We start from the raw sequence: 57,671 nt of genomic DNA, 5'->3' as shown, positions 1-57,671 counted from the left end.
ACGGCGAGGGCGCGATCGGTTACGTCAACTACTCCTACGCCCTCAACGCGCACTATCCGGTCGCCAAGGTCCTCAACCACGCCGGCTACTACACCGAGCCGACCCCGCAGAACGTGGCGGTCTCCCTCCTCAAGGCGAAGATCAACACCAACAAGAACTCGCCGGACTACCTCACCCAGCAGCTCGACGGTGTCTACACGGACAGCGACCGCCGCAACTACCCGCTCTCCAGCTACTCGTACATGATCCTGCCGCTGAAGGTGCAGGGCACCTTCACCAAGGCCAAGGGCAAGACGCTGGGCGCGTTCTCCTACTACTTCATGTGCCAGGGCCAGCAACAAGCACCCGACCTCGGTTACTCCCCCCTGCCCATCAACCTCGTACGGGCAGGCTTCGACCAGATCCGCCGGATCCCGGGCGTGCAGACGCAGAACATCAACATCAAGGGCTGCAACAACCCGACCTTCACCACCGGCGGCCGCAACAAGCTGGCGGAGACGGCCCCTTACCCCGCGGCCTGCGACAAGCAGGGCGCCGCGCCCTGCACATCGGGCAGCGGCGGCGCCAAGTCGGGCAGCGGAAGCGGCGGTACGGGCGGCAGCGGCACGGGCGGTACGACGGGCGGCTCCTCCGGCGGCTCGGCAAACGGCGGTACCGGAGGCGCGGGGACGGCAGCGGGCACCGGAGCCGGCAGCGCCCAGCCGTCCATCGACCCCGACACCGGCCAGACCATCGCCGCCGACGGCACCACAGCCGGTGGTACGACCGCGGGCGGCACCGTGGCCCTCGCCCAGCCGGTCGCGGTGGCCGGCCAGAGCGGCTGGACGACCACCCAGACGCTGATGGTGCTGGCCGCGTTCCTGGTCCTGGGCCTCATCCTCCTCCCTTCCCTCCTCTCCCGGCTGATCGGCGCCCACAACAACCGTTCCTCGGAGGGGAGTTCACGATGACCCGCGTACGAAGACTGCTGCTGCGGATGGTCGCCGGGGCCACCGTCGGCGCACTGGCCGGCTTCGCGGTCGCCCAGTCCGCCCCACCCGCGACGGCCGACACCGGCTCCACCGTCACCGTGTCCGGACGCGGCGAATTCAAGAACACGAAATTCACGGTCAGCCAGACGACCCACCTCACCAGCCAGGCGATCACCGTCTCCTGGACCGGAGGCCAGGCGACCACCTTCGCGGGCACCCTGTTCGACACCGACTTCGTGCAGATCATGCAGTGCTGGGGCGACGACGACGGCACGGTCCCGGCCAACCCCGGCCCGCCGCGCACCCAGTGCCAGTACGGGGCCTCCCCGACCACCGACCGGGGCAGTTGGCCGGGCAACGACTACGACGACACCCGCAGGGTCTTCTACAACGCGGATCCCACCAACTACGGCCAGGACAACCGCTACGGGGCCACCAACCCCAACGCACCGGGCGAGGTCCCCTTCAAGCCGGTCAGCGGCGCCACGATCACCTCCAACACCCAGAACAACCCGTACTTCAACCGCAACACCACCAACGAGGTCGACTTCGCCCGCACCGGCGCCGACGGCAACGGCACGGAGAACTTCGAGGTGCAGACGGCCAACGAGGCCCCGCACCTGGGCTGCGGTCTCCCGGTCAGGACCGACCACACCACCAAGCCCCGCTCCTGCTGGCTGGTGATCGTCCCCCAGGGCCACCTGGACCTGGACGGCAAGCCGTACGCCGACCACAGCCAGGTCAACGCGGGCTCCCCGGTCTCCTCCACCAACTGGAAGAACCGCATAGCGGTCCCCCTCCACTTCAACCCGGTCGGCACCAACTGCGCTCTGGGCTCCGAGGAACGCGCCACCACCGGCAGCGAGTTGGCGGCCGACGCGATGACCAGCTGGCAGACCGCCCTGTGCCCGACCGGCAAGGTCTACGGCTACACCGAACTCGGCGAGCCCGACACCCGAGCCCGCCTCAGCAACGACGGCGCCTCAGGCCTGGCTTTCACCACAAGGCCGTTGGGCGCTGACGCAGGCACGACAGCGCCAACCGACAAGACCCTCTACGCACCAACTGCCCTCTCGGGCACCGTCATCGGCTTCAACATCGAACGCAGACCCAGGGCCGACGCCTCCGAAGCCACGCGAAGACTCGCCGGAAGCAGGGTCACGTCCATCAACCTCAACCCCCGGCTGGTGGCCAAACTTCTCACCGAGTCCTACCGCAACTCCCCCTGGGGAGCGGTCACCGGCTCCACGGTCGCCAAGGGCTACGGCTGGGCGAAGAACAACCCGGCCGGCCTCGCCAGTGACCCCGAATTCATCGCGCTCAACCCCGAGTTCGCCGAACTCTCGGTGGCCGAGACACCGGCCACCGACACCGACCTGCTCACCTCACTCGGTCACAGCGACTCGGCCCGAGCCGTCTGGCAGTGGATAGTCGCCGACAAGGAGGCCCGCAACTTCCTGGCGGGGGTCTCCGACGACTGGGGCACGCGGGTCAACCCGTACTTCAGCACCAACAAGGACCTCAACCCCACAGGCTTCGCCTTCGACCCATCCAGCACAGACACCTACCCGAAGAGCGACCCCTGGTGCACGATCCCACCGGGCACAGGCGCCACCGACAAGCAATGCATGATCGACTTCCACCCGTACGTGCCGGACATGCACGCCGGCGCCCTGCACACCCTGCGTGCCGACAGCCTGTGGAAGGCGACCTGGGACCCGCTGTCCAGCCCGCCCGCCTACAAGAACCCGGGCCCCCAGACAGTCGGTTCCCGCTTCATGATCACCATCACCGACGCGGCCTCCGCGGTCCGCTACGGCCTGCACACAGCCCGCCTCCTCAACACAGCCGGCAGATACATCGCCCCCACCAACACCTCCCTGACCGCCGCCGCGGCAAGCGCGTCCGGCACCGGGGCCCCCGAGATCACCCCGTCCAAGGCAACGGCCAAGACCGCCTACCCCCTGGCCCAACTGGTCTACGCCGCCGTCCGCCCCGCGGGGCTCGACGCGGCGGCCCGCAAGGACTACGCGGCCCTGCTCCACTACGCGGCCGGCACCGGCCAGATCAACGGCGCCGACCCGGGCCGCCTCCCCGCCGGATACGCCCCGCTCTCCACCCAACTCCGCGCACGCACCACCCACGCGGCCGACGCACTGCTCCACTACAAGGGCGGCTCGTCCGGCACCGGTTCCGGCGACTCCGGGAGCAGCTCCACCAACTCCGGCACGGGCAGCACGGCCGGCGACACCTCAGACGGCACGACGGCCGACGACGCCACCACGCCGACCGACACCCCGAGCACCGCCACCACACCCACCACCGCACCCTCGTACGACGGCGGCAAGGCCCTCCAGACCACAGCCTCAGGCACCACCCCGGCCGACCCCACGAACCCCCTCCACTACGCCGTCCCACTCGGCGCAGCCCTCGGCGCCGCGGCCGGCGTGGGCGCGCCCTTCGCGGGCGGAAGCCGATTCCGACTCCCGCTCCGAGTGCCCTTGCCGGGCGGCCGCACGGTGACGCTCGTACCGCGACTCCCCCTCCCGCCGCGACTGCGCAAGCTGCTGCCGCCGGGCCGGAGGTGAGCGCCGTGTCACCAAACACGCTGGTCGCGCAGTTCCCCGCGCCCCTTACGGGCATACACGCAGGCGGCGTTGTGATGGGGCCGCAAGCCGCCCGCGGCGAGAAGCCCGGACGACGGTGGGCGGCCGCAGCCGCGTACGGCGGAAAGGGGCCGGCGCGGGGGGTGTCCGCCCGCAGCGGCGGGCGTCCATCACCGCGCACCCCATAAGGACACAGCACCGCCCGACCGAGGACGGACACCCCCCGCCCCGGCCCCGACCCACAACACACCGCAGGCGCTACGCCAGCCCCCACCCACCCCGCACAGGCGCCGCAGGCATCAGGGGCGCAACCACCCACCCACCCTCCCACCCACAGACAGCCGCCCGCCCCGAAAGGCAGTCGGGGCGGACGGCCCGCACCACCCTCCCAGATCCACTCCACTCCTTCGCACAGTCACGGAGACTCTCCATGCGCGCTACGCGCTACACGGCAACGCTGGTCGCCGCCGCCGTGGTCGCCGGCGGCCTCGCTCTGTCGAGCCCGGCATACGCCGACCCCACCCCCGCCGGAACCTTCCGCCAGCTCGTCGGGGTGGGCTCCGACACCACCCAGGACGTCCTCAACGCCCTCGCCGGCGACACCGTCAACGGCACGAGCTACGCCACCACCGCCGTGAAGTCGGCGACCGGCGCCCGCCTCGCCTCCTACGACGCGATCGGCTCCACCACCATCCAGACCCGCGCAGACGGCGCCGCCTTCACCCGCCCCAACGGCTCCGGCCCCGGCCGCCAGGCTCTCAGCGCCTCCCTCACCGGCGACAAGTTCCCGAACGGCGAGGGCGTCGCCATCAAGGGCCAGGTCGATTTCGCCCGCTCCTCCGGCGGCCCCAGCGTCTCCGGCAGCGCCCTCACCTACATCCCGTTCGCCCGGGACGCGGTCGGCGTCGCGGTCCGCGGCTCCGGCCTCGACACCCTGACCGTCGCCCAGTTGCACGACGTGTACCAGGCCGGCAGCGACCACAAGCTCAACGGCCAGACCCTGCACCCGGTCCTCCCGCAGAGCGGCTCCGGCACCCGCAAGTTCTTCCTCGCGGCGATCGGCCTGGCCGAGAACACGGTCGACACCAGCCTGCCGACCGTCCAGGAGAACCAGGCGAACGCCGCGCTCACCGAGGACGGCACCCTCGTCCCGTTCTCCGTGGGCAGCTGGATCGCCCAGAACAACGGCGTGGCCCCCGACTACAGCAAGACCGCGGTCGCGGCCGGCGCCCACCTGGCGAGCGTCCAGCTCCCCGGCGACACCGGCGCCACCAGCCCGGTGACCACGGTCAACGGCGAACTCGCCCCGGTGAACGCCTACTACGAGAACTCCACCTTCGGCCGCGACGTCTACAACGTCGTCCCGACCCGGGCGATCGACCCGACCGGCGTCTTCTTCGACAAGGACCTCTACGACGTCTTCGTCACCAGCGGCAGCCACACGGCCGTCCTGGCCTCGGACGACGCCGAGAAGGTCATCGCCGACTTCGGCTTCGTGAACGAGTCCTACAACGGCTCCGTCAACCTGGCCCGGCACGCCAAGCAGGGCGGCCTGGAGAACTCGGGCGCCGACCTGCACACGCCGGGCGCGGCCGGCCTCAAGGCCACCCCGGGCGACAAGAGCGTCAAGCTGGCCTGGACCGCGCCCACCCCCGCCCCGGCCAACGCGGTCACCGACTACCGCGTCACGCTGACCGGCCCGGACGGCGGAGTCGTCGCCACCAAGGACGTCCCGGCCACCACCACCTCGTACAGCTTCACGAACCTGGCCCTGGGTACATACACCGCGACCGTGACCGCCGCGAACGTCAACGGCCTCGGTACGGACGCGAGTTGGACCGGCGCGGTCAAGTACGGCAGCACCACCACCGCCTCCGCCCCCACCACCCCCTACGGCAAGGCCCCGAAGGTCTCCGTGACCGTCACCGGCAGCCACGGTGTCACCCCCACCGGCAAGGTCACCGTCAAGGAGGGCTCCACGGTCCTCGGCACCGGCACCCTGGACAGCTCCGGCAAGGTCACCGTGGCCCTGTCGAACCACCTCAAGGTCGCCACGCACACGCTGACCGTCTCCTACCCGGGCGCCGCGAAGCTGTACGCGTCCTCGGCGACGGCCACCCTGAAGGTCACCAAGGCGACCCCGTCCATCAGCTCCACCGCGCCCGCCACGATCAGCCACACCGCCCACGCCAAGGTCACCGTGAAGGTCACCACGACCGGCACCACCCCGGGCGGCACGGTGAAGATCTACGAGGGCTCCAAGGTCCTCGCCACCGGCACCCTGAGCGGCGGCAAGGTGACCATCACTCTGCCGAAGCTGAGCAAGGGCAAGCACACCCTGCACGCCACGTACACGGGCTCGTCGACGGTCAGCGCCAAGACCGGCGCCAACTTCTCGATCAAGTCCACCTGATCCCGGCGGCCGGGGAGGCCACTGAGGGAGTGCCTCCCCGGCCGTTCGGCCCCCACCCTCACCATGACGCACCCCACCCCCCACCACCACGAACCACAACTCACCCCACCACCGCGAAGGAGGCGGACCACCGTGACGGTCGCCATACCCCTCACGCTCACGCGCGTCCGGAGCGTCACCGCCATCCGTCACCTCGCGCGCGGCAGCCTGCTGAGCCTGGCCGCCCTGCTGCTCGGCATCACCGCGCAGCTGCTGCTGGTCAGCGGCGCCCAGGAACACTCCGCGCAGCACGCCGCGTTCGACGAACTGCGCGGCCAACTCGCCCTGGGCACCGCCCCGGTGGCGCAGACCGACCAGCAGGGCGCACTGCTCGCGCCGGGCACACCGGTCGCGCTGATCGCCATCCCCAGGCTGGGGATGAGCCAGGTCGTCCTGGAGGGCACCGACTCGTCCGTCCTGACCGACGGCCCCGGTCACCGCCGGGACACCCCGATGCCCGGCCAGGCAGGCACCAGCGTTCTGATGGGCCGGGCCGCGGCCTACGGCGGTCCCTTCGGAAAGCTCGGCTCGCTCGCCGAGGGCGACCGCTTCACCGTGACCACCGGCCAGGGCAGGGCGACGTACCGGATCCTCGACGTACGACGGGCCGGCGACCCGGCGCCCGCCGCCGTGGCCACCGGCAGGGGCCGACTGGTCCTCGTCACCGCCACCGGACCGAGCTTCGTGCCGTCCGGCGTCCTGCGGGTCGACGCCGACCTGGTCTCCACGCCCTTCCAGACCCCGCAGGCGGTCATCCGCTCCGGCACGCTCCCGGCCTCCGAGGAGCCGCTGGCCCGCCCCTCCGGGGTGCCGTGGCCGCTGGTGATGTGGCTGCAGGCGCTGCTGCTGGCCGCCGTCGCCGCCGTAGGGGCCTGGCACCGCTGGGGCCGCCACCAGACATGGATCGTCTTCGCGCCGTTGGTCGCGGTGCTCGGCCTCCAGGTCGCGACGCGCACCACCGAGCTTCTGCCCAATCTGCTGTGACCCGCTGTGACCGCTTCCCGTGAGGTGTCCGACGTGACCGACGTGACCGACTCCCTGACCGACACGGTCGTCCTGCCGCCCGTGGAACCCGCCGAGGAATCAACCGCCCCCGGCCCCACCGCCCCCGCCACCCTGGAGGCGCGCGCCGTCTCCGCCTGGTTCGGCAGCCACCAGGTGCTGAGCCGGGTGTCGCTGACCATGCCCGCGGGCCGGGTGACCGCGCTCATCGGCCCGTCCGGCTGCGGCAAGTCCACGTTCCTGCGCACGCTCAACCGCATGCACGAGCTGATCCCGGCGGCGCAGTTCGCGGGCGAGGTGCTCTTCGAGGGCGAGGACGTCTACGACCCCTCCTGGCGCCTGACCGACGCCCGCCGCAGGATCGGCATGGTCTTCCAGAAGCCGAACCCGTTCCCCGCGATGTCGATCTACGACAACGTGGTGGCGGGCCTGCGCCTCACCGGCACCCGCGCGAGCCGCCGCGAGAGGGACGAGCTGGTGGAGGAGTCCCTGACCCGCGCCGGCCTCTGGAAGGAGGTCCGCGACCGGCTCCGCAAGCCCGGCGGCGCGCTCTCCGGCGGCCAGCAGCAACGCCTGTGCATCGCGAGGGCGTTGGCGGTCCGCCCCCGCGTCCTCCTGATGGACGAACCGTGCTCGGCCCTGGACCCCACCTCCACCCGCCGGGTCGAGGAGACCATCCAGGAACTGGCCGGTCAGGTCACGGTCGTCATCGTCACCCACAACATGCAGCAGGCGGCCCGCGTCTCCCAGCAGTGCGCGTTCTTCCTCGCCGAGCAGGGCACGCCGGGCGGCATCGTCGAGGCGGGCCCCACGGACGACATCTTCGGCACCCCGCAGGACTCCCGCACGGCGGACTACGTCGCGGGCCGCTTCGGCTGACCGCCCTTCTCCCACACGGGCACGGAGGGCAGTCCGCGTTCGGCGCGTGCCCGGTCGGTCAGCTCCTGTACGAGGGCGGTCTTGGCGCGCGCGTAGTCGCGGGCCGACGTGCCCGCCGCGACGAGCGCCCGCTTCAGCTCCCCGTACCGGGCGGCCTGATCGGGGTGGGCGCACAGGTAGTCGCGGAGGATCCGCTGATTGCGGGTGGGCCAGCTGTCGTACGACACCACGTGCAGGATGTGGCTGCGGACGCCGGCGTCGAAGCGGACGTAGAGGAGCCGGTCGGTCATGCCGTTGTCGTGCGGGCGGAAACCGAGGGCGGCGAGCGCCGGCTCGTGGGGGTCGACCTCGGCCAGGGTGCGGACGCCGCCGATGAGGTCGATGACGGGCTTGGCGGCGAGGCCGGGGACGGCGGTGGAGCCGATGTGCTCCAGTGCGAGGAAGAGTCCGGGGGCGGCGGCACGGAGGCCGGCCGCCGCCACGGCCGCCTGACGGGCCCAGTCGGGGTCGTGGTCCACGACGCGCACATCCGCCATCCGCCCGACCTCCCACTGCGCTCCGTTTGGGGTGATAATCGGCACATGAGTACGGCGACGTTTGTACTAGCGGCCACGTCGAGCCAGATACTCAGCGTGATCGGCGCCTTCGTCGGTGGAATGTTCATCGCCGGCGCGCTGGTCTGGGCCGTGCAGTTCGGCATGAAGGTCCGGGACCGCGAGCTTCCGCGGCCGCTCCCGGACGAGCAGCCCCACCTTCCCGAAGGCGGTGCCGTGCGCGAGATGCGCGAGCGGCGCGAACCGGACGAGGTTCCGCACTCGGCCGACGGGGAGCGGCTGACGCCCTACGAGCTCCACACCTCCGGGAGCAGGACAGGAAAGGATCAGCGACGCCGGCGCTGGATGCCCGGCTCCAGCGGCTCCTTCGGCAGCGGCGGCCTGGGCCTCAGGTAGCGCACGCCCGGGGTGACCTCTCAGGCCATCCAGAAGAAGACCGCCGTCATCCGCTTCTCCTCCAGCGTCTTACCGGAGTAACCGGTGGCGCTGTGCACCAGGTTGGCGTTGTAGAGGAGCAGGCGGTTGTACTTGTGCGGGACGCGTACGTCCTCCTCGAAGTGGTTCCCGGGCACGAACCGGGTACCGAGCGCCTCCACCAGGTTGTTGTGCGGGGCCTGGACGATGTTGCCGCCGAGCCGGCCGCCGGGCAGGGACTGGCGGTAGAAGGCGGTGCCGCAGTCCTTCGGCACATCCGGGTTGAGGTACAGCACGGCCGCGTAGCGGCACAGCGCGCGTGAGTCGGTGTGCGGCCGCGGCTCGCTCTCGCCCTCGCCGACGACCTGGACGCAGTTGTGGTTCAGCGTCCCGCCGCCGGGCGCCTTCTGCACCCACAGCTCCTTCGCCCCGGTCGCCTGCTTCACCAGGCGTTCCACGCGGGCGAGTTCACCGGGCTCCAGCCCCGGCATGGTGCGCAGCCCGGGCCAGGTCTCCGACGTGTACGGATACCCCTTGACCCAGTCGTCCTTCGCCAGACAGCGTGCGCGTACGGCGCCCACGTCGGGCAGGACGTCGTCGAACACCCAGTAGTCGCGGCCCTTGGTGGGCTTGCGGTACGGCAGGACGGGCAGGGCCGTGGGGACCCTGGGCGGTGGCTGTGGGGTCATGGCCCGAATCTAGGTCGAGGATTCACCTCGACTCTCCCGCCAACTGGTCAACATTCCGTCAACCATTGTCATGCCCACCATCAGCTGGAATGGCGCGACAACTCCGCATGGCGCGGCTCACACCCGCCGTTCTTTACCAAATCAAAAGGTTCCGGGGCCTGTTCGCGTCCGTACTCCTCTCCGTCCGACCCCCCGCCGAACGACCAAGGGCGGGACCCTCGACCGGGCAGGAGGCACGGTGCGTTTTTCGCGGAATGCGACGGGAACTCTCTTTGTGGGCGGTGCCCTGAGCCTGACTCTCGCCGCACTCGCCTACCCCTCGATGCTCGGGGTCAACACCGTGTCCAGTTCGGCGACGAAAGTCATCGCGCAGACCCAGTGGGGACCGCTGACAGAAGGGGACCGGGACTTCGTGGTCAAGGTGCGGGCTGCCGGTCTGTGGGAGTACCCGGTCGGGCAGTTGGGGCTGCAGAAGGGGCAGAGTGCCGCGGTCAAGACCGCGAGCAAGCACCTGATCGACGGTCACGCGGCGCTGGACACCAGCTGCCGCAAAATCGCGACGATGCTCAACATCACCATCCCCAACCTGCCCAGCCCCCAGCAGCAGGGCTTCGTCAACACGCTCAAGGCGGACAGCGGCAAGCAGTTCGACACCGACTTCGCCAACATCCTGCGGGTGACGCACGGTTCGATCTTCAACACGATCGCGAAGATCCGCTCGACGACCAAGAACACGGTCGTGCGGGCGCTGGCCGACCAGGCCAACGCGACCGTGCTGGACCACATCACGGTCATGGAGAACACCGGGCTGGTCAACTTCGACCAGGTCCTCTTCCAGGAGACGACCCCGCCGAAGCTGCCCGCCAAGGACCTCACCCCGCCACCCCCGGCCGCCGGCCAGCCCGAGATCGTGCTCACGCCTCCGGCGGACAGCACCACCCAACCGCCGGTCCTGCCGGGCGAGTCGTCGTCCGGTGCGGGCGCCGGCCCGAGCCCGAGCAGCCCGACTGTGGGGTGAGCGACGGGTGCCGGAAGCACTCACTCCCGGTTGTGTCGAAATTGTGATGGACCGTTGAACTATCCCTGCGTCACCGCAGGTTGACAGGGTTCGATCACGGGATGGACCATGTGAGCGCACTGAGGCACATGTGACCAATGAGCCCGGTGTTACCCAGACCATCCACCCCGGTACGGCCGGCCGCCGCATGCCCGCGCATTCCTGTGCCCACATGCTGCCCGCGCCGCCGTACCGGGTGCCGCACATGCCGAAGTGGGGATCCCGCATGTCCATAGCGAGACGTGTCACCGCCCGCCGCGTGCTGGGGACGGGCGCCGCGTCGCTCGCCCTCTGCGCCGCCACCGTCGCCGCCGCCTCCGGCGCCTGGGCGCACGGTGGTGCCCCCGGCGGCGACGGCTGGAAGTCCGGCGGGAGCTACAAGCCCGGCACGGGCGCCGGCACCAAGACGGAGACCGACCGCTGCCAGTTCTCCCTCGACGGCACGAACTTCTACGACTCGGTCAAGGTCGACGACCAGAACCTGAAGCCCACCGAGGACGGCAAGGTCCACATCAAGGTCCGCACCGCTGGTGACGCCGCCACCTGCACCGCCTCGCTCGCCTCCTACCTGGCCCACGGCGCGACCTTCGCCACCTCCGGCCAGCAGGTCTTCGTCGACTTCGACACCGTCACGGTGAAGCCCGGCCAGACCGACTCCCTCGACATCGCGGTGCCGAACGCCGGCTGCTTCGCGCAGATCGACCTGTACCGGGGCGCCACCAAGTTCGACGGCAAGCTGGACGCCAAGGACGGCTTCGAGCACGGCGACCTGCCGGCCGGCCCGGACCACGCGGTCATCAAGGACAAGCTGATCGCCTCCTGGAACGGCGGCAGCAAGGACTGCACGACCACCGAGTCGCAGCCCCCGACCACCCCGCCCGCCTCCACCCCGCCGGCGTCCTCGACCCCCTCGACCCCGGCCGAGGAGAGCTCGACCCCGACGCCGAGCGCCTCCGAGCCGACGTCCACCGACACCCCGGTCGCCTCCGCGTCCACCTCCGTCCCCGCCGCCACGCCCAGCAGCGGCGGCGGCCTCGCGGAGACCGGCGGCGGCAGCGACTCCGGCCTCATCGCCGGCGGCGCCGCGGTCCTGCTGGCGGGCGGTGCGGCGATCCTCGTCGCGAACCGTCGGCGCCGTACGACCCGCTCCTGATCCACTCCCGAACGACGAACGCCCCGGGGACCCCCGCTCCGGGGCGTTCGTCATGTGTGAACACCGGTCCGGCCGACGTCAGACGCCTTCCACGGTCTCCAGGTACAGCTTCACGAACCGCTGCACGTCCACCTCCAACGCCACGTCCACCAGCGGCTGTTCACGCGCGGTCCCGTGGATCTCGGACTCGCCGGGCCGGGGCCGCCGGTCGACGATGGTCTGGCCGCGGGTCGGGCCCGGGGCGAGGGAGACCTCGACCGGCAGCGGGCGGGTGGTGATCCCCGCCGGATCGACGACCGTGCACACCGCGCCCGCGTCGCCGAGACCGCCCGCCTCCTCGGCCTCGGGGGCCTCGCCCGGATGGGCCGGCCGGTGGGCGAGGAGCTCGCCGGCGAGCCGGGCACCCGGTTCCGCGCTCGCCCGCAACCGGTGCACGTCGGCACCGGGGACGACGACCTGCGTGAAAACGTCCAGGCCGTACATCGTGATCGGCACCCCCGCGGTCAGCAGCACCGCTGCGGCCTCCGGGTCGTGCCACACATTGAACTCGGCGACCGGCGTGGCGTTCCCGGTGGCCACCGCTCCGCCCATGAAGACGATCCGCTCGATGTTGCGGGTGACTTCGGGGTGCGTACGGAGCAGCAGGGCGATGTTGGTGAGCGGCGCGGTGGGAATCAGGGTCACGGGCCGCGGGGACGCGAGGATCTCCCGGCGCAACAGGGTCACCGCGTCCACATCCACCGGTTCACGGGTCGGCGCGGGCAGCCCGAGGTCGCCCATGCCGTCGGAGCCGTGCACATGCCGTGCCGACCGCGCGGGCTCGATCAACGGCCGCTCGGCGCCCCGGGCGACGGGGATGTCCGGGGCGCCGGCCTGCTCCAGCACGGTGAGGGTGTTGCGGACGACCCCGTCCACGTCCGTGTTCCCGGCGACACAGGTGACCGCGCGCAGATCGAGCCCCGGGTGCCGTACGGCGAACAACAGGGCCAGGGCGTCGTCGACACCGGTGTCACAGTCGATGATCACCGGAATGGTCTGACCGGACGTCACGACGGTCTCCTCTCCACCGGGGCCGGGGCCCTGTCGTCATTCCTCCCGTACGGCAGCGACCTTACGACGTCGAGGTGCCCCGGGTGCCCTCACGAGGCCGCCTCCCACAGCTCGCCGCCGCGCGCCTCGATCCGCTCGCCGATCCCGCGCAGCAGCTCGGCGCCGGACACCGCACCCGGCCGACGGCCGTCCCGGAGCCGTAGCGCCACCAGGTCGCCGGCCTCTGCCTCCCGTTCCCCGATCACCGCCTGGTACGGGACCAGTCGTGCGGCCCTGATCCGGGCGCCGAGGCTGCCGTGCTCGGGGCCGGCGAGTTCCACCCGCACGCCGTCCCGCTCCGCCCTCCGCACCAACTCCTCCGCCCGCGGCCGCTGTTCCTCCGCCACCGGCAGCACCACCAGCTGCACGGGGGCGAGCCACACCGGGAAGGCGCCGCCGTGTTCCTCGACGAGCTGGGCGACGGCCCGCTCCACGCTGCCGATGATGCTGCGGTGCACCATGACCGGCCGGTGTTTCGCGCCGTCGGCGCCGATGTAGTGGAGGTCGAAGCGTTCGGGCTGGTGGAAGTCGATCTGGACGGTGGAGAGGGTGGCCTCGCGCCCGGCGGAGTCGACGACCTGTACGTCGATCTTGGGCCCGTAGAAGGCGGCCTCGCCCTCGACGGCCTCGTACTCCACACCGACGCCGTCCAGCACCTCACGGAGCAGGGCGGTGGCCCGCTCCCAGAGGGCCGGATCGGCCACGTACTTGCCGCCCTCGCCGGGGAGCGACAGACGGTACCTGGCCGCACGGATGCCGAGGTCGTCGTAGGCCCGTCCGATGAGGTCCAACGCACCCCGGGCCTCCTCCACCGCCTGCTCCAGGGTGCAGAAGATATGGGCGTCGTTGAGCTGGATGGACCGTACGCGGGTGAGCCCACCGAGCACACCCGACAGCTCGGAGCGGTACATGCCTCCCAACTCGGCGATCCGCAGGGGAAGTTCGCGGTAGCTGTGCGACCGGGAGCGGTAGATGAGCGCGTGATGGGGACAGAGACTCGGCCGCAGCACCACCTCCTCGCTGCCCAGCTTCATCGGCGGGAACATGTCCTCGTTGTAGTGGGACCAGTGACCGGAGATCTCGTACAGCTCGCGCTTGCCGAGGACGGGCGAGTACACATGCCGGTAGCCGGCGGCGCGCTCGGCCTCGCGGACGTACTCCTCCAGCGCGTGCCGCACGATCGCCCCGTCGGGCAGCCAGTACGGCAGCCCCGCGCCCATCAGCGGATCGGTGTCGAACAGGTCCAGCTCACGGCCGAGACGGCGGTGGTCGTACATGGTCGTTCTCCTCACGGTGGAAGGGGCGAGCGGCCACGACGAAGCCCCGGGGCACTCGCCCCGGGGCTTCGGACGTCCAGTCCATGCTTCAGCGCGCCGGGACACTCTCCGGCGTCGTCGTGAGGTGCTGCTGGGCGCGCTGCATGGGGGGAGAGTAGCGGGGGGTGGGGTCGGGCGCGACGGGTTTTTCCTTCGGCGGGGACCAGGCCCGCAGGGCCGATCGGGGGGTCCAGGGGGCGAGGAAAGTCGCCCGGACGGACCGGAGCGTTGGTGGGCGAGGGCATGCGGTGGTCCCTTGGAGGCACTGCCGCTGATCCACGCCCGTTCTCCAGGAGGCCCGATGCCCCGCACCCCCGCCCGCGTCCTCGCCGCCTCCGCCCTCACCGCCCTCTCCGCCACCACCCTCCTCACCGCGACGGCCTGCACAGCCGGCACCTCCGCGGCCAAGGCGCCCGCCCGCTCCGCCAAGCAGTCCCCGACCGCTCCCCGCGTCCTCACCCAGGCCCAGGCCCAGGCCGCCCTCGTCACCGCGAACGACCTCGGCGACCCCTGGACCCCGACACAGGGTGCCGCGACCTGGCGGGACGGGGTGTTGAAGGCGACCACCGAGTCCCCCGACTGCCGTCGCCTCCTCGACGCCCTCTATGCCGACGACCTGTTCGGCGCGAGCGGCGGGGCCCGGGCCGTGGTCGGGTTCGACGACGCGATGGACCAGGCCCAGCTGCGCTACCAGGTCCTCGCCCTGAACGCCGCCGACGTGGACCGCACCCTGGCCTGGCTGGAGTCGCTGCCGAGGACATGCGGCACGTTCACCGCGGTCACCGCACGCGGCGCCGGACAGAACGTGGAGGTGAAGGGGGTCGAGCTGCCGAAGGTCGGGGACGCGCGCCAGGGCCTGCGGGTCACGCTGAGCGGCGAGACCGCGGACGGCGACCCGACCGTGCTCACCCTGGACGTCGCCGCGGTCCGTATCGGTGGCGACACGATCGCCGTCACCCACGGCGGCCTGGGCGACGTCTCGGCGGACGCGACGAGGGCGGCCGTACAGACAGGGGTGCAGCGGCTGTCCGAGATCAGGAGGTCGGGGAGGGTCGAGGTCTGAGATCCACGGCAGGGCGCTGGCCGAGCCGCTCCACCGCGTCCTTGGCCTCCTTCAGGTCGGCCCCGGTGGCCTCCCGGTACACCTTGATCGCCTGGATCTTCTTGCCGTCCCGCAGCAGCTCGGCCACCTCGCCCTGCCACGGCTCCGTCGCCTGCAGTCCCAGGTGGTCGAGGATCAGGTCGAGTTTGCGCTCGACCCGGGCGGCTCGCTTGTCCGCTCGGGAGATCCGGTTCTCGATGCTGCCGACGCCGACGAGGAAGAACAGGGCGGCCAGGGAGTAACCCAGTATGTCCATGCCGGCGATCCTAGTGACCGCCGTGTCCCCCACCACCGGGCTCGCCAGCACCGGGCTCGCCACCCTCGGACCCGTCCCCGTCGAACCGCCTCCGGTGCGCGACCACGTCCCGCGCCACCTCCAGCACCGTACGGTCGTGCGCGAACGCGTGCGCCCGCAACCGGGCCAGCGCCTCGTCCGCGTCGATCCCGAGCTGCGCCATGATCATGCCGATGGCCTGGTAGATCTCGTCGTGGTCGGTGGCCAGGCCGCTGAGCCACTGCTCCGCCTCCCGGCCGTCGTTCTCCTCGCGCGGCAGCGCCACGAGGGCGACCGTCATGACCCCGGCCACCAGCCGCGCGGTCCACCACTGGCGCTCGGTGAGCGCGCCCGGGGTGTCGCGGTAGAGGTCGAGGGTGCCGACGCAGACCGTGCCGTTGCCCAGCGGCACCGAGTACACGGCACCGACGCCGAGCGCCGCCGCCTGGTGCGCGAAGACCGGCCGGCGTTGCCGGTCCCGGCCGCCGGTCAGGTCGCAGGCGAGGACGGGGGCGCCGGCGTCGGAGGCGGACAGGCTGGGCCCGTCACCGAGGGTGGCCTGGAGTTCCGCGAGGTGCGAGGCCCTGTCACTACTGGCGCCGATCCGGACGGGCAGCCCCTCGGAGCGCAGGGACACGCTCGCCCCGGCCACCGGCAGCAGCGTTCCGCCGCCGCGCACAGCCGCCCGGGGATCTCCGCCGGCCGGGCACCCCGCACCTTCTCGGCGATCACCTCGGCGGCCCGGGCCCGTTCCGGGTCCCTCCCGTTCCCGGCCTCGTGGGCGTCGTCGCCGCCGAAGCCGGGATCGTCGCCGCCCAAGCCGTACCGGTCGGCGTCGGGCCGCACGGCCACCGCCTCCCTCGCTCGCAGAGGCCCCCGTTCTGATCTCCCGGAGCGGACCACCGAGCCGGGGGAGTGCCAGGAACTCGTGCCACGCCCGCTCGGGAGCGCTGCACGACTACCCCTGCCGTCGGGGGCGAAACGGGCCGGGCCGCCCATTGATTGCCCTGGTGGGAGGGGGATGCCAATCAACGCCCCGGTTGCCAGCCTCGGTCCTGCAACGCCCCTGACACCACCTGGAGCGAGACCATGAGCACCAAGAATCTCCACCGAAAAGCATCACCCGCCCGGCCCCCCCGGCGCACGCTGCCTCTGTTCCGTACGGCCGTCGCGTCGATGGTGGCGCTGGTGGCGGCGGTGACCCTGCTGACGGGCAGCGGCACGGCCGCCTTCGCCACCCCCGGGCGCAACGTCTGTCCCGGAGGGTTCCTGTCGGGCACGGGCTCCGACGACGCCTGCCCCGAGATCCACAACGAGGACCTCCTGCCGCAGCCGGAGATGCCCGCGACCGTGTACCGCGGGGACGACCGCTCGACGGACACGATCTTCCGCAACGGCTTCACGGCCCGCGGCTTCAACTACGACCTCCAGCACCACGTCCACGGCGGGAACGCCGCCTCGGACAGCGGCTTCGTCTCGACGACCGGCACGCTGGGGGTCGCGGAGTACTTCACGGAGGGCCAGGCGCAGCAGGTCCTGATGGGGATCGCGATCCGACGCGACTGCCAGTCGGGCGCCTACCGGGCCTGGATCTGGGTCCCGGTGATCGGGCGGATGCTGCAGAACGAGTGCGAGGGCGGCGACGTGACCACGCACACGTACGTCTACGAGATCGACACGGCGCTGGCGCGCAACGCGCAGTACGTCCCCGCCCAGCTCGCGAACGCCTCGGGCGTCGCCGAGCTCCTCCGGCAGGACGAGTGGGCCTACGACCACTGGATCCCGGCCTACGCGATCCGCGGCGTCCGCGTCTACACCGCGACGGCGCACCAGCGCCGCGGGTTCCTCACCTCGCGGCCCGTCCTCCGCTTCGACCGCTACATCCCCAACCCCAACCACCGCAGGCCCTTCCGCGCCTACGACCCGACCGAGGACCCGAACTCCCGCTTCACCACCCACACCAACCTGAACGTGCCCCCGCAGCAGGCCAACCAGTACAACCGCGGCTGCTCGGCGATCGACCGCTGCCGCGGCGGCAACGGCTGACGCCTCTCACAGGGATCGGCCGACTCCTTCATCTGCCGGCCCGATGCGGCATCGAGCACCGACGGCCACGCGCCGTCGCTGCCGAGCTTGCCCACGTCCGTCGGTCTTTCCGCTGAGGCCGCCCTGACCCACCTGAGGGGCGCGGGGAACTGCGCGATGAGCCACAACGAACCCGCCGCCGACAACGGTCACAGTGGTGGTTGCGCCGGCGCCGGACCGAGCGTCGTGGTCCCCGGCGCCGTCCGGTGCCCCAACCCCGTCCGATAGGCATCCAACGCCGCCTCCACCCGTCCGGTACGGCGCAACAAGTCCCCCAACAGGCGGCACAGATCAGCCAGGTCCCCCGCCGCTCCCGCCCGCTCCAGCAGACTCAACGCCCGCACATAGTGCTCCTCCGCCCCCTCCGTGTCCCGCGCGTCCTCGGCGATGATCCCGAGCAACCGATGCGCGGCGGCGGAATGCAGCGCACCCCGCTCAGAACTCAGATCGCTCAACGTCTCGTGCAGCAGCGTGGAAGCCTCCTCCGACTTCCCCCGGCGATGCAGCACATCCGCCAGCTCCACCGCGACCTGGCTGCTGTACAGCGCCGCCCGCCCCGCCGCCAGCATCTCCAGCGCCTGTCTCAACTCCCCTTCGGCAAGCTTGAGTTCACCGTTCTGGGCATACACATAGCCCCGCATCCAGTGACAGTTGGCGAGCTCGGTCCGCAGCTGCAGCGTCCGATACAGCTCCGCCGCCTTCGCCAAGGACACGTCCGCCTCGGCCAGCCGCCCCTCCGCGAGCAGCGTACGGGCGACGGACCGGTGCATACGGGCGACAAGAGCCGGGTCGCCGGCCCGCGGCGCCAGCGCGAGCGCCAACTCGGCGGCCTGCGCGGCACGCGCCTGCGCGCCCATGTCCATGTAGGGCCCGATGATGCTGGCGTACAACAGCAGCAGGGCATCGGGGTCGTGCAGCCCACCCCGGTTCAGCTCGTCGAGGGTGGACTCCAACAGGTAGACGGCGTACCGCAGTTCACCCGCGAGATAGTGCGACACCGCCCGCCCCCGCAGGGCCGGGACCCGCGCGGGCAGCGGCGCGTCGGCGAGGACGTTCTCGGCCCGCTCGAAGTACTCCCGCGCATCGGTGAGTTCGCCGGTGTCGATGGCGGACTCCCCCAGCCCCAGCAGCGCGACGGCCTGCACATCGGCGAGGTCGTGCGCCTCGGCCTCGTCCAGCAGCGCCGTGTACTGCTCGGCGGCCCGCTCGGCCTCCCCGCCGGCGAGCGTGCGCTGCGCCTCGGTGAGTCTGAGGCGGAGGTCGGTGGCGAGGCGGGCCGGACGCCCGGTGACCAGCTCCTCGTACGCCACCCCGAGCCGTACGGCGATGTGCCTCAGCGCCTCGTCGGAGGCGCGTACGCGGCCGGCCTCCAGGGTGGAGATGTAGGCAGGGGTGTACGCGGGCTCGGCGAGCTGCTTCTGCGTCAGCCCGCGCTCGGTTCTCAGCTGTTGCACCCGGCGCCCGATGGTGCCCGGATCGTCACGCTCCGACACGCCCAACTCCCCCTGGCCCTCTTGCTGTTCGCCCCCGTCGACCCCTAGGTTAAGCCACGGATTAAACATGCTTAACCCGTTGCTGTAACCACCGCTGTTGCGAGGTCGCCGTGCACGAACGCACCAGCCCCACCGAGCGTTACACAAGAGGCTTCGCCGCCGCGCTGATAGCGGTGGCCACCCTGGTCCTGGCGGCGAACGCGGGACCGGCGAGAGCGGCGGCCCCGGACCAACAGGTGAGCCAGGTGCAGCAGACCCACCAGGCCCGCTAACCTCCGCACACCTTCCGGTACGCCACTCCGGGCACGTACGTCTTCCACTGCGCCCGCGTCAGCTCGGCGCCATCCTCCCGCGCGCACACCGTCCCGATCGCCTGCGCCGGGTCCACGGTGTAGCGCTGGAGGGGTACGTGGTCGCTGCCCGCGTACACCGTGGTGCCGTCGGCGCTGAAGGCGAGGGTGTCGACCTGTTCGCCGGACGTCGTCAACGGGTCGCCCAGCGGCTGCTGCGTGGCGATGTCCCACAGCTGGAGGCTGCCCGCCTCGCCGCCCACGGCGAGGGTCTTGCCGTCGGGGCTGACGGCGAGCGCGCTGACCGCCTCGGAGGTGTCGCCGAATGCGGCGTCGCCGATGTCGTCGGGGAGGGCGGAGAAGACGTTGCGCAGGATGCCGACGCGCTGGCGCAGCTTTCCGTCCCACAGGGCGACCCGGCCCGTCTGGTCGCCCGCGACGAACAGCGAGCCGTCCGGCGCGAAGGCGAGGGCGCCGATCTCGTCGCCCTGGACCAGGTCCTGGGCGGTGACCTTGCGGGGCAGGGTGACGACCCGGTTGTCACCGGCCAGGACCCGGTGGTCCGGAGATGCGGCCAGGTGGTTGCTGGAGAGGGAGGGCAGGACGGCCGTTCTGCGGGCGCGGGCCGTGTCCCAGACCTCGTTGCTCAGGGTGCCGGTGCCGCCGGCGGCGTTGCTGGAGAGAAGCGCCCGGGTGGTGTAGAGGGTGCGGGCGTCCGGGCCGAGGGCGAGAGCGATCACCGCCGCGGTCGGGGCCTTCGGGGCCAGGTCGAGGGTGGTGCGGGTACGGCGGCCCGTGACGTCCCAGATCGTCAGGGGCTGGCGGTTCGTGTCGCTGCTGGGGGCCGAGACGCCGTAGGCCAGGGCCTTGCTGTCGGGGGAGAAGGCCATGAGCGCGGAGGTGTCCGGCGGATACACCGGGTAGGACGGGTCGGTGGAGACGGGGAGTCGGGGGGCGGGCAGGGTGCGGATGAGGCGGCCGGTGGACGGGTCGCGCAGGTCCACGCGGTAGTGGTCGCCGGTGCGCCGGGCCGTGGCGAGGGTGCGGCCGTCGGGGCTGAGCAGCACCTTGTCCATGGGGCTGTCCTGCCAGGCGGAGGTGACCGCCGACGAGACGTCCAGCGCGTGCACGGTGCCGCCCTCCAGGTAGCGCAGCACGAGCCGCGAGGTGTCCCAGAGCAGACCGCCGTAGAGGTGCTGGTTGTTGAGGTTGTGCCGGAAGACGGGGGCGTCGACGCCCGGCCGCCACAGCCTGATCTCCCGAGCGTCGGCGGTCGCCACGAACCTGCCGTCGTCGCTGAAGGAGACGTAGGAGACGCCGGTGTCGGCGAGGTCGGCCAGCTGTTCGCCGGAGCGGATGTCCCAGACGAGCACACCGGTCGGGGTGAGCGCGGCCAGCTGCCGCCGGCCGCCGAGGACCAGGAGGGAGCGCTCGCTGCCGCAGATGCCGGCCGTGCGCTGCCAACGGCCCGACAGGGCGCGGCCGGTGCGCAGGTCCCGTACCTGGAGGGCGCCGTCGCCGTTCGGGCAGGCCGCGACCACGGAGCCGTCGGGGCTCGCCGCCACCACCGCCGAGTCCTTCGCCTTCGTGGCGAACAGCCGGCGGTCGTCCGAGATCGAGCGGACCTGCACGTCGGAGCTGGTCGTGTCGCTCACGAGATAGGTGCTGCCGGAGAACTCCACGGAGGCCGTCGCCGCCAGCTTTCCACCGCGCCAGTGACCTGTCACCGTGTCCCACAGCCGTACTCCGTCCGGGGAGCGGACCGAGAGCAGCCGTCCGTCGGGGCTGGCCGAATCCACGCTGCCGCCGGTCGGCACGCGCCCGGTGCCGGTCTGCCGCCGGGTCGAGGTGTCCCAGGTGCGCCAGGTGCCGTTCGCGACGCTGAGCAGCGTACGGCCGTCGTGGGTGAGGAAGCGCGCGGTGCCCTGGTCCAGGGTCGGGTCGCTGAAGATGTCCCGTTCCGGCTGGCCGAGCGAACCCAGCAGGGCGCCGCGGCTCTCCGGGAGGTGGGCCACCCGCCAGGCGGCGACGCCGAGGAGCTGGGCGGTGCGCGGGTCGGTGGTGCGCAGGCCCTCGGCGACGGAGGCGATGCGGCGGGCCGCGTCCTCGGTGGAGCGGCGCCGGTTGTCGCGGCTCTGGGTCCAGGCGGTCAGGGTGGCGACCAGTGCCACCGCGAGGACCGCCGACAGCACGCCGACCGCGGTCCGGGCCCGGCGTCTGGAGCGGGTGGCGATCCGGCGTTCGGCCTCGCGGGCCTGGCACGCGGCCACCAGGAAGGAACGTTCCGTCGCGGTCAGCGCCGGGTCGCTCTCATGGTCCGGGAAGTGCTCCTCGGCGCGGTCGAGGCGGGCGCCCCGGTAGAGGGCGCCGGGGTCGCGGTCGTGCTCGATCCAGGTGCGGGCGGCCTCGGTCAACGAGCGGTGGGCGCGCAGCCGTTCGCGGTCCTGCTCGATCCAGCCCTGCAGACGGGGCCAGCAGGTGATCAGCGCCTCGTGGGCGAGATGGACGCCTTCCTCGTCGGCGGTGAGCAGCCGGGCACGGGCCAGGCCCTCCACCACGACGGGGACATCCGGGTCGGCCCACTCGTCCAGCTCGGCACGGCTGAGCGGCCTTCGGGTGTCGAGGGTGCCGCGGCCGGGTTCGATCATCCGCAGCAGCAGTCGCCGGGCGGCCCGGCGGCGGGGCGGGGTCAGCTCCCCGTACACCTCCTCGGCGCTCGCCGCGATCGCGCCGCGCACCCCGCCGGCCGCCTCGTACGCGGCCAGCGTCAGCATCCGGCCCTTGCGCCGGCGCCAGGTCTCCAGGAGGGCGTGCGAGAGCATCGGCAGACCGCCGGGCTGGTCGAGGACCTCCTCGACGATCCGGGCGGTGAGTTCCCGCTCGACCAGGTGGCCGGCGGCCTGCGCCGGTCTGACCACGGCCTCGCGCAGCTCGTCGGCGTTCATCGGGCCGACCAGCAGGCCCGCGCCGCGCAGGGCGTCGGCCAGTTCGCGGTGCTCGGCGCAGCGGGGGAAGAAGTCGGCGCGCACGGAGATCAGCACGCGCAGCCGGCTCCGCGGGTCGCGGGCGGCGAGCAGCAGGTCCAGGAAGCGGGAGCGCTCGGCGCGGTCCCGGCACAGGGTGAAGGCCTCCTCGAACTGGTCGACCACGACCCAGCTCTCCGGCTCGCCCTCGGCGGGGGCGAGCAGATGGCCGTAGGTCTCGGCCGGTCTGTCGCCCGGGGTGAGCACGCGCAGGACCGCCGGGCGGTCGCGGGCCCCGATCTCGTGCTGGAGGCGGGGGATCAGTCCGGCCCGCAGCAGGGAGGACTTGCCACTGCCGGACGCGCCGAACAGCACCGCGAACCGGTGCTCGGAGACCAGGGCGCACAGGTCGTCGGCGAGCCGGTCGCGGCCGAAGAACAGCTCCCGGTCGGCCGGTTCGAACCGGGCCAGGCCCCGGTACGGCGGCGGCACGTCCTCGTCGGGCCGTGCCGTGCCGGAGGCCTCGGCCTCCGCCTCCTTCCAGCGCGGCTCCCACTCCTCGGGGTCGGCCCCGCACGCACGGGCGTACCCCTGCACCACGACGAGGGACGGCAAGCGCTCTCCCGCGGCGGCCTGTGAAAGGGTGGTCGCGGAGAAGCCGGCGGTCTTCGCCATCTCCCGGTACGAGGGACTACCGGCCTCCTGGCGCAGCTCGCGCAGTTGATGGGCGAGGCGCTGGACGGGCCCGGCCTCGGGGTCCAACGGTCGTTCGGGTCGGCCCACGGGGCAGTCACCTCTCGTACCACTGACGGCTTTCGTACGGCTTTCGTAGAGGTCGTAGGTGATGGCAACCTAACGTCCTGACAAACGGCGCGGAACCCGGTTCCCCGGAATTGATCGCTGTGACAAACAGGACACGCGCGCCTCACAGGTTTCCCATGGCTTGATCAGTTCGGCGAAAAGCCGCTGTGAGTTTGCAGAAAAGCCTTTCTGCGGCGCGCCCGACCTGCCAGTCTTCGGTCGCCTGGATGTCATGTCCGGGTCGAGCCCTCCGTCGACTGGAGCCCCCCATGCCCCACCGTCTGGCCCGAGCCGCCGCCGTGGCGGGCAGCGCCGCCGTCCTCGCCGTCGGCCTCGCCGGCAGTGCCCACGCGGGCGTGCTGCAGAACCTGCCCGAGAACGCGACGACATACGAGAAGAACTTCGAGCCGCTGTACGACTACGACACGGACAGCTGCTACCCGGCGGCCGCCATCGACCCGAGCGGCAACCTCAACGGCGGCCTCAAGCCGACCGGCTCGGTCACCGGCAGCTGCCGCACCGGCCACCTGGACCACGCGAACACCTACTCGCGGACCAAGTGCAACAACGGCTGGTGCGGAACCATCTACGCCAGCTACTTCGAGAAGGACGAGGCCTCTCCCGGCATCGGCCACCGCCACGACTGGGAGTGCATCGTCGTCTGGGTCAAGCAGGGCGACTCCACCCCGTCGTACCTGTCGGCCTCCCAGCACGGCGACTTCAGCACCAAGGCCGTGGCCGACGTGCCGATGAGCAGCCAGCGCGTCGAGGTCGTCTACCAGAAGGACGGCCTGAGCACCCATGACTTCCGGTTCGCCAAGTGGGGCGAGACCCCGGAGAACGACGACGGCGCCTGGCACCAGGAGAACCTGCTCACCTGGGAGAACCTGGCGTCCAACCTGCGCGACATCCTGAACGCCTCCGACTGGGGCGACGCGAACTTCCCGCTCCAGGACTCCAAGTTCGACGACCACCTGAACAAGGCGAAGCCGAGCGGGATCGCGTTCGATCCGTATGCGTGAGCGCCCTTGAAAAGTTGATCGCCCTGATGAAACGGGGCTGCCAAACAACTCTCCCGTTGCGAACCTCGATCTCACCACGCCGGATCGACCGGTGTGCGAACCGCACTTCGCGACGGGAGAGACCACCACCGGCGACTTCCAGAGCGACCTCAACCTGGCCCGCCCGTCCGAGGTGCCCGCGTTCCGACACCGCCCCCACAGTCGCGGCCGCCGACGGAAACTTCCCCCCTCCCGTCGGCGGCCGCTTTGCGTACGCTGCGTCCGTGACCTCTGCCGCCGCCCGCACCGCACTGGACCTCACCGCCGACCTCCCGGTGACCGCCCTGGAGGACCTCTACCGGGATCTGCACCGCAACCCCGAGCTGTCGCTGCGGGAGCACCGCACGGCCGGGCGGTTCGCCGAACACCTCCGCAAGTCCGGGTACGAGACCGTCGAGGGCATCGGCGGCACCGGAGTCGCGGGCGTGCTCCGGAGCGGCGACGGCCCGACCGTCCTCCTGCGCGCCGACATGGACGCGCTGCCGGTGCAGGAGGAGACCGGGCTGCCGTACGCCTCCCAGACCCCCGGCGTGATGCACGCCTGCGGGCACGATCTGCACGTCACCTGGCTCGCGGGCGCCGCCGAGGCGCTGGCCGCCGGCCGGGAGACCTGGCACGGCACGCTGATCGTCGTGGGACAGCCCGCCGAGGAGACCGGGCAGGGCGCCGAGCGGATGGTCGCGGACGGGCTCTACGAGCGGTTCGGGCGGCCGGACGTGCTGCTCGGCCAGCATGCGGCACCCGGGCCCGTCGGCTTCTACGCCCACTCACCAGGTCTGATCATGTCCGCCTCGACGGACGTCGACATCGTCATCCACGGCCGCGGCGGGCACGGCTCGCGGCCCGAGACGACCGTCGACCCGGTCGTCACCGCCGCATACCTGGTCACCCGCCTGCAGACCGTCGTCTCCCGCGAGATCGCCGCCCGCGAGTCGGCCGTCCTGACCGTCGGCCGGATCGAGGCCGGCACCCGGCACAACATCATCCCGGCCGAGGCGCGTATCGCCCTCAACCTGCGCACCCAGTCCGACGAGGTGCGCGAGCGGATGCTGGCCGCGATCCGGCGCATCGCGGCCGGTGAGGCGGTCGCCGCCGGGTGCCCGCGGGAGCCGGAGGTGAGCGTGGGCGCGACGTTCCCGGTGACCATGAACGACGCCGACACCGACCGCCGGATCGCCGCCGTGCACGAGGAGGTGCTCGGCGCGGGGACGGTGCTGGACTTCGGCCCGGTGATGGGCAGCGAGGACTTCCCGCATCTGGCGCAGGGCGGGATCCCGTACTCCTACTGGTTCGTCACGACCACGTCGGCCGAGGTGTGGGACGCGGCCGACGGCGACGACCTGATGGCGAAGTTCCTGGCCGTGCCCAGCAACCACAGCCCGCACTTCGCCCCCGACCTCGCGACCGTCGTGCCGGGTGTACGGACCCTGGTGTCGGGGGCGTTGGCGTACCTCGCCTAGGGCAGCCCTAGAGGAGGCCGGCGAGGGTGTGGGTGAAGGCCGCCTCCGAGCGGTCGGCGTGGGCGCGGATGCGCGCGGCGACGGTGTCCGCGCCGCCGCCCTCGACCAGTTGGACGAGGCGGTCGACGCGGCGCTGCTGGTACTCCGGGGTGTCGGGGAGCGTGGAGAAGTAGAAGTCCCCCGCGTCGTACGCCATGTGGAACACGTGCTTCTTCACCTCGCTCAGCGTCAGATAGTCGTCGTCGGTCGTCGGGACCGGTTCGGGGGCGCCGACGCACACCACCGGGGTGCCGGCGCCCCAGGAGTTGACCATCAGGTGGTAGGTGTCCGTGATGACCAGGCGGTAGCGGGGGAGGACGCCGAGCAGGTCGCCGATGGTGTGCTCGCCCGCGCGGGTCGGGATGTCGCCGACCTGCGGCGGGAGGTCCCGGTCGAACCAGGGCAGCCATTCCAGCGGGGCGCCGAAGCGGTCGGACAGGGTGCGGCAGAAGTCGGGCAGCCAGGCGGGGATCCGGGTGCGTGCGCCGAGGAAGACGCCGATCGCCTCCGGGGCGTCCTGGGACCATTCCGTCGTCGGGAGGTGGTCGAGGTCGCCCGGGCGGGAGAGCAGTGCCGCGTCCGAGCCCCAGTGCTCGGTCGTCGGCTCACCGCGGAAGTGGGCGATACGGGAGGCCGAGATCGGGTCGCGCATCCAGATGCGGTGGGCGCGCGTCACCAGACGCTGGAACAGCGGGCCGAACTCCTTGTCCTCGTAGTCGGACTGGGAGTTGTGCAGGATCGTGCCGCCGTAGCTGAGGGTGCGCGCGAGGAGCTCGTCCGGCTGGTCCGCGAGGAGCAGGCTGCGGTTCAGGATCGCGCGGGCGGCCTCGCGGTCGGCGGCGAAGCCGAAGTCGAGAAGGCGGTTGGTCGCGTCCTGCGCCAGGTAGTGGCGGGTGTGCAGGAAGTCGCCCCAGAAGACCACGGCGTCGTGGTCGCGGACCTCGTCGACATGGTCGATCAGGGAGCGGAACCGGAACGGGAAGTCGGTACCCCGCGCGCACGGCCGCAGTTCCACGGTCTCCGGTGTGTGCAGGGTGTACCACGAGGCGTCGAGCCCGTCGCCCATCCGCCGGCGCAGCGACTCGAAGGCCAGGTCGACGGTCACCATTCCGGTGTTGCGGTACCCGATGTTCGGCGCGGTGATGACGGCGACGCGTGCCATGTGTGCCTTTCCCGTGGGGGATGTGGGGGGCTTGGTGTTGGGGGGTTGTCCACCGGCCAACGTACAGGCGGGGACCGTCCCGCTAACCGGGCAGGGCCTTCTTCAGGGCCGCGTCCAGCTTCCTCGCCAGTTGCTCGTCGGACGGCGGGGAGTCGGCGAACAGCGCGCCGAGTTGGGCGATGAAGGTCTGGGTGAAGGCGCCGTAGAGGGGTGTACGGGGTCGCTGTACGGCCTGTTGGAGGGCCGGGAGCAGGATCTTGCGGGCGTACTCGGGCCGGCCGGCCGCGTCCCGGGGCATCCGGTCGGTGCGCTCGCCGGTCGGGGCGGCGGAGGGGGCCGCGGTCCCCGTGGTGCAGCGCAGGCCGGGGTCCGTGTAGGCGGAGGTGCGGGTGGCCGCGAAGCCCGCGTCCAGCAGACAGCGCTCGCTCTCCGCGCCGGTGAGGTAGGAGATCAACTCGCGTGCCTTGTCCGCCCGTTGGGACGACTCGGTCACCGCCAGGTTCTGTCCGCCGAGCACCGCGGCCCCCGGCAGCGGGGCCACGCCGAGCTGCTGCTCGGTGAAGGTCTGGAAGAGGCTGCGGTAGCCGTAGGGCCAGAAGCGCAGGAAGGCGGTGCGGCCGTCGGCGAAGTCGCCGAGCGAGGCGGCCTCGTCGGAGTTCACGGCGTCCGGGAGGAGGTACGGCGCGTCGGTGCGACGGTTCAACTCGGCGATGCCTTCGGCCAGTTCGCCGACGGTGGCGTCGTAGTGCCCCTTGGAGTCGGTGATCGCCAGACCCTGCACGGCCGTCGCGAACGCCTCGATCGCGTTGACGGTACGGCCCTCGTAGCCCGCCAACTGCGTGGTCCAGCCCTTCTGGTAGCCCTTGGGGTCGAGGTCGTCGACGTCGCTCATCAAGGCGTCCAGGTCCGTCCAGGTCTGCTTCTTCGCGCTCAGGTCGGTCTCCTGGACGCCCGCCTCCTTGAGCCAGTCGCGCCGGTAGTAGAGCAGTCCGACGTCGCTGTTGAACGGCACCCCGTACACCCTGCCGCCCCAACGGGCCGTGCTGGCCACGGACTTGATGACGTCGGGGGAGATCACCGAGTCCGGCAGCGGGCGGACGAGGTGGGCGGCGGCGAACTCCGGTACCCAGGTCACGTCCAGGTTGACGACGTCGTAGCTCGCGCTGCCGGACTGCAGGGCGCCGAGCAGCTGGCTGCGCTGTTCGTCCGCGCTGCCGGACAGCTCGACCAGACGGGCGTGGTAGCCGGTGTCGGCCTTGTCCTGCTGCCGGTTCCAGGCGTCGATGAGCTGCTCGCGGATGCCGTTCTTGCCGGTGACGTCCCGCCCGCTGGCGATGACGATCTCGCCGGGCACCTCGTGCGAGGCGGACGTGCCGGCCTATCCGCCGCCTCCGCTGCAGGCGGCGACCAGGAGCAGGGCGGCCAGTGCCGCCGGGCGCCGTAGGGCCATCAGTCCTCCCCCGTCCCGGTGCGGGCGACCTCCGCGGTCAGGGAAGCCGCTGAGATCAGGCGACCGCAGGACCCCGATCTCACCCTCGCCGAAGATCTCTCCCCCGGCCAGCGCCTCCCGCAGCCGACGCACATTGTGCTCGACGGCGGGAAGGTGCCCGGGCACGCCGTGCGGCGGACCCCGGTGGTCGTACTCGCTGACGCCGACCAGCAGCGCCCGGTTGGCCATGCCACGTGGGTCGAAGCGGGTCACGGCGTTACCTGTCGTCGGCGGCACCGTCGACGTCGGCCCGGGGCGGCTCACCGCTCTCCACGCTGCGGCGGTTGTCCTGCCAGGCGACCACCGCGAGCCGCACCGCCACCAGCAGCTCCTTGAAGGCGGCGGAGGCGCCCGCGCCGATCAGCACCACGACGACTTCGGTGCCGAAGCCCATGGGCGTGCCCGGGTCCTCGTTTCTCCGGTCGCGCAGTTCGAACTGCAACTCGCGTTCCCGTGCCCACACGGCGAGCGGTTCCTCCCGCTCCAGCCATTTCCGCAGAGCAACGATGTCACCGTCGCTCGCGGTCCGGTCCAGGCGCACGCGAATCTCTCGGTTGGCCACTCCATCCCCCTCAGCCATGACTCTCCATCATGGCACCGTGGTTGCCGACAGGGGAGGGTCCGTCACCGGGAGTTACCGGGGTGTTGCCGGGTCGTTGTCAGCTCTGCGTCTGCAACTGCCGCAACTGCCGCCGGACATGGTCCAGCGCACCTTGCCGCCGCCCCGGCACCCGCGACCGCAGATCGGCCAGCGCGGGCCCGGTCCGCCGCGCCTCGGCCACGTCCCGGATCTGCCCCCACTGGTGATGCGCCCGGTCCACCGCCGCCTCGACCTCCGGCGCGTCCACGGCCTGCCCCGCCGACAGCCGGGCCAACGCCACCACCATCCAGGCCCGGCAACTCCGCACCGGATCCCCGGCCAACATGGCCAGATCCGCACGGACTTCGGCCCAGTGCAGCGCTTCTTCGGCGCCGGGTCCATGAGCTTCCACGGCGGCTCGCTCCTGCCGGGCGGCCAGCGCGTCGGCGTCAGGGTGGCGCCCCTCCTGAACGGCGGCCGAGATGGCAGCGTGCGGGTCACCCCCCACCAGCCCGTCCGGGAGTGCCCCCTCCGGGGGAGTGTGAGGACGAGGCCGTTCGGACCGAACCGGGGGTCTGGGGGCAGCGTTCCCGGGAACGCCGGGCACGCTCAACACGATGCCCACCGCCTCGTCGGCGATCCGCGCCAACGCCTGCTGGTGCAACTGCTCGACCGGCGGCCGCCACCCGCTCCGCAGGATCGTCGCCACCGTCTTCATGTACGTCGGTACGGCCACCCCCCGCCGCCCGCCCGGCGGCACGATCCGCCCGTAGACCGCGCTGTTGTACCCGGAGTCCAGATAGTTCGCCCCCAGCCACTCCCAGGTCTCCGCATCCGCGTGCAGATCGAGGAACAAGGTCGTCGCTGCAGGAGGACGCAACCGCAGCTCCTCCTTGAACCAGGCCCAGGGAAACCCCGTGTACCGCACCGTCGCCGGCGTCGTCCGCGCCAGTGCCAGATGCGGCAGCCGCTGGCGCCGGTCGAGTTGGAGCTGCCCGGCGACGAAGACGGTGAGCGGCCCCGGTGCCGCCGCGGCGGCGCGCAGACGGGTCAGGACGGCCTGCGGCTCCAGCGGGTCGGCGAGTTCGACAACGTTGGCCGTGTCGGTGCCGGACAGCACGGCGGGCGGCACCGCCGCGAGGACGGGAAGCACGGAGGCCGCGTCCACCAGGCACCCCTTGCCCGCCGGGGCGGCGGCGAGCAGCAGCACGGTTCCTGGCATCGGTCCCTCCCCATCCCCGTCGATCACGTACGTCAGCACCGTAACCGCTGCTGCCGCAAAGACGGGCCTCAGGACACCAATCGTCCGCTTCCTCCCGGCCCGCCCGGCAGCCGCCGTACCGCGAAGATCGTCGTGTCGTCGCCCAGTCTGCCGCCGCAGTGGCGCAGGGTGCGGTCCCGTACGAAGGCGACCAGACGGCGGGGTTCGGCGGTGCCCGGGTCGGTGGCGAGGGCGTGGGCCACGTCGTCGGCGAGGGGGTAGAACTCGCCGTCGCTGTCGCGGGCCTCGGTCACGCCGTCGGTGGTGAGGAGGAGGGTCTCGCCGGGGGCCAGGGGAACGCGGCGGGCCGGGGGCGGGCCGTCGCCGGTGAGTTCGCCCAGGCCGAGGGGGAGGCCGTCGCCGGGCGGCAGGGGCCGTACCCCTTCGGGGCCGACGATCAGTGGGGGGTCGTGGCCGAAGAGGATGACGTCGACCGCGGCCGGGCCGTCCGCGGGGAAACCGAGCAGGGCCGCCGTGGCGAAGCGGTCGCCGTCCTCGCGGCCGAGGGCGGCGGTGTGGGCGCGGTGGCGGAGCATGCGGATCTCCAGGCGCTCGGCGACCGTGGTGAGCTCCGCCTCGTGGTAGCCGGCCTCCCGGAACGTGCTCAGCAGGGCGGCGGCCGCCTCCACCGCGCCGAGGCCCTTGCCCTGGACGTCGCCCACGAGGACGCGGGTGCCGTGCGGGCCCGGCTGGATGTCGTAGAAGTCGCCGCCCACGCGGGCCTCGACGTCGGAGGCGAGATAGACGGCGGCGTGTTCGAGGCCGTCCCAGTCCGGAGGGAGGGGGCGCAGCACGGTACGGCGGGTGGTCTCGGCGACGTCCCGCATGTGCAGCATCCTCCGCTCGCCGCGGACGCGGACCGCGCAGGCGAGGGTGGCGAGCATGCCGCCGACGGCGACCAGGATGAAGTCGGGGAGGCCTGTCTGGTACTGGTGCGGCCAGGCGTTGTCGGCGAGGACATACGTCATGAGCGCGAGTACGGCGAAGGCTGCCGTGGCCCACACTCCGCAGATGGCTGCGGCGATGCCGGGGACCAGGACGATCCAGGAGATGATGCGGAATCTGCCGGTTGTGTTGAAGTCGACCAGGGTGATCGCGGCCAGGAGGAGAAGCGGGGGCACCCAGGCGACGCTTCTGCCATGCACCCGGAGCAACTGTGCTCGGTCCGGGGTGCCACGGGATGTCGTTGCGAGTCTGCGGCGCCGCTGCGGCTTGTCGCGCCCACGCGGCGGTAGCCGCACATCAAACACCGTCCCGCGCCCCTTCAGGGCGTTCATGTGGGCCAGCGAAACACGGCACCGTGCCCCTCCGCATCCGGGCGGGAATCAGGGCCCCCGTCGACTTGCCACGGGCCCTCCCCAGGTGTGCTCTGGAGAGCGGGGGCGGTGTGAGAGAGGAGTGTTCTCATGGCTCAAGCGGCACCCGCGCACGGTGGCGGGATGATGGGGAAGGTCCGGGAGAACCGGGCGGCGCGGCCCACGCGGACGCCCGATCTGTTCGACGAGCGGGTCCACCTGGTCGGGCGGTACGGGATTCCCGTCGTGCTCGGGCTCGTCTACGGCTTCTGGGCGGCCGCCAACCGCCGCGGCGGCGGGGAGATCACCGGCTGGAACATCCTGTTCGGCTTTGTGACCGCGGCCGTGTTCATCGTGCTGTGCATCGCCGTCGCGACCTTCGCCCCGCTGCTGAAGCGGGAGCTGCACTCGCTGGTGAAGTCGGGTTTCGCGGGCGCCGCGCTCGGGTTCCTGTACAGCCAGACCGGAGAGTCCGTGCTGCGGTCGGTGGCGCTGGGCGTGGCCGTGACGGCGGGCGTCTTCCTCGTCTTCTTCTACCGCTACTACACGCGCGAGGACGCTGCGGGAAAGCGCGTCCGGTAGCCGGCCGCGCAAACGGGTGGGCCCCGGCCGATCCGGCCGGGGCCCACCCGCGCGCCGACTATCCGGTCACGCTCCAGCTCCACGAGCCCGAGATGCTGAAGGAGACGGAACCGGAGGCGGCCCAGGAGCCGTCGCTCCAGCTCGGGTCGTTCCAGTTGGCGTTGGACCAATTGCCGTCCCGCCACTGGGGACACGGGTCCGCGCAGGTCGGCACCGACCGTCCGCCGGTGTCCACGAACTCGGCGCTGGCCCAGCCCTGGGCGCCGACGAGCCAGTACCAGTACGGGTTGCCGTTGACGCTCTGCCCCTGGACCATGCACTGGACGCGGTCCTGACTGCCGGGCGAGAGCCGGGTGACGAGCGCCGAGTCGACGGTGGGTCCTGCCCGCACGTTCAGCCGGGTGCGGGAGACGATGGTGCCCCAGATCGGACTTCCGGATCCGCCGCCACCGTGACCGTCGACGTGGGCCGGCACAGTGGTCGGGGTCGCGGCCGCCGCCGTGGTGCCCGCCGCCGCGGCGACGAGCGTACCGCCGGCGAGCAGCGCAGCGGCCAGGGTCCGCAGGGCCAAAGTGGTGCGCATGATCGGCCTCCTTCTCCCCAGCACCATGAGACACCCGTTCGGGTGAAGCCTCCACCGGAGAGCCGTATGCCCAGTTCAGCCTCGTTCGGACGAATTTCCCCGCCCGTATGCGGCCATTTGCAGTCCTCCCGCTCGCGCCCCGGCCCCCCGGCGCCTTGCCTGAAGGGGTGCCCATACGCCTCAGGAGCGTCCTGTCGGCCGCTCTCATCGCCCTCGCCTGTCTGCTCGCGCCGTGCGGCGCGCTCGCGGCCTGGGCGGCGTACGACCTCGCCGACACGAGCAGCTACGTCGCCACGATGGCGCCGCTGGCCGCGGACCCGGCGGTGCAGGGCGTGGTCGCGGACACCGTCGGCGCCCAGGTCATGGACGAGGTCGAGGCCCGCGCCGACGCCCACCCGATGCGCGCGATGCCCTCGGTGGTCCGCCCCTATGTGCACGACGCGGTCCGCTCCTTCACCCGCACCGAGGCCTTCCGCGCCGCCTGGGACGCCGCCAACCGCGTCTTCCACGACGCCGTGCTGCACGCCCTGCACGACGACAGCGAGCGCGAGGTGACCGTGGACCTCGCGCCGGTCACCGCCCAGGTCAAGCGTCAACTCACCGATCAGCACATGCCGTTGGCGGGCCGCATACCGGTCGAGCACACCGCGGTCAACGTTCTCCCGGCCCAGGAACTGGACCGCTTCCGGAAGGGGTTCCACGTGCTGGAAGTAGCCGGTTTCTGGCTGCCGTTGGCCTCGGTCGTCTTCGCCGGCGCCGGCATCGCGGTCGCCGCCTGCCGCGGCCGCGCCCTCACCGCGACCGCCCTCGGCACCGCACTCGGCGGCGCCCTGCTCGGCCTCGCGGTCGCCATCGGCCGCCGGCTCACCCTCGCCGACCTGCCCGAAGAGGCCCCCCGCCCGGCCGCGGGCGCCGTCTACGACGCCCTGACCGAGACCCTGCGCGAGGCCTCCTGGCTGCTGGTGGCCGTGGGCCTGACGGTGTCCCTGGCGGTCTGGCTGGGCAGCCACCTGCGCCTACGGGGTCGCCCGCGCGGGAACGACGTACTCCAGGCCGATTCACAGCAACCTGACCTGACCATGACCATCACGTCACCCGGTGACACCTCAGGGGTCACCCGCTCCACGGCCGGACCCAGCAGCATGACTTGACGACAGCCGCCGGTACGGAACCGGAGGCTCCGTGTCCCTCAAGGAGCACCCCCCATGACCCGCCTCACCGTGCGCCGCGGCGCCGCGGCCCTCGTGGCCGGCCTGGCCCTCTCCCTCGCCGCCGCACTGCCCGCGCAGGCCGCCGACTCGACCGTCACCGAGTCCCAGTGGCTGTCGGACGTGGCCGCCGTCACCGGCCCGGCCCAGACCTACATCGACTCCCGCGCGGCCGCGAACACGTCGGGCGCCAAGCAGGCGATCGTGCTGGACATCGACAACACCTCGCTGGAGAGCTACTTCGAGGGCGTCGGCACCAGCACCCCCGCCACCCCGCCGGTGCTCGCCCTGGCGCAGGACGCCCACGCCAAGGGCCTCGGCGTGTTCTTCATCAGCGCCCGCAGCAATCTGTTCGACTCGGTGACCAGGTCCAACCTGACGAAGGTCGGCTACACGGTCGACGGTCTCCACGCGCGCACGGTCGCACAGATGCTGACCGAGTCCGTCGCCGACTTCAAGACCTCGCAGCGCACGGCGATCGAGGCGGACGGCTACGACATCGTCGCCAACATCGGCAACAACACGACCGACCTGACGGGCGGTCACGCCGACGCGACCTACAAGCTCCCGGACTACGACGGCCTGCTGGACTGACCCCCGGCAAGCCCGGCCAGCGTCCGCAGCGCCCGCTCCAACTCGGGCGGCGCCGCGGACGCGAGCCCGAGCCGCACCGCGTCCGGGGTGCGATGCCCACCGACGGCGAAGGCACTCCCGGGCGTGACGGCGATCCCGTGCGCGGCGGCGGCGGCCGTGAAGGTGTCCGCCCGCCACGGCGCGGGCAGCTCCCACCAGGCGAAGTAGGCGTGCGGATCGGCCCGTACGCGAAAGCCGCGCAGGCACTCGGCGACCAGGCGCTGCCGCCGCGCCGCGTCCTGCCTCTTCCCCGCCACCAGCCGCGCCACGGTCCCGTCCTCGACCCACCGCACCCCGGCCTCCAGCGCGAACCGCCCGGCATTCCACCCACCGGAGCGCACCGCGCCCGCCACGGCCTCCACCCGCTGCGGCGGTACGACGAGAAGGCCGACGGTGAGCCCGGGGGCGACCCGCTTGGAGAGCCCGTCGACGACGTGGGTGAGATGCGGGAGGCGGGCGGCGAGGGGATCGCGGGCGGGCAGGTCCAGGAAGGACCAGATGCGGTCCTCGACGACGGGAAGCTCCACCTCACCGACGACGTCGGCGAGTTGCGCGCGCCGCGCACCACTCATGGTGGCGGAGGTCGGATTGTGCAGGGCCGGCTGCAGATAGAGCGCGGACAACCGCCCACCGGCGACGGCCTCCGGCCGCACCCCCTCCTCATCGGTGTCCAGCGGAACGAGCGTGACGCCGAGCCTCGCCGCGATCTCCTTGACCAGCGGATACGTCAGCGCCTCCACCCCCACCCGGCCGCCGGGCCGGACCAGCGAGGCCAGGGCGGCGGCGATGGCCTGGCGGGCGTTGCCGGTGAAGAGGAGCCGGTCGGGGGAGGGCCGCCAGCCCGGGGTGGCGAGGAGACCGGCCATCACCTCACGGGCCGCGACGGTGCCGTCGGCCGGGGCGGGACGCAGGGCGTCGGTGAGGACGTCGGGGCGCAGAAGCGGGGCGAGGGCGGGGGCGAGCAGCTCCGACTGGCCCGCTGCGGAAGGGTAGTTGAGCTCCATGTTCACCCCCTCAGCCGCGTCGACCGCCTCGACGAGCGAACGCCCGGCAGGTGCCGTGGCCGCGGCCCGCACAAAGGTCCCCCGCCCGACCTCTCCCACCACCAGCCCGCGCCGCACGAGTTCGCCGTACGCCCGCTCGGCCGTCGAGGCGGCGATCCCGTGCCGTCGCGCGAACTTCCGCTGCGGAGGCAGCCGTTCACCCGGACGGAGCCGCCCCGAGGCGATGTCGGCGGCGATGCGGTCGGCGATGCGGCGGTATGCGTCCATGGATCAATTCCCCCTGTTTTCCCTGCCCCTTGCATTGCACCGAAGGCAAAGATCTTATTGCACCGAGGAGTTGGGCCGACCTAGGGTCCCCTCCATGGCACTCCCCCTTGTGTTGATCCACGGCCACCCCTTCGACCACACCATGTGGAACCCGCAGATCGAGGCCTTCTCCCCCACCCGCCGCGTGATCGCCCCCGACCTGCGCGGCTACGGCACCTCCCCGCAGTCCCCGCCCGTCGCGTCCTTCGAGCAGTTCGCGCAGGACGTGGTGGCGCTGCTGGACGAGCTCGGGGTGGAGACCTTCGTCCTGGCCGGCCTCTCCATGGGCGGCCAGATCGCGATGGACTGCTACCGGCAGTTCCCCGACCGCGTCCACGGCCTGGTCCTCGCCGACACCTTCCCGGCCGCCGAGACCCCGGAGGGCGTCCACACCCGCCGCACCATGGCGGACCGGCTCCTGAGGGAGGGCATGCGGGGGTACGCCGACGAGGTCCTGGAGAAGATGGTCGCCCCCTACGCCGACGCCCAGGTCAAGGCCCACGTCCACGGCATGATGACGTCCACTTCGCCCGAGGGAGCGGCGGCGGCCCTGCGCGCACGGGCGGCCCGCCCCGACTACCGCGACCTGCTGACACGGGTGACGGTGCCGACGCTGGTGGTCGTGGGGGCCGAGGACACGTACACGCCGGTGGCGGACGCGGAGGCGATGCACGCGGCGCTGCCCGGGTCGACGCTGCATGTCATCGAGGGGACGGCGCACATGCCGAACCTGGAGCGGCCTGAGGAGTTCAACAAGGTGCTGGACAGGTTCCTGGCGCGAGTGGAGATGCGTCCGTAATGTCTTGCCGGTGACGATTCAGCCCGTCTGGGGGTCCTCCCGCTGGGGGAGTTCGAGGACGAGGCCCGTTCAGGGCCGAAGCGGGGATCCGGGGGCCACAGGCCCCCGGAGGGTGGGTGCCGTGATCGCCGGGTTGCTGCTGGCCGGCGTGAGCGTCGTCATGGGCTGCCGCGTCGCCGACACCGACGCCCTCACCCCCGTCCCCCAACTCCTCGCCTTCCTCCCCTGGCTGCTGGCCCCCACCACCGTCGCTCTTCTCCTCGCCCTCCTCTCCCGCTGGCGCCTCGGCATCCTCTGGTCGCTCCTCGTGCTCGCCCTCCTGGCCTGGTTCATCGAGCCGTACGGAAAGACGGACGAACCCGGCGGCCCCTCGCTCGCCGAGCTCAAGGTCCTCACCTCGAACGTGGAGTTCGGGCACGGCACCCACTCCCTCGTCCCGGAGATCCGCGCGCACAAGCCCGACATCGTGTTCGTGGAGGAGTGCGAGTACACCTGCCAGGCCACCCTCCGCCGGGACGTCGGCGCCGACTACCCGTACCGCCAGGCCGTGGTGGCCGGCGGCTCCTCGGGGTCGATCATCCTGAGCCGCTTCCCGCTCACGGGCCTGGACCCCGTGCCCGGCGAGATGGGCATGCCCGCAGCCGTGGCCGACGTGCACGGCCACCCCGTACGGCTCCAGCTCGCGCACCCCATGCCCCCGCTGCCCGGCCAGATCGGCGTATGGCGCCGTGAGCTGGGCCGTCTGCGCGACTCCGCACGGGCCGCCACCACCCCCCTGATCCTGGCCGGCGACTTCAACGCCTCCCAGGACCACGCGGCCTTCCGCCGCATCCTCGACACCGGCCTGCGCGACTCCGCCCGGCTCGTCGGACACGACCGGACGCCCAGCTGGCCGGCCCGCACCACCCCCGTCTTCGGCGCCCAGATCGACCACGTCCTGGTGTCGAAGGACTTCTCGGCGAACAGCGCCCGTTTCCTGGACCTGGCGGACACCGACCATCGCGCGCTGCTCGTGCACATCACGCTTCACCGGCGGGGGTGAGCCGGACACCGGTGCTCGTACGGGGCCCGTGTCCCGTCGGCGCACCGGGAGTGGCTGGAAAGCGAGGGGGCTGAGGGTGCACAGGGCACCCGGATACCGGGCCCGACGGGCCGGCTGCCGGCGGGCGTCTCCACGGACGCCCCGACGACCTCCCCGCCCGTCAGATGAATCCCGGGCAGCCCCGGCACCGGAGTACGGTGGCGGTACCGAGCGCACCTCGCACGCCGTCATCCATGTCGGCGTCGCCCTCGGGGAACGGCAAGGCCGGAGCACATCGCGTCCGGTCGGAGATGAGCCGCCCCACATGAGTCCGATGAGCCTCGGAGTTCTCGCCTCCTCCCGCAAGGAGAACGAGTTCCGACTTCCGCTGCACCCCCGCCACCTCGACCGGATCGCCCCGGACATGCGCGAGAGAATCTTCCTCGAACAGGGCTACGGCCACCGGTTCGGCGTCGCCGACGACGCGCTGCGCCCCCTCGTGGCCGGCCTGCGCTCCCGCGAGCGACTCCTCGCCGAGTGCGACGTCGTGGTGCTGCCCAAACCGATGCACGACGACGTCGCCGCGCTGCACGAGGGCCAGGTCCTGTGGGGATGGCCGCACTGCGTGCAGGACGAGAAGATGACCCAGATCGGCATCGACCGACGGCTGACCCTGATCGCCTGGGAAGCCATGAACCACTGGACCTCCACGGGCGCCTTCAGCGTCCATGTGTTCCACAAGAACAACGAGCTCGCCGGTTACTGCTCGGTGCTGCACGCCCTGCAGCTCGGCGGGCTGACCGGCCACTACGGCCGCCGCCTGCGCGCGGTGGTCATCAGCTTCGGCGCCACGGCGCGCGGAGCGGTCACGGGCCTGGGCGCCATGGGGGTCACCGACGTCACGGTGCTCACCCAACGCGCGGCGGCAGCGGTGGCGTCACCGATGCCCTCGGTCGTGATGGGCCACTTCGAGGAGCAGGAGGACGATCCCTCGCGCCTGCGGGCCATCACCGCGGCCGGTTCCGAGCCGCTGGCGGAGTACCTGGCCGGGTTCGACATCATCGTCAACTGCGTGCTGCAGGACACCGACGCGCCGCTCATGTTCGTCACCGACGAGGAACTCGCCCTCTTCCGGCCGGGAACCTTCTTCATCGACGTCGCCTGCGACGAGGGCATGGGCTTCGAATGGGCCCACCCGACCACCTTCGGCGACCCGATGTCCACGGTCGGGCCGGGCTGCCACTACTACGCGGTGGACCACAGCCCGTCCCACCTGTGGAACTCCGCCACCTGGGAAATCAGCGAGGCGCTCCTTCCCTACCTGCGCAGGGTCATGAGCGGCCCCGCGGCATGGGACACCGACGTCACGATCAGAAAGGCCATCGAGATCCGCGACGGCGTCGTCCAGAACCCGAAGATCCTCTCCTTCCAGCACCGATCGGCCGCCTATCCCCACACTCCCGAGGTCCCGGCGGCTCCGCTGGGCTCAGAGGTCTAGTACGCCGGCGCGTTGAGTCCGAAAGCGGGGGAAAGGCTGAGGCACACCAGCCCCGCCCAAGATCGCCATCTGGGGCCGCTAACCTTACGTGTCCGTCCTGGCCAGTGATTGACGGTTTCACTCACGCGAAGGGTTGTGTACATGGGCATTCTCACTCTCCTGCGGAACGCGTTCGGCAGGTCGCGCAAGGGGCGTGCCGCCGAAGCAGAGGGTGCGGTCCGAACCCCTTCGCAGACCACCCCGCAGTCGACAGCAACGACAACGCCGCAGGTCCCGGAACCGCGCATGGCGACATCGGAGCAGAAGCAGAACGACGAGCACGACCTGGTCTCGGCGGCCTTCGACAACGTGACGGTGCCGAAGCCGGAGGCGCCGGAGGCGGTCGAGCCGACGGAGCCCGAGGCGACTCCGGAGCCGGTCGCCGAGGAGGCGAAGGCGGTCCCGGAGACCGAGGCAGCCGCCGAACCCGACCCCGCACCGGTCGCCGAGGAGTCGGCGCCCGCTGCGGAGCCGGAGCCCGAGCCGGTGGTGGCCGAGGAGCCCGTCGCCGAGCCGGAGCCCGCCGCTGCGGAGCCGGTCGCGGAAGCCGCCCCCGAGCCTGAGCCCCAGCAGGCCGCCGAGGCGACCGCCGAACCTGCGGCCGAGAAGCCGATCGCCGAACCGGAGCCGGAGCCCGAGCCGGTGGTGGCCGAGGAGCCCCTCGCCGAGCCGGAGCCCGCCGCTGCGGAGCCGGTCGCGGAAGCCGCCCCCGAGCCCGAGCCCCAGCAGGCCGCCGAGGCGACCGCCGAACCTGCGGCCGAGAAGCCGGTCGCCGAACCGGAGCCGGAGCCCGAGCCGGTGGTGGCCGAGGAGCCCCTCGCCGAGCCGGAGCCCGCCGCTGCGGAGCCGGTCGCGGAAGCCGCCCCCGAGCCCGAGCCCCAGCAGGCCGCCGAGGCAACCGCCGAACCTGCGGCCGAGAAGCCGGTGGCCGAGGAGAACCCGGAGCCGGCCGTCGCCGAATCGACCCCCGCGCCCGCGGCGGCCGAGAAGTCGGAGCCGGTGGCCGAGGCGACCCCCGAGGCCGAAGAGACCACGCAGCCGACACCCCAGCCCACCGCGGAGACCACCGCCGAACCGGAGCCCGAGCAGACGGCCGAACCCGAGCCCGAGCCCAAGGCCGCCGTCGCAGCGGAGCCCGAGGCAGCCGCCGAACCCGAGCCCGCACCGGTGGCCGAGGAGTCGGCGACCGCCACGGAGCCGGAGGCCGTGGTGGCTCAGCAGCCGACCGCCGAACCCGAGCCCGAGCCGGCCCCCGCCCCGCAGCCCGACCTGGTCGCCGCCGCGGAGGCATCCGCACCCGCGGCCGCCGACGGCGAGGACGCCCCACAGGGGCCACCCGCAGCCGACGACGCAACTGTCACGGGTGGTGCGGGTGGGAACGAAAACCCGGCCGAAGGCCGGGTCGTGCCCACCACCCTCCGCATCGCGTACGACACCGCCGCAACCGCCCTCGCCAAGCACGACCTCACCGGCACCCGGGCCAAGGTCTACCTCGTCCTGGACCGCTCCGCGAGCATGCGCCCGTACTACAAGGACGGCTCAGCCCAGGCCCTCGCCGAGCAGACCCTCGCCCTCGCCGCCCACCTGGACCCGGAAGGCCCCGAGGACACCAAGGTCCACGTCACCTTCTTCTCCACCGAAGTCGACGGCACCGGCGAACTCACCCTCGCCGACCACGAGAACAAGATCGACGACCTGCACGCCGGCCTCGGCCGCATGGGCCGTACCAGCTACCACGCGGCCGTCGAGGAAGTCCTCGGCCACCACGACAAGGAAGCCCCCGGCACCCCCGCCCTCGTCGTCTTCCAGACCGACGGCGCCCCGGACGCCAAGACCCCCGCCACCCAGTCCCTCACGGACGCCGCGAAGAACCACCCCTCCGTCTTCTTCTCCTTCGTGGCCTTCGGCGACCCGGAGAACAAGGCCTTCGACTACCTCCGCAAGCTGAAGCTGGCCAACACGTCCCCCTTCCTGGCCGGTGAGACCCCGAAGGAACTCACGGACGCGGAGATCTACGAGGGCATCCTGGCGAACTGGCGCCCGTGACCCCGTAGAAGATCACCTGCAGAGCCTGCAGAACCCGCGGAAACCGAAAACCCCACCCGGCCGCCCGCCTTCCCACCCCTCAGAACGGGAAGCGGGCGGCCCACCCATGTCCGCTACCATTTCAAGGTTCGCAAAACAAGACGACCCGACCTGGGAGCAGCCCCCGATGGCTCGACACCTCATCACCAGCGCCCTTCCGTACATCAACGGAATCAAGCACCTGGGCAACATGGTGGGGTCCATGCTCCCGGCGGACGTGTACTCCCGGTACCTCCGCCAGCGCGGCCACGACGTCCTCTACATCTGCGCGACGGACGAGCACGGCACGCCGGCCGAGCTGGCGGCCAAGGAGCAGGGCCTGCCCGTGGACGAATTCTGCGCGCAGGCGCACGACGCGCAGAAGGCGGTCTACGACGGGTTCGCGCTGGCCTTCGACTACTTCGGCCGGAGTTCCTCGCATCAGAACGTCGAGATCACCCAGCACTTCGCCCGCCGCCTCCATGAGAACGGCTTCATCGAGGAGCGGGCGATCCGCCAGGTGTACTCCCCCACCGACGGCCGCTTCCTCCCGGACCGCTATGTCGAGGGCACCTGCCCCCACTGCGGCTACGACAAGGCCCGCGGCGACCAGTGCGAGAACTGCACCCGGGTCCTCGACCCGACCGATCTGATCAACCCCCGTAGCGCCATCAGCGGCTCCACGGACCTCGAGGTCCGCGAGACCAAGCACCTCTTCCTCCTCCAGTCGAAGCTGCAGCACGAGGTCGAGGAGTGGGTCTCCCGCCACGAGGACGACTGGCCGCAGCTGGCCTCCTCCATCGCCCGCAAGTGGCTGACCGAGGGCCTGCACGACCGCGCGATCACCCGTGACCTGGACTGGGGCGTCCCGGTCCCGGCCGACACCTGGCCGGAGCTGGCGGCGGAGGGCAAGGTCTTCTACGTCTGGTTCGACGCCCCGATCGAGTACATCGGCGCGACGAAGGAGTGGTCGGACCTGGACCCGGAGAACCGGGACTGGAAGGCGTGGTGGTACGACGTCGACACCGACGTCCGCTACACCGAGTTCATGGCCAAGGACAACGTCCCCTTCCACACCGTCATGTTCCCGGCCACCGAGCTGGGCGTGCGCGAGCCGTGGAAGAAGGTCGACTACGTCAAGGCCTTCAACTGGCTGACGTACTACGGCGGGAAGTTCTCCACCTCGCAGAAGCGCGGGGTCTTCACCGACCAGGCCCTGGAGATCCTCCCCGCCGACTACTGGCGGTACTTCCTCATCGCCAACGCCCCGGAGTCGGACGACTCGTCCTTCACCTGGGAGCACTTCACCGCCACGGTCAACAAGGACCTCGCCGACACCCTCGGCAACTTCGTCAACCGTGTCCTGTCCTTCTCCCGCAAGCGCTTCGGCGACGAAGTCCCCGCGGGCAGCGCCGCCGGTGAGGCCGAGGCCAAGCTGGGTGAGCAGATCGCCGAGCTGCTGGCCGAGTACGAGGGCCACATGGAGACCCTCCAGTTCCGCAAGGCCGCGGCGGCGCTCCGCGCCCTGTGGTCCGCGGGCAACTCCTACCTGGAGGAGAAGGCCCCCTGGCTGGAGATCAAGACCGACAAGGACGGCGCGGCCCTCACCCTCCGTACGGCGATGAACCTGATCCACCTGTACTCGGTGGTGTCGGAGCCGTTCATCCCGGCGACCGCGGCCACCATGCGCCAGGCGTTCTCGCTCAAGGACGACACGGCGACCTGGGTCACGCCGGACGACGCCCGCGCCCTCGCCTCCGTCCCGGCCGGCACCCCCTTCACCGTCCCGCCGGTGCTGTTCGCCAAGCTCACGGACGAGGATCTGGAGACCTACAAGGAGCGCTTCGGCGGCGCTCCGGAGCAGTAACACGCGTAGGAACCGTGAGAGACGGGGCTCGGAAAGCCGAACAGCTTTCCGAGCCCCGTATATTTCGGCCATGGCAGTGCCCGAAGTCGTCCCGATCGCCTACGTGCCCCGCAACCGGACCGAATCCATCGGCCGGTACGCCGAAGGGCAGTTCCTGGCGTCGATCACGTATGCCTTCCCCGAGGGGTTCCGCCTCGACCACGGCTGGGAAGAGCACAAACGTCTCTACACCGTCCTGCACACCTTCGACTTCGAGGGCAACTACCGCGAGTCGGAGATCTGGTGTGCCGGCACCTGGGCCGAGCAGCTGCGCGATCCGGACGGTGAGGCGTCGGTCCTTCAGCGCGCCCGCGTCCATCTGGCGAAGCTCCTGCGCAGCCTGCCCCGCCGTTCCTACACGGACATCGCGATACGGCCGTTCCGAGTGACGGTCGACGGTGTGCTGTTCGGCCTGGTGACCGGCGAGGACGAGGAGGGGGCCTGGGCCGAGCTCTATCCGGACCGCCTCTTCTTCGGTCCACCGTGGGACGGCTCGTACGACGCCTGAGCCCCTCGTTCCTCGTCCTCGCCGGCGTTCTGTGGGCGCCCGCGGAGCGTTCCGCTAGGAGAGCACTCCCGCGCCGGTCGTCGACGCCAGCTCCGTCGGCAGGTTCTTCGCGGACGTCTCAAGTCCCGCCGTCAGCGCCGGAGTCCAGTTCACCGTCGTCTTGATCTTCTTCGACGAGGACGCGTTGTAGGCGGCGACGAGGTCGGTCGCCGTGCCGTTGACCAGGTTGCCGCTGCCCGCGATCGAGCCCGTGCCGTCGCCGCTGAACAGCTTGGAGACCTTCTGGGAGGCGGAGGTCTTCCAGAAGTTGTTCTGCGCCACGACCTGGGCCTTGGCGCGGGAGTTGATGCTGTACTGCAGCTCGTAGCCGTTGAGCGCCGTGACGTCGTAGAAGTTGTTGTAGATGTGGATCTGGCCGAGCCGGGCCAGCGGCGCGCGCTGCACGATGCCCTTCCACACGTTGTGGTGGATGGAGACGCGCAGCTTGCCGGTGCTGTCGGTGTCGCTGCTGCCGATCAGCATGGTCTTGTCGTGGCTGGTGAACCGGTTGCGCTCGACGGTGACCAGGTCCGAGCCCTTGGTGATGTCGAGTTCGCCGTCGTGGATCTGGTACTGGCGCCCGTAGTACGTCGGGTCGGCGGTGTCGAAGCCCGGCGCGTCCGTGAACGTGTTGTGGTCGGCCCAGACATGGGTCGCCCCGCGCAGGGTGACCGAGTCGTACTGCGAGTTCCAGTTGCCCTTGTCGCCGTCGGTCGGGTCCCACTGCGGGAAGCAGTCCTGGGTCGCGGAGAAGGTCAGGTTGCGGACGATGACGTTGTCGACCTTCTGGATCTGCAGCATGCCGCCGGTGATCCCGGCCTTGGTGCCCGGCACGCCCACGATGCTGGTGTTGGCCGGCACCTTGAAGATGATGTTCTTCGCCTGCTTGGTCTGCGCGGCGGCCCGCGCCGTCTCCTGGGTGCCGGAGGGGAGCTTGGAGCGGCTGTAGGTGGAGGGGTCGAACGCCTTCAGGTACGAGGTGAGCGAGTAGCCGGTGCCCGACGCGTAGTTGGCGCAGGTCAGCTTCTTCCCGCTGTCGTCGGTGTTGGCGTCGATGGTGCCCTTGACCTTGATGATCCGGGGGGTGGTGCCGGTCGCCGACCCCAGGGCCTTCACCAGCTGGGCCCGGGTCGAGACGGTGAAGGTGTGCGCGGCGTCGGCCTTCGCACCACCGGTCGTCCCGGAACCGGAGGAGGCCCAGCCGTCCTTCGCGGCGAGCGTCTGGTGGTAGAGGTCGACCGTGCCGGCACTGGCGTTCATGACGACGACACCGGCACCGACACCGGCGGCCACCACGGCGGCGGAGACGACCAGGGTGTGCCGCCTGCGGAGGGACCGGCGGTGGGTAACTGAGGCCACGGGGGATTCCTTACGAGCGGTTGCGGGACACGTGCGGTTCGTGGAGCACCGGTGAAGGCGCTCACGTCCTCAAGTGGCCGCCGGGACAAGGGAGGTTGCCGAGACGCCAAGATTTTCTTCCGGGTAGCGTTCGCTCACTTGCGCGAGAGCATGGGGCCCCGCGGGGAGGGACCCTCACGTGGGCGGATACGCCCTGTCGCGCCGCCGACCGGCGGTCGCGATCTCCTCGGTGGCGCTGACGGTGGCGGGCGGCGCCGTACTTCGGACGACGGCCGCGGCGGCTCCGGTCATCCCATGGACCTCGGCCACCGCCATCACCGGCACCGCCGAGGTCGTACACCACCCTCGCCGGCAGCGGCTGGAACCAGTACAACGTGCTGACCTCACCCGGCGACCCGACCGGCGACGGACGGCCCGACCTGATCGCGCGGGGCACGAGTGAAGATCGGGACGGGCTGGGGATCGTACAAGTCCCTTTCCTGACAGGATGGTTGGGACTTCAACAGGGGGTAACTCATGCGCAGATGGGGTGCGGCCGCGCTCGTGGCCGCCTCTCTGGCCGGCGGCGTGCTGCTGCCGGCCGTCCCGGCCACCGCCGTGCACGGCGGTGTGCCCGGCGACTTCAACGGTGACGGCTACCGGGACGCGGTCCTGCCCGCGCCGGGCGCCGACGTGTCCGGCAAGGAGGCGGCGGGCGCGGTCGTCGTGCTCTACGGCTCCGCCTCCGGACTGTCGGCCGCCCACCGCAAGACGATCACACAGAACACCGCCGGTGTGCCGGGCACGAGCGAGGCCTACGATCGCTTCGGCGCCGCCACCGCGACGGCCGACCTGAACCGGGACGGCTATGCCGACCTGGTGGTCGGGTCGCCGTACGAGGACACCGCGAAGGGGACCGACTCCGGTGCGGTGACCGTCCTTTGGGGCAGCAAGAACGGGCTGACGAGCGGGACGGACCTGCCGTCGCCGGCCGGCTCACCCGACCACTACGGCGAGGACATCGCCGCGCTCAGCACCGGGGCCGGGGCGAAGACACGGGTGGCGGTCGCCGGAGTCGATGCGTCCGTCTACTTCAGCGGGCCGTTCAGCCGGAAGGGCACCTTCGGGTCCGCCGTGTACAACGACAACACCGCGTCTCCGATATCCGTCGCGCTCGGCGACCTCGACGGCGACAAGATCCCGGACCCGGTCGTCGCGACCGACCGGCTGAGCGACCTGAGCGGCGGCGAGGTCTACGCCAACCCCGCCTACGGCAACGAGCTGACGGGCAACGGCCTCATCGTGGCCTCCGGCGACCTCAACGGCGACGGCTACGCCGACCTCGTCGCCGGCGACCCGGACGAGCCCGAGAAGGCGGGCGTGGACGGGGCGACGGGCGGCCGGGTCCTCGTCTGGTACGGCTCGGCGACGGGCATCGCGACCGACACCGCTCCCGTGCAGATCACGCAGAACACCGCGGGCGTCCCCGGGGCGAGCGAGAAGGGCGACAGCTTCGGCGGGGCCCTCGCCGTCGCCGACCTGAACCGGGACGGCCTCGCGGACATCGTGATCGGCTCCCCGTACGAGAGTCTCGCCAAGAGCCGCGCCGGTCAGGTGACGATCGTCCCCGGCCGCAGGTCGGGTGCGCTCGGCACGGGCGCGTACTCCTTCTCCCAGGACACGGCGGACGTACCGGGCGCCTCCGAGACCGACGACTTCTTCGGTACGACGGTCTCGGTCGGCGACATCGACAAGGACGGCAGGCCCGAGTTGTTCGTCGGCGCGGCCGGTGAGAACGACTCCACCGGCGCGGTCTGGGTCTTCCCGGGCGGTTCAGCCCGCCCGACGGCCACCGGCAGCAAGGTGTTCACCGCGAACTCCGTCGGCCTCACCCAGCAGGCCGGCACCCTGCTGGGCGGCAACGGACTGCTCTGGGCGATCTGAACACACCGTATGCGCCCGGGACTTCCCTTCCGAAGTCCCGGGCGCATTCCTGTGTCTTCTACGAGGCCGACGCCGACGCGCTCGCCTGGGTGTCCGTGCTGTCGTGCGTCTCGTCCGGGGTGACCTCCATGGTCAGATGGGCGCGCACCCCCTTGGCGATCTTCTTCTTGTCGCACTTGAGGTAGAGCAGGCCGCCCTCGTGCCCATTGTCCGGGACGCTCGCGGAGGCGGTCATGACCAAGCCACCGCCCACGCCCACCGCGGCCACCGCGCCGGCGCCCACGGCGACGACCTTGCGGCGCGTCAGGTCCTTCTTGTCAAAGAGCGGCTGAAACGACCGTCGAGTTCGAGCTCTTTTCAAGGAAAGATCCTTGAAGGGCTTGCCTTACTTCCGGGGCCGTTCCCAGGGCGGCGGGGGCCGGGGTCGCCGCCTCCAGCCCCAGCGCCTCACGCGCCGCCCGGACGTGCCCGAGCCCTTCCCGCGCCGTCCGCGTCACCCTCTCGTACTCCGCCGCCGTACGGGCGTCGACCAGCAGGGCACGGGCGGTGCGGTGGCACTCCGCGGCCCGGGTCAGCGCCTGCCCGGCCTCCTCGCCCGCGGTCACCCAGGTGGTGGCGCCGGGCGGCATGAGGCTTCCGCCCAGCCGTAGCAGCCACCGGTTGGCCTCGGCCTCCGCGTCCAGCTGGGAGGTGCTCTGCGGTCGCTGCGTACGCCGCAGCACCACGACCGCCACGACCGCCCCGGTGATCAGCAGCGCCGAGAGCGCGATCGCCCAACCCATGGCTTCCTCCTTGCCCGGCGGCCCGGAGGGCGGCCTCTACCTGCTACGTCATCCCGTGCGTCCTCTATGAGACGACAGGCTTCTGTGCTCCTCCCTCGGGATTCCTGTGTGCCTCCGGTGAGGTTTCCAAGTCGGTGTCGGCCGCGCGCGTGGTGCGGATGAACCAGGCGCCCGCCACCGCGAGCAGCGAGGCCGCGGACAGGGTGTACAGGCCGCCGGTCGTGCTGCCGGTGGTGTCCTTCAGGTAGCCGAAGAGGAAGGGGGAGACGAAACCGCCCAGGTTGCCGAGCGAGTTGATGAGCGCCAGGCCCGGTGCGGCGATCCTCAGGTCGAGGCCGGACTGGGCCATGGGCCAGAACAGCGTGGCCGCGCACTTGGAGCCGACGCCCGCGAGGGTGATCGCGGCCAGGCCCCACCAGGGGTTGCCGAGGGTCGCCAGGAAGGTGCCCACCGCCGACGCCACCAGCATGACCGCGAGCCAGGGACGGCGGTCGGGGGCTCGGTCGGTGAAGTGGCTCATCGAGTACATGCCGATGATCGAGGCCAGCGCCGGGATCGCGGAGAGCAGACCGACCTGGAAGGACGTGAGGCCGCCGATCTCCTCGATCAGGCTCGGCAGCCAGAAGGTGATCGCGTAACCGGTGAGGGTGGTCGCGAAGAAGACGGAGGTGAGGAGGAGGACCTGCGGGTGGGCCATCAGCCGGAGGCGGGAGACCCTGGGTGCGCGGTCGCGCTTCTCCTCGTCCTTGGTCACCGCCGTGCGCAGGGACTGCTTCTCCTCGGCCGTGAGCCAGCGCGCGTCCTCGATGCGGGAGATCAGGAAGAAGCCGGAGACGATGCCCACGAGGATCGAGAAGGCGCCCTCGATGCCGAACATCCAGCGCCAGCCGGAGATGCCGCCCGCGCCGTGCAGTTCGAGCAGGGCCCCGGTGATCGGGCCGGTCACCACACCGGCCGCCGCCGAACCGCCCAGGAAGATCGCCGTCGCCCGACCGCGGCTGGAGTCGGGGAGCCACTGGGTGATGTACAGCATCACCCCGGGGAAGAAGCCGGCCTCCGCGACGCCGAGCAGAAAGCGCAGGACGTAGAAGGCCGTGGTGTCGTGGATGAAGCACATCGCCACGATCACCAGACCCCAGGTGATCATGATGCGGGTCAGCCAGACCCGGGCGCCGAAGCGTTCGAGGAGCATGTTGCTCGGCACCTCGAACAGGGCGTACCCGATGAAGAAGAGCCCGGCGCCGAAACCGTACGCGGCGGCGCTCACCCCGATGTCGGCGTGCAGCTCGTCCTGGACGAAGCCGACGTTCGTCCGGTCCATCTGGTTGACCAGCAACATCAGGACCAGCAACGGCATCATCCGGCGCAGGAACCTGGCGACGGCACGGCTCTGGACAGCCGGTTCCGGCGTCGGTTCAGACATCGTTGTCTCCCACTGGGTCTCCCACTGATGGTTCACATACATGAATTACCGTCAGCATCTTGAGTACCGGGAACCTTATGGAGGCGGTAGTTCCGGGTCAATGGGCTGAGCGAATGACCACGTATGTGAACCACCGGTGGAGACGGTGAGGTCAGCCGTCGTGCGTCCCGTCCGGGTCGACACCCAGCGTCAGATGGGCCTGGACGCCCCGGGCGATGTGCCGGTGGTCGTACCTGAGGTACAGCAGACCGCCTTCGTGGCCGTTGTCCGGGTAGATGGTGTCCTCGTCGAGGGTGGTGCGGGTGGTGGTGTTACCGGCGTACGGCTCCACGGCCGCCGAGGCCAGCACCGACTTCTCGTCGAAGAACAGCTGGCCCGTGTGGCAGGCGTGCCCGCCCTCGTAGCCGGCGTCGGTCCAGGTGCCGTCCACATGGACCTTCACGTGGATGTGCACGCAGCGGCCCTGGTACCAGCCGGGGAAGACGGTACGGAAGCTGACGTAGCCGTGCCGGTCCGTGCGCCAGGTGCCGCGCAGGTAGCGCTTGTCGTCGGTCGGCTCCTGATGTCCGCCGCCACCGCCGGGCGGGGGACCGGTGGGGACGTCGGTCGGGGTGGCCGTGGGGGAGTCCGTGGCGGTGGGGGTGTCGGTCGGGGTGCCCGAGGGCGGGGGGCCGGTCGGGGCCGGGCCTCCGCCGCCGCTGCCCATCGCCTCGTAACCGGAGTAGATGCCCGACGCGTTGCAGTGCCAGATGTCCACGGCCGCGTTCCGGACCGGCCGGCAGGTCTCCGCGTCGATCACCTTGAGACGGAGGTGAAGCGGTATGCCCTCCTGGTCCTCCGTGACGTTCTGGCGGATCTTGTCGGCGTCGATGTAGTACGGGCCCTCGACCAGCTCGGAGGTCAGCGTGTAGCAGGCGTCCTCACCGGAGGTACTCGCGGTGTTGTCGTCCGCGGCCGCACTCGCCGCGAAGGCACCGCCGACCCCCACCGCGGCCACGGCCACACCACCGGCCGCCAGGACCGTACGGCGGGCCAACTCCCGTCTTTCTTCAGGCGTCTGAGTGTCTGTCATGGCGATGGACGCTAGGCGTGAGGCACCTGGCAGGAACATCGGAAAGAGCTGTGAATCCGGGTGCGCAAGCGAAAGGGCTCGAAACCGACGGTCGGTTTCGAGCCCCTGTCACCTGGGCCGGACTACTTGGGCTGCGGCTTCCGCACCGTCAGGTGCAGCTCCTTCAGCCGCGCCTCCTCCAGCTCCGTCGGCGCGCCCATCATCAGGTCCTGGGCGTTGCCGTTGAGCGGGAAGGCGATGGTCTCGCGGATGTTGGGCTCGTCGGCCAGCAGCATGACGATGCGGTCGACGCCGGGGGCGATACCGCCGTGCGGCGGGGCGCCGAAGCGGAAGGCGCGCAGCATGCCGGCGAACTTGTCCTCGACGGTCTCGCGGTCGTAGCCCGCGATCTCGAAGGCCTTCAGCATGATCTCCGGCTCATGGTTCCGGATCGCGCCGGAGGACAGCTCGACGCCGTTGCAGACGATGTCGTACTGCCAGCCCAGGATGTCCAGCGGGTCCTGGGTCTCCAGGGCCTCCAGGCCGCCCTGCGGCATGGAGAACGGGTTGTGCGAGAAGTCGATCGCGCCGGTGTCCTCGTCCTTCTCGTACATCGGGAAGTCGACGATCCAGCAGAACCGGAAGACGCCCTCCTCGAAGTGCCCGGCACGCTTGGCGGCCTCGACGCGCACCGCGCCCATGATCTTCGAGACCTCGTCGAACTCGCCCGCGCCGAAGAACACGGCGTGACCGGCGGCGAGCTGGAGCCGCTTGGTCAGCTCGGCGACGTTCTCCTCGGTGAGGAACTTCGCGATCGGGCCGGTGAGGGAGCCGTCCTCGGCGACGCGGACCCAGGCCAGGCCCTTGGCGCCCAGCGAGACGGCGAAGTCACCGAGCTGGTCGAAGAACTTGCGCGGCTGGTCCTGGACCGCCGGCACCGGCAGCGCACGCACGTGCTTGCCCGCGAACGCCTTGAACTCCGAGCCCTCGAAGACGTCGGTGATGTCGACGAGTTCCAGCTGGGCCCGCAGGTCCGGCTTGTCGGAGCCGTACTTCAGCATCGCCTCGCGGAACGGGATCCGCGGGAACGGCGAGGTGACATGACGGCCGCCGCCGAACTCCTCGAACAGCTCGGTCATCAGCTGCTCGATCGGGCGGAAGACGTCCTCCTGCTCCACGAAGCTCATCTCGACGTCGAGCTGGTAGAACTCGCCCGGCGAACGGTCCGCGCGCGCGTCCTCGTCACGGAAGCAGGGCGCGATCTGGAAGTAGCGGTCGAAGCCGGAGATCATCAGCAGCTGCTTGAACTGCTGCGGCGCCTGCGGAAGGGCGTAGAACTTGCCCGGGTTCAGCCGGGACGGCACGACGAAGTCGCGGGCGCCCTCGGGGGAGGTGGCGGAGAGGATCGGCGTCGCCATCTCGTTGAAGCCAAGCGCCGTCATCTTGTGACGGATGGCCGAGATGACCGCCGTACGCAGCATGATGTTCTTGTGCATGCGCTCGCGGCGCAGGTCCAGGAAGCGGTACTCCAGGCGCCGCTCCTCGTTGACCCCGTCCTCGGTGTTGATCGTGAAGGGGAGCTGGGCGGCGGCGCCGAGCAGCTCGACCTCGCCGACCTCGACCTCGATCTCGCCGGTCGGCAGGTCGGGGTTCACGTTCTCGGTTCCACGTGAAACAACCGTGCCGTCCACCCGGACCGTCGACTCCTTGGAGACCTTGTCCAGGGCCTCGTAGGCGGGGGTGCCCGGGCGGGCGACCAGCTGCGTGATGCCGTAGTGGTCGCGCAGATCGATGAAGAGGATGCCGCCCAGGTCGCGCCGATTGTGCAGCCAGCCGCTCAGCCGGACGTCGGTGCCGACGTCAGAGGCGCGGAGCTCGCCGCAGGTGTGGGACCTGTACCGATGCATCGTCGTTCATCGTCCTTCGTGGTGGGGTCTTGTCTGCCGGGTTGCCGCCCCCGGCGCGAACGGGCACACGGCCCGGACCTCCCAAGGGTACCGGCCGCCCCAAGGTCGCCTCTCCACCCTTTACAGTGACCGGAGCCGGTCGTACCGGCGTGACCGACGGCACTCTTCGACCGTTCGGTGGCATTCCTCGATCACCTCTCCATAAAGTGGGGCAATGCGCACTGGCGAGCCCCTGCCGTCCGTGGGGGAAGTTCTGGAAGCCCTCGCGACCGGCCTGTGGCACTGGGACACCGCCACCGAGCTGGTCACGGTCGACGCCGAGGCCGCACGGCTACTCGGGTTGCCCGAGGCCCGGCAGACCACCCTCACGGAGGCCCAGGCACGCTCCCGCCTGCACCCGGTCGACTGGAACGAGATCATCGGCGTCGTCGGCCTCGCCGTCGCCGAGGACACCCTCGCCGAGGTGCGGATCCGGATCATGGACGAGCACGGCCGGGTGATCCGGGTCGTCCGCTCCCGCTCCAAGCCGACCTTCGACCGCGAGAAGCGGTCCTTCCAGCTGATCGGCACCCTCCAGGAGGTCACCGAGCCGACCCCGGGCACCCCGGCCGGCCGCAGCGCCGTCACCGGCGACTGGCGGCGCTCCCGGGAGGCGTTCCTGCTGGACGCGGGCCGGGCGCTGGCCGAGGCGCGGTCGACCGAGGAGGTGCTGCGGGTCGCCTCCGGCCTGTCGATGCCGGGCTTCACCCCGGACGGCCTCGCGGTCTTCGGCGTGGAGGGCGACCGCGTGACGATCACCGGCCTGCACGGCTACCAGCCCGGCGACGGCGACCCCTTCTCCGCGATGCCCCTGGACACGGACTACCCGGCCGCCGAGGTCATCCGCACCGGCCGCGCCGTCTACCTCTCCACGCCCCACGACTACAAGACCCGCTACCCGGTCATGTGGCAGCTGGTCGAGAGCCTCGGCCGCGAGTCCTGGGCCTTCCTCCCACTGATCGTCGCCGGCCGCACGATGGGCGCCTGGATGGCGTCCTTCGCCTACCCGGTCGCCTTCACCCCGGACGAGCGCTCGGTCCTCACCACCGTCGCCCGTATGCTCGCCCAGGCCCTCACCCGCGCCGGCGCCGCCGAGACCGAGCGTGCACTCACCGACGGCCTCCAGCGCTCCATGCTGCCGACGCTCGGCCCCGAGATACCGGGCATGAAGGTCGCCGCGCGTTACGTCCCCACCGGCGGCGGCCTCCAGGTCGGCGGCGACTGGTACGACATGATCCCGCTGCCCACCGGCCGGATAGCCCTGGTCATCGGCGACGTCCAGGGCCATGACGTGCGGGCGGCGGGCCTGATGGGCCAGCTCCGTATCGCCCTGCGCGCCTACGCCTCCGAGGGGCACCGCCCCGACGCGGTCCTCTCCCGCGCCTCCCGCTTCCTGCACGGCATGACGGAAGCCGACCCCGAGTCCCCGGACCTGCGCTTCGCGACCTGCCTGTACGTCGAGGCCGACCCCACGACCGGTGTGCTGGACATCGCCCGCGCCGGCCACCCGGACCCGGCGATCCGCATGGCCGACGGCACCGTGCTGTCCCGCCCCACGGCCGGCGGCCTCCCCCTCGGTATCGACCCGGACGCCGACTACCCCACCACCCGCATCACCCTCGAACCCGGCGAGACGATGCTGATCTGCACCGACGGCCTCATCGAGACCGGCGGCCACGACCTGGACAGCGGCTGGCAGCGCCTCCGTACGATCCTGGAGGACCACAAGGGCGACCTCGAAGAGCTGGCCGACGCCCTGGTCCAGGGCGTCCACGGCCCGTCCTCCCACCACACCACGGGCCCCCTCGCCGACCGCCGCGAGGACGACATAGCGGTCCTGCTGCTGTGCCGCCTGGGAGAGGGCTGCGGCTGCGGGGACGTCCTCACCGAACCCCCCGCGGTCCGCCGCACCATGCTCTCGGTGGCCCAGGCCGAACCGGAACGGGTGGCGGTCGCCCGCCAACAACTCCGCGAACTCCTGCACGACTGGGACTCCCAGGACCAGATCGACTCGGCGGTGCTGCTGCTCTCCGAGTTGCTCACGAACGTGCTGGTCCACACCGACGCGGACGCGGTGCTCCTTGCCGAGGTCCGGGGCGAGATCGGCGACCGCCGTATGCGCGTCGAGGTCACCGACACCAGCGACGACCTCCCCCACAAACGCCGCCCCGGCGAACTGGCCTCCTCCGGCCGGGGGTTGGTCCTCATCGAACTCCTCGCCCAGTCCTGGGGCGTCGACCCACGGGGCGAGGGCAAGAGCATCTGGTTCGAGCTCTACGAGTCCGAAGGCGCCGACGCCTGGTAACGCCCCCGCAGTTCATGCAGCACACCGAAGACGGCGGCGGTGAGCGGCACGGCGAGCAGCATCCCGAGAACCCCCGCCACCGAAGCCCCCGCCGTGATGGCCACCATCACCACCGCCGGATGCATCTGCACGGTCCGGCTCTGGATCATGGGCTGGAGCACATGGCCCTCCAGCACCTGCACCGCCAGCACGACCCCGAGCACCCACAGCGCGATGACGAACCCCCGGTCGGCGAGGGCGACCAGCACGGCCACCGCTCCGGAGACGAAGGCGCCGAGATAGGGGATGAACGCCCCGACGAAGACGAGCGCCCCGAGGCCGACGGCACCGGGAACGTCGAGCACGAGCAGCCCCACGGTGATGCACACGGCATCGATGAGGGCGATGATCGTGGTCCCCCGCATAAACCCCTCCACCGCCTCGAAGGCCCTGCGCGCCATGGCCTCGACGGTGTCGGCGGAGCCGCGGGGAGCGAGGGCGCGCAGGGCGTCGGCGGCGAGATGCGCATCCCGCAGAAAGAAGAAGACGAGGAGCAGGGCAAGCAGGGCCATGGCGATGCTCTCTCCTACGACGCTCACCCCACTGATGACATTGGAGGCGGCCGTTCCCCCGAACTTGGCGAGCAGCTCCTTGGCATGGGCGGCCAGGTCGTCGAGTGACGTCCCCGCGGCCCCGAAGTGATCGGCGACGCCCTGAGCCGCGTCCTTGAGCGAGGCGAGGATCTCGTCGCCGGTGTCGATGAGGGCGGCCACGACGATGTACACCGCGCCACCGACGACGGCCACGACTGCCACGCAGGTGAGGACGGCGGCGACGGACCGATTGACCTTGGCCCGGACGAGCCGCCGGTGAAGGGGGCCGAGGAGAGCGGTGCCGAGGAGTGCGAGGAGCACGGGGGTGACGGCGGTCCGGAACTCGGAGCAGAGGCGGACTCCGATGTAGACGACCCCGGCCACGAGGAGGATGACGGCGCACCAGGCGGCCAGGCGGCGGACGGGGTCGGGGAGCGGCAGTTGAGGCGCGGACACCCTCTCATCTGGCCATATGCCAGGTCCGGTGTCGCGCAGGACCATCCGAACGAGTCGCTTCGCCGCCACTTGGCGTCAGCAGTGACGAACAACCCCGGCCGGGTGCTGCCAGCACCCGGCCGGGGTCTCGCCACAGGATCGAACGGACCGATCTCCAAGTGGCTACAGTCCGCCCTCGGACATCCCGTGCACCGCCGGGATCGTCCCCAGCCTGCCCTTCTGGAAGTCCTCGAACGCCTGCTGCAGTTCCTCCCGCGTGTTCATCACGAACGGGCCGTAGTGCGCCATCGGCTCACGGATCGGCTGTCCGCCCAGGATGACGACCTCCAGATCCGGCGTGTGGGAGTCCTGTTTCTCGTCCGCGCGGACGGTCAGGGAACCCCCGGCGCCGAAGACCGCCGTCTGGCCCAGGTGGACGGGACGGCGTTCCGCGCCGACCGAGCCCTGCCCCGCCAGGACGTACGCCAGACCGTTGAAGTCCTCCCGCCAGGGGAGGGTGATCTCGGCGCCCGGCGCGAGCGTCGCGTGGATCATCGTGATCGGGGTGTGCGTGATACCGGGGCCCTGGTGACCGTCCAGCTCACCGGCGATGACGCGGAGAAGTGCGCCGCCGTCCGGGGTCGTCAGCAGCTGGACGTTGCCGCCGCGGATGTCCTGGTAGCGCGGCGCCATCATCTTGTCCCTGGCCGGGAGGTTCACCCACAGCTGCAGCCCGTGGAAGAGACCGCCGGACATGACCAGCGACTCCGGCGGGGCCTCGATGTGGAGGAGGCCGGAGCCGGCGGTCATCCACTGGGTGTCCCCGTTGGTGATCGTGCCGCCGCCGCCCTGGCTGTCCTGGTGGTCGAAGATGCCGTCGATGATGTACGTGACGGTCTCGAAGCCGCGGTGCGGATGCCAGGGAGTCCCCTTCGGCTCTCCCGGCGCGTAATCCACCTCGCCCATCTGATCCATCATGATGAACGGGTCGAGGTACTTGTAGTTGATCCCGGCGAACGCACGGCGCACCGGGAAGCCCTCGCCCTCGAAACCGCTCGGCGCGGTCGTGACGGCGAGTACGGGACGTGCCACGGCCTCGGCCGGCGCGGTCACGCGCGGCAGGCTCAGCGGGTTCTCGACGGTCACAGCGGGCATGTCGGTACCTCCTTGTGCGGCCAGTTTAGTTGAGCATTGAACTTTCTGCTACCCCACAACAGAAGGAGCCCGGAGGGCATTCCCTCCGGGCTCCCGGCAACGGCACCGCGTCAGCCGTACATTCTGCGCATCGCGAACTCGACCATCTGTTCGACAGCCTTCGCGTCGAAGACCATCCGGTGCTCGCCCTCCATGTCCAGGACGAAGCCGTAGCCGGTCGGGAGGAGATCGATGACCTCGGCCCCCGTGATCACGAAGTACTTGGACTCCTTGCCCGCGTACCGGCGCAGCTCCTTGAGGGAGGTGAACATCGGGATCACGGGTTGCTGCGTGTTGTGGAGGGCGAGGAAGCCCGGGTTGTCGCCTCGCGGGCAGTAGACCTTCGACGTGGCGAAGACCTGCTGGAAGTCCTCCGCCGACATCTGCCCGGTGGTGAAGGCGCGCACCGCGTCCGCGAGGGAGGGCGGGGACGGCTCGGGGTACAGCGGCGGCTGCTGGCCGTACCCGCCGGGCATCTGCTGCTGCGGCGGGACGTTGCCGTACTGCTGCTGGGCGCCCACGTTCTGGTCGTAGCCGTACATGCCCGAAAGGGTACCGATACACGAGCGAGGGGTCTGTCACAGATGCCGGATCGGGGTTGCTTCTTATTACCCGCGGGTAGCATCATTCGTAGCTACTTGTTGGTACGTGAACGAACTGGAACCAGCGCGAGGATCTACGACCAGTGCCTCGCCGATATCTCTCAACGGAGCCGTCGCCATGGGGCACTACAAGTCGAATCTCCGCGACATCGAGTTCAACCTGTTCGAAGTCCTCGGGCGGGACAAGGTGTACGGCGCCGGTCCGTTCGAGGAGATGGACACCGAGACCGCGAAGAGCATCCTCGAGGAGCTGACGCGTCTCGCGGAGAACGAGCTGGCGGAGTCCTTCGCGGACGCCGACCGCAACCCGCCGGTCTTCGACCCGGAGACGAACACCGCCCCGGTGCCCGCG

50 protein-coding genes (2 of these 50 cut by a window edge) are annotated in these 57,671 nt (G+C 71.2%); 25 read left to right on the top strand and 25 right to left on the bottom strand.

Annotated elements, in window-relative coordinates; translation table 11 throughout:
* From ACWC09_RS03715 to pstB, 5 genes are all read left to right on the top strand, one after another.
* Positions 1–950 carry the 3' portion of a phosphate ABC transporter substrate-binding protein PstS gene (locus ACWC09_RS03715; RefSeq protein ID WP_450848127.1) on the top strand. 703 nt of this gene lie to the left of the window's left edge, so only the last 950 of its 1,653 coding nucleotides appear in the window; its start codon lies off the left edge, out of view; its stop codon occupies positions 948–950.
* Positions 947–3,559, top strand: coding sequence for a hypothetical protein (locus tag ACWC09_RS03710; protein WP_450848126.1), 2,613 nt, complete (start codon positions 947–949; stop codon positions 3,557–3,559). Before ACWC09_RS03715 ends, ACWC09_RS03710 begins: the two co-directional genes overlap by 4 nt.
* 448 nt (positions 3,560–4,007) lie before the next feature.
* Positions 4,008–5,990, top strand: a complete 1,983-nt coding sequence (locus ACWC09_RS03705; protein ID WP_450848124.1) for an Ig-like domain repeat protein — start codon at positions 4,008–4,010, stop codon at positions 5,988–5,990.
* A 132-nt stretch (positions 5,991–6,122) separates the two neighbouring features.
* Positions 6,123–7,013, top strand: a complete 891-nt coding sequence (locus ACWC09_RS03700) for a sortase (protein ID WP_450848123.1) — start codon at positions 6,123–6,125, stop codon at positions 7,011–7,013.
* A 132-nt stretch (positions 7,014–7,145) separates the two neighbouring features.
* Positions 7,146–7,910 (top strand): phosphate ABC transporter ATP-binding protein PstB, encoded by a 765-nt coding sequence (pstB, locus tag ACWC09_RS03695; protein ID WP_450848295.1) that lies wholly within the window; start codon positions 7,146–7,148, stop codon positions 7,908–7,910.
* On the opposite strand, the gene ACWC09_RS03690 is transcribed toward pstB, so the two are convergent.
* On the bottom strand, positions 7,886–8,446 hold the full coding sequence (locus ACWC09_RS03690; RefSeq protein WP_450848121.1) for a GrpB family protein: 561 nt from the start codon (positions 8,444–8,446) through the stop codon (positions 7,886–7,888). The two genes, pstB and ACWC09_RS03690, sit on opposite strands and share 25 nt — an antisense overlap.
* Before the next feature lie 45 nt (positions 8,447–8,491).
* Between ACWC09_RS03690 and ACWC09_RS03685 the strand changes: the two genes are divergently transcribed.
* A complete protein-coding gene (locus ACWC09_RS03685; RefSeq protein WP_450848119.1) occupies positions 8,492–8,860 on the top strand; it encodes a DUF6479 family protein in 369 nt (122 codons plus the stop codon).
* A gap of 20 nt (positions 8,861–8,880) precedes the next feature.
* Here the strand turns inward: ACWC09_RS03685 and ACWC09_RS03680 are convergent, their stop codons facing one another.
* Positions 8,881–9,567, bottom strand: coding sequence for a DUF6445 family protein (locus ACWC09_RS03680; protein ID WP_450848117.1), 687 nt, complete (start codon positions 9,565–9,567; stop codon positions 8,881–8,883).
* A gap of 274 nt (positions 9,568–9,841) precedes the next feature.
* Here ACWC09_RS03680 and ACWC09_RS03675 point away from each other — a divergent pair, with 274 nt between their 5' ends.
* The gene (locus ACWC09_RS03675) at positions 9,842–10,585 is read left to right on the top strand and encodes a DUF4142 domain-containing protein (RefSeq protein ID WP_450848115.1); all 744 of its coding nucleotides are present in this window, start codon (positions 9,842–9,844) and stop codon (positions 10,583–10,585) included.
* A gap of 265 nt (positions 10,586–10,850) precedes the next feature.
* On the top strand, positions 10,851–11,777 hold the full coding sequence (locus tag ACWC09_RS03670; RefSeq protein ID WP_450848114.1) for an LAETG motif-containing sortase-dependent surface protein: 927 nt from the start codon (positions 10,851–10,853) through the stop codon (positions 11,775–11,777).
* Between the two features lie 78 nt (positions 11,778–11,855).
* On the opposite strand, the gene ACWC09_RS03665 is transcribed toward ACWC09_RS03670, so the two are convergent.
* A complete protein-coding gene (locus ACWC09_RS03665; RefSeq protein WP_450848112.1) occupies positions 11,856–12,827 on the bottom strand; it encodes a nucleoside hydrolase in 972 nt (323 codons plus the stop codon).
* Between the two features lie 89 nt (positions 12,828–12,916).
* Positions 12,917–14,143, bottom strand: coding sequence for a threonine--tRNA ligase (gene thrS / locus ACWC09_RS03660; protein ID WP_450848110.1), 1,227 nt, complete (start codon positions 14,141–14,143; stop codon positions 12,917–12,919).
* Between the two features lie 340 nt (positions 14,144–14,483).
* Between thrS and ACWC09_RS03655 the strand changes: the two genes are divergently transcribed.
* Positions 14,484–15,245: a hypothetical protein gene (locus tag ACWC09_RS03655; protein WP_450848108.1), complete on the top strand. Its 762-nt coding sequence runs from the start codon at positions 14,484–14,486 to the stop codon at positions 15,243–15,245.
* On the opposite strand, the gene ACWC09_RS03650 is transcribed toward ACWC09_RS03655, so the two are convergent.
* Positions 15,217–15,540, bottom strand: coding sequence for a ribosomal protein L7/L12 (locus ACWC09_RS03650; RefSeq protein ID WP_450848107.1), 324 nt, complete (start codon positions 15,538–15,540; stop codon positions 15,217–15,219). The two genes, ACWC09_RS03655 and ACWC09_RS03650, sit on opposite strands and share 29 nt — an antisense overlap.
* A 10-nt stretch (positions 15,541–15,550) precedes the next feature.
* Positions 15,551–16,237 (bottom strand): GAF and ANTAR domain-containing protein, encoded by a 687-nt coding sequence (locus tag ACWC09_RS03645; protein WP_450848105.1) that lies wholly within the window; start codon positions 16,235–16,237, stop codon positions 15,551–15,553.
* A 410-nt stretch (positions 16,238–16,647) separates the two neighbouring features.
* Here ACWC09_RS03645 and ACWC09_RS03640 point away from each other — a divergent pair, with 410 nt between their 5' ends.
* The gene (locus ACWC09_RS03640) at positions 16,648–17,604 is read left to right on the top strand and encodes a hypothetical protein (RefSeq protein ID WP_450848103.1); all 957 of its coding nucleotides are present in this window, start codon (positions 16,648–16,650) and stop codon (positions 17,602–17,604) included.
* Positions 17,605–17,792: 188 nt separating this feature from the next.
* Here the strand turns inward: ACWC09_RS03640 and ACWC09_RS03635 are convergent, their stop codons facing one another.
* Positions 17,793–19,136, bottom strand: a complete 1,344-nt coding sequence (locus ACWC09_RS03635; protein ID WP_450848101.1) for a tetratricopeptide repeat protein — start codon at positions 19,134–19,136, stop codon at positions 17,793–17,795.
* 110 nt (positions 19,137–19,246) lie between these two features.
* Between ACWC09_RS03635 and ACWC09_RS03630 the strand changes: the two genes are divergently transcribed.
* Complete coding sequence (locus tag ACWC09_RS03630; protein ID WP_450848099.1) at positions 19,247–19,408, top strand: hypothetical protein; 162 nt, start codon at positions 19,247–19,249, stop codon at positions 19,406–19,408.
* Here ACWC09_RS03630 and ACWC09_RS03625 read toward each other — a convergent pair.
* Positions 19,405–23,172, bottom strand: a complete 3,768-nt coding sequence (locus ACWC09_RS03625) for an nSTAND1 domain-containing NTPase (protein WP_450848097.1) — start codon at positions 23,170–23,172, stop codon at positions 19,405–19,407. The genes ACWC09_RS03630 and ACWC09_RS03625 overlap by 4 nt on opposite strands.
* Before the next feature lie 287 nt (positions 23,173–23,459).
* Here ACWC09_RS03625 and ACWC09_RS03620 point away from each other — a divergent pair, with 287 nt between their 5' ends.
* Positions 23,460–24,212, top strand: a complete 753-nt coding sequence (locus ACWC09_RS03620) for an NPP1 family protein (protein ID WP_450848095.1) — start codon at positions 23,460–23,462, stop codon at positions 24,210–24,212.
* 263 nt (positions 24,213–24,475) lie between these two features.
* Entirely contained in the window at positions 24,476–25,711 is a 1,236-nt protein-coding gene (locus tag ACWC09_RS03615; protein ID WP_450848093.1) for an amidohydrolase, read from the top strand.
* Positions 25,712–25,718: 7 nt separating this feature from the next.
* Here the strand turns inward: ACWC09_RS03615 and ACWC09_RS03610 are convergent, their stop codons facing one another.
* From ACWC09_RS03610 to ACWC09_RS03585, 6 genes are all read right to left on the bottom strand, one after another.
* Positions 25,719–26,912 (bottom strand): polysaccharide pyruvyl transferase family protein, encoded by a 1,194-nt coding sequence (locus tag ACWC09_RS03610; protein ID WP_450848091.1) that lies wholly within the window; start codon positions 26,910–26,912, stop codon positions 25,719–25,721.
* 82 nt (positions 26,913–26,994) lie between these two features.
* Positions 26,995–28,266, bottom strand: a complete 1,272-nt coding sequence (locus ACWC09_RS03605) for an extracellular solute-binding protein (protein WP_450848089.1) — start codon at positions 28,264–28,266, stop codon at positions 26,995–26,997.
* Between the two features lie 24 nt (positions 28,267–28,290).
* Positions 28,291–28,614, bottom strand: coding sequence for a hypothetical protein (locus ACWC09_RS03600; RefSeq protein WP_450848087.1), 324 nt, complete (start codon positions 28,612–28,614; stop codon positions 28,291–28,293).
* 4 nt (positions 28,615–28,618) lie between these two features.
* Entirely contained in the window at positions 28,619–28,981 is a 363-nt protein-coding gene (locus ACWC09_RS03595) for a hypothetical protein (RefSeq protein ID WP_450848085.1), read from the bottom strand.
* A gap of 79 nt (positions 28,982–29,060) precedes the next feature.
* Positions 29,061–30,203, bottom strand: coding sequence for a hypothetical protein (locus ACWC09_RS03590; RefSeq protein ID WP_450848084.1), 1,143 nt, complete (start codon positions 30,201–30,203; stop codon positions 29,061–29,063).
* A 68-nt stretch (positions 30,204–30,271) separates the two neighbouring features.
* The gene (locus ACWC09_RS03585; RefSeq protein WP_450848082.1) at positions 30,272–31,519 is read right to left on the bottom strand and encodes a PP2C family protein-serine/threonine phosphatase; all 1,248 of its coding nucleotides are present in this window, start codon (positions 31,517–31,519) and stop codon (positions 30,272–30,274) included.
* 129 nt (positions 31,520–31,648) lie between these two features.
* On the opposite strand from ACWC09_RS03585, the gene ACWC09_RS03580 reads away from it, so the two are divergent.
* Entirely contained in the window at positions 31,649–32,119 is a 471-nt protein-coding gene (locus ACWC09_RS03580) for a hypothetical protein (protein WP_450848080.1), read from the top strand.
* Between the two features lie 58 nt (positions 32,120–32,177).
* Here ACWC09_RS03580 and ACWC09_RS03575 read toward each other — a convergent pair whose 3' ends face one another.
* Positions 32,178–32,702 carry an SH3 domain-containing protein gene (locus tag ACWC09_RS03575; RefSeq protein WP_450848078.1) on the bottom strand — a complete coding sequence of 175 codons (525 nt, stop codon included), beginning with the start codon at positions 32,700–32,702 and terminating at the stop codon, positions 32,178–32,180.
* Between the two features lie 167 nt (positions 32,703–32,869).
* On the opposite strand from ACWC09_RS03575, the gene ACWC09_RS03570 reads away from it, so the two are divergent.
* Together ACWC09_RS03570 and ACWC09_RS03565 are read left to right on the top strand one after the other, a co-directional pair.
* Positions 32,870–33,853: a hypothetical protein gene (locus tag ACWC09_RS03570; protein WP_450848076.1), complete on the top strand. Its 984-nt coding sequence runs from the start codon at positions 32,870–32,872 to the stop codon at positions 33,851–33,853.
* A gap of 54 nt (positions 33,854–33,907) precedes the next feature.
* Positions 33,908–34,504, top strand: coding sequence for an HAD family acid phosphatase (locus ACWC09_RS03565; protein ID WP_450848074.1), 597 nt, complete (start codon positions 33,908–33,910; stop codon positions 34,502–34,504).
* On the opposite strand, the gene ACWC09_RS03560 is transcribed toward ACWC09_RS03565, so the two are convergent.
* Positions 34,483–35,814, bottom strand: a complete 1,332-nt coding sequence (locus ACWC09_RS03560; RefSeq protein ID WP_450848072.1) for an aminotransferase-like domain-containing protein — start codon at positions 35,812–35,814, stop codon at positions 34,483–34,485. The two genes, ACWC09_RS03565 and ACWC09_RS03560, sit on opposite strands and share 22 nt — an antisense overlap.
* Before the next feature lie 94 nt (positions 35,815–35,908).
* On the opposite strand from ACWC09_RS03560, the gene ACWC09_RS03555 reads away from it, so the two are divergent.
* From ACWC09_RS03555 to ACWC09_RS03530, 6 genes are all read left to right on the top strand, one after another.
* On the top strand, positions 35,909–36,652 hold the full coding sequence (locus ACWC09_RS03555) for an alpha/beta fold hydrolase (protein WP_450848070.1): 744 nt from the start codon (positions 35,909–35,911) through the stop codon (positions 36,650–36,652).
* A 160-nt stretch (positions 36,653–36,812) separates the two neighbouring features.
* Positions 36,813–37,694 (top strand): endonuclease/exonuclease/phosphatase family protein, encoded by an 882-nt coding sequence (locus ACWC09_RS03550; RefSeq protein ID WP_450848293.1) that lies wholly within the window; start codon positions 36,813–36,815, stop codon positions 37,692–37,694.
* Positions 37,695–37,998: 304 nt separating this feature from the next.
* Positions 37,999–39,171, top strand: a complete 1,173-nt coding sequence (locus tag ACWC09_RS03545) for a N(5)-(carboxyethyl)ornithine synthase (RefSeq protein ID WP_450848068.1) — start codon at positions 37,999–38,001, stop codon at positions 39,169–39,171.
* A gap of 141 nt (positions 39,172–39,312) precedes the next feature.
* Positions 39,313–41,256, top strand: a complete 1,944-nt coding sequence (locus ACWC09_RS03540; protein WP_450848066.1) for a VWA domain-containing protein — start codon at positions 39,313–39,315, stop codon at positions 41,254–41,256.
* Between the two features lie 166 nt (positions 41,257–41,422).
* Positions 41,423–43,141 carry a methionine--tRNA ligase gene (gene metG, locus ACWC09_RS03535; protein WP_450848064.1) on the top strand — a complete coding sequence of 573 codons (1,719 nt, stop codon included), beginning with the start codon at positions 41,423–41,425 and terminating at the stop codon, positions 43,139–43,141.
* Between the two features lie 70 nt (positions 43,142–43,211).
* Positions 43,212–43,688: a hypothetical protein gene (locus tag ACWC09_RS03530; protein ID WP_450848062.1), complete on the top strand. Its 477-nt coding sequence runs from the start codon at positions 43,212–43,214 to the stop codon at positions 43,686–43,688.
* Between the two features lie 54 nt (positions 43,689–43,742).
* Here the strand turns inward: ACWC09_RS03530 and ACWC09_RS03525 are convergent, their stop codons facing one another.
* On the bottom strand, positions 43,743–45,086 hold the full coding sequence (locus tag ACWC09_RS03525; protein ID WP_450848061.1) for a pectate lyase family protein: 1,344 nt from the start codon (positions 45,084–45,086) through the stop codon (positions 43,743–43,745).
* 516 nt (positions 45,087–45,602) lie between these two features.
* Here ACWC09_RS03525 and ACWC09_RS03520 point away from each other — a divergent pair.
* Positions 45,603–47,009 carry a VCBS repeat-containing protein gene (locus ACWC09_RS03520; protein WP_450848059.1) on the top strand — a complete coding sequence of 469 codons (1,407 nt, stop codon included), beginning with the start codon at positions 45,603–45,605 and terminating at the stop codon, positions 47,007–47,009.
* 58 nt (positions 47,010–47,067) lie between these two features.
* Here the strand turns inward: ACWC09_RS03520 and ACWC09_RS03515 are convergent, their stop codons facing one another.
* The 5 genes from ACWC09_RS03515 to aspS all read right to left on the bottom strand — a co-directional run bounded on the left by ACWC09_RS03515 (position 47,068) and on the right by aspS (position 52,172).
* Positions 47,068–47,292 carry a hypothetical protein gene (locus ACWC09_RS03515; protein ID WP_450848057.1) on the bottom strand — a complete coding sequence of 75 codons (225 nt, stop codon included), beginning with the start codon at positions 47,290–47,292 and terminating at the stop codon, positions 47,068–47,070.
* A gap of 34 nt (positions 47,293–47,326) precedes the next feature.
* The gene (locus ACWC09_RS03510) at positions 47,327–47,791 is read right to left on the bottom strand and encodes a hypothetical protein (RefSeq protein WP_450848055.1); all 465 of its coding nucleotides are present in this window, start codon (positions 47,789–47,791) and stop codon (positions 47,327–47,329) included.
* 64 nt (positions 47,792–47,855) lie between these two features.
* The gene (locus ACWC09_RS03505; protein WP_450848053.1) at positions 47,856–49,214 is read right to left on the bottom strand and encodes an MFS transporter; all 1,359 of its coding nucleotides are present in this window, start codon (positions 49,212–49,214) and stop codon (positions 47,856–47,858) included.
* Between the two features lie 151 nt (positions 49,215–49,365).
* Positions 49,366–50,286, bottom strand: coding sequence for an intradiol ring-cleavage dioxygenase (locus ACWC09_RS03500; protein ID WP_450848051.1), 921 nt, complete (start codon positions 50,284–50,286; stop codon positions 49,366–49,368).
* Between the two features lie 122 nt (positions 50,287–50,408).
* Entirely contained in the window at positions 50,409–52,172 is a 1,764-nt protein-coding gene (gene aspS / locus ACWC09_RS03495) for an aspartate--tRNA ligase (RefSeq protein ID WP_450848049.1), read from the bottom strand.
* Positions 52,173–52,386: 214 nt separating this feature from the next.
* On the opposite strand from aspS, the gene ACWC09_RS03490 reads away from it, so the two are divergent.
* On the top strand, positions 52,387–54,516 hold the full coding sequence (locus ACWC09_RS03490) for a SpoIIE family protein phosphatase (protein ID WP_450848048.1): 2,130 nt from the start codon (positions 52,387–52,389) through the stop codon (positions 54,514–54,516).
* Here ACWC09_RS03490 and ACWC09_RS03485 read toward each other — a convergent pair.
* From ACWC09_RS03485 to ACWC09_RS03475, 3 genes are all read right to left on the bottom strand, one after another.
* Positions 54,486–55,544, bottom strand: a complete 1,059-nt coding sequence (locus ACWC09_RS03485; protein ID WP_450848046.1) for an AI-2E family transporter — start codon at positions 55,542–55,544, stop codon at positions 54,486–54,488. The genes ACWC09_RS03490 and ACWC09_RS03485 overlap by 31 nt on opposite strands.
* Before the next feature lie 162 nt (positions 55,545–55,706).
* On the bottom strand, positions 55,707–56,678 hold the full coding sequence (locus ACWC09_RS03480; protein WP_450848044.1) for a pirin family protein: 972 nt from the start codon (positions 56,676–56,678) through the stop codon (positions 55,707–55,709).
* A gap of 110 nt (positions 56,679–56,788) precedes the next feature.
* The gene (locus ACWC09_RS03475) at positions 56,789–57,259 is read right to left on the bottom strand and encodes an SseB family protein (protein ID WP_450848042.1); all 471 of its coding nucleotides are present in this window, start codon (positions 57,257–57,259) and stop codon (positions 56,789–56,791) included.
* Positions 57,260–57,437: 178 nt separating this feature from the next.
* Here ACWC09_RS03475 and ACWC09_RS03470 point away from each other — a divergent pair, with 178 nt between their 5' ends.
* Positions 57,438–57,671, top strand: partial view of an acyl-CoA dehydrogenase gene (locus tag ACWC09_RS03470; protein ID WP_450848040.1) — the start only. 1,593 nt of this gene lie beyond the right edge of the window; only the first 234 of its 1,827 coding nucleotides appear in the window; it begins with the start codon at positions 57,438–57,440; its stop codon lies off the right edge, out of view.

The sequence above is a fragment of the Streptomyces sp. NPDC001617 genome (genome assembly GCF_053596855.1).
The sequence above is the reverse complement of the archived record's forward strand: the minus strand, read 5'-3'. Positions and strand labels throughout refer to the sequence as shown.

Bases quoted from the DNA above. Each gene is read 5' to 3' on its own strand.
- ACWC09_RS03710 (WP_450848126.1), top strand. From the start codon at position 947: ATGACCCGCGTACGAAGACTGCTGCTGCGGATGGTCGCCGGGGCCACC.
- ACWC09_RS03705 (WP_450848124.1), top strand. From the start codon at position 4,008: ATGCGCGCTACGCGCTACACGGCAACGCTGGTCGCCGCCGCCGTGGTC.
- ACWC09_RS03690 (WP_450848121.1), bottom strand. From the start codon at position 8,446: ATGGCGGATGTGCGCGTCGTGGACCACGACCCCGACTGGGCCCGTCAG.
- ACWC09_RS03685 (WP_450848119.1), top strand. From the start codon at position 8,492: ATGAGTACGGCGACGTTTGTACTAGCGGCCACGTCGAGCCAGATACTC.
- ACWC09_RS03680 (WP_450848117.1), bottom strand. From the start codon at position 9,567: ATGACCCCACAGCCACCGCCCAGGGTCCCCACGGCCCTGCCCGTCCTG.
- ACWC09_RS03670 (WP_450848114.1), top strand. From the start codon at position 10,851: ATGTCCATAGCGAGACGTGTCACCGCCCGCCGCGTGCTGGGGACGGGC.
- thrS (WP_450848110.1), bottom strand. From the start codon at position 14,143: ATGTACGACCACCGCCGTCTCGGCCGTGAGCTGGACCTGTTCGACACC.
- ACWC09_RS03655 (WP_450848108.1), top strand. From the start codon at position 14,484: ATGCCCCGCACCCCCGCCCGCGTCCTCGCCGCCTCCGCCCTCACCGCC.
- ACWC09_RS03650 (WP_450848107.1), bottom strand. From the start codon at position 15,540: ATGGACATACTGGGTTACTCCCTGGCCGCCCTGTTCTTCCTCGTCGGC.
- ACWC09_RS03640 (WP_450848103.1), top strand. From the start codon at position 16,648: ATGAGCACCAAGAATCTCCACCGAAAAGCATCACCCGCCCGGCCCCCC.
- ACWC09_RS03620 (WP_450848095.1), top strand. From the start codon at position 23,460: ATGCCCCACCGTCTGGCCCGAGCCGCCGCCGTGGCGGGCAGCGCCGCC.
- ACWC09_RS03610 (WP_450848091.1), bottom strand. From the start codon at position 26,912: ATGGCACGCGTCGCCGTCATCACCGCGCCGAACATCGGGTACCGCAAC.
- ACWC09_RS03595 (WP_450848085.1), bottom strand. From the start codon at position 28,981: ATGGCTGAGGGGGATGGAGTGGCCAACCGAGAGATTCGCGTGCGCCTG.
- ACWC09_RS03590 (WP_450848084.1), bottom strand. From the start codon at position 30,203: ATGCCAGGAACCGTGCTGCTGCTCGCCGCCGCCCCGGCGGGCAAGGGG.
- ACWC09_RS03585 (WP_450848082.1), bottom strand. From the start codon at position 31,519: ATGAACGCCCTGAAGGGGCGCGGGACGGTGTTTGATGTGCGGCTACCG.
- ACWC09_RS03580 (WP_450848080.1), top strand. From the start codon at position 31,649: ATGGCTCAAGCGGCACCCGCGCACGGTGGCGGGATGATGGGGAAGGTC.
- ACWC09_RS03575 (WP_450848078.1), bottom strand. From the start codon at position 32,702: ATGCGCACCACTTTGGCCCTGCGGACCCTGGCCGCTGCGCTGCTCGCC.
- ACWC09_RS03565 (WP_450848074.1), top strand. From the start codon at position 33,908: ATGACCCGCCTCACCGTGCGCCGCGGCGCCGCGGCCCTCGTGGCCGGC.
- ACWC09_RS03560 (WP_450848072.1), bottom strand. From the start codon at position 35,814: ATGGACGCATACCGCCGCATCGCCGACCGCATCGCCGCCGACATCGCC.
- ACWC09_RS03555 (WP_450848070.1), top strand. From the start codon at position 35,909: ATGGCACTCCCCCTTGTGTTGATCCACGGCCACCCCTTCGACCACACC.
- ACWC09_RS03550 (WP_450848293.1), top strand. From the start codon at position 36,813: ATGGGCTGCCGCGTCGCCGACACCGACGCCCTCACCCCCGTCCCCCAA.
- ACWC09_RS03545 (WP_450848068.1), top strand. From the start codon at position 37,999: ATGAGTCCGATGAGCCTCGGAGTTCTCGCCTCCTCCCGCAAGGAGAAC.
- ACWC09_RS03540 (WP_450848066.1), top strand. From the start codon at position 39,313: ATGGGCATTCTCACTCTCCTGCGGAACGCGTTCGGCAGGTCGCGCAAG.
- metG (WP_450848064.1), top strand. From the start codon at position 41,423: ATGGCTCGACACCTCATCACCAGCGCCCTTCCGTACATCAACGGAATC.
- ACWC09_RS03530 (WP_450848062.1), top strand. From the start codon at position 43,212: ATGGCAGTGCCCGAAGTCGTCCCGATCGCCTACGTGCCCCGCAACCGG.
- ACWC09_RS03520 (WP_450848059.1), top strand. From the start codon at position 45,603: ATGCGCAGATGGGGTGCGGCCGCGCTCGTGGCCGCCTCTCTGGCCGGC.
- ACWC09_RS03510 (WP_450848055.1), bottom strand. From the start codon at position 47,791: ATGGGTTGGGCGATCGCGCTCTCGGCGCTGCTGATCACCGGGGCGGTC.
- ACWC09_RS03505 (WP_450848053.1), bottom strand. From the start codon at position 49,214: ATGTCTGAACCGACGCCGGAACCGGCTGTCCAGAGCCGTGCCGTCGCC.
- ACWC09_RS03500 (WP_450848051.1), bottom strand. From the start codon at position 50,286: ATGACAGACACTCAGACGCCTGAAGAAAGACGGGAGTTGGCCCGCCGT.
- aspS (WP_450848049.1), bottom strand. From the start codon at position 52,172: ATGCATCGGTACAGGTCCCACACCTGCGGCGAGCTCCGCGCCTCTGAC.
- ACWC09_RS03490 (WP_450848048.1), top strand. From the start codon at position 52,387: ATGCGCACTGGCGAGCCCCTGCCGTCCGTGGGGGAAGTTCTGGAAGCC.
- ACWC09_RS03480 (WP_450848044.1), bottom strand. From the start codon at position 56,678: ATGCCCGCTGTGACCGTCGAGAACCCGCTGAGCCTGCCGCGCGTGACC.
- ACWC09_RS03475 (WP_450848042.1), bottom strand. From the start codon at position 57,259: ATGTACGGCTACGACCAGAACGTGGGCGCCCAGCAGCAGTACGGCAAC.